This window comes from Pseudomonas sp. 1D4 (assembly GCF_001728925.1).
In the GTDB taxonomy this organism is placed as follows: Bacteria; Pseudomonadota; Gammaproteobacteria; order Pseudomonadales; family Pseudomonadaceae; genus Metapseudomonas; species Metapseudomonas otitidis.
The window spans coordinates 1-54074 of record NZ_LXJQ01000039.1 but is presented as its reverse complement, the minus strand read 5'-3'; the positions used below and the strand labels follow the sequence as shown (position 1 = coordinate 54074).

At 67.7% G+C, this 54074-nt stretch carries 59 protein-coding genes (1 of these 59 running past the window's edge); 36 read left to right on the top strand and 23 right to left on the bottom strand.

Annotated elements, in window-relative coordinates; all coding sequences use genetic code 11:
* On the top strand, positions 1-472 hold the final stretch of the coding sequence (locus A7D27_RS18920) for a sigma-54 dependent transcriptional regulator (RefSeq protein ID WP_069560211.1). Its footprint begins 812 nt before the window's first position; 472 of the gene's 1284 nt are visible here — the last part of the coding sequence; the start codon falls outside the window, past its left edge; its stop codon occupies positions 470-472.
* 222 nt (positions 473-694) lie between these two features.
* On the opposite strand, the gene A7D27_RS18915 is transcribed toward A7D27_RS18920, so the two are convergent.
* Positions 695-1582: a pseudouridine synthase gene (locus A7D27_RS18915; protein ID WP_069565741.1), complete on the bottom strand. Its 888-nt coding sequence runs from the start codon at positions 1580-1582 to the stop codon at positions 695-697.
* A 273-nt stretch (positions 1583-1855) separates the two neighbouring features.
* Here A7D27_RS18915 and A7D27_RS18910 point away from each other — a divergent pair, with 273 nt between their 5' ends.
* Complete coding sequence (locus A7D27_RS18910) at positions 1856-2200, top strand: I78 family peptidase inhibitor (RefSeq protein WP_069565740.1); 345 nt, start codon at positions 1856-1858, stop codon at positions 2198-2200.
* A gap of 28 nt (positions 2201-2228) precedes the next feature.
* Here the strand turns inward: A7D27_RS18910 and A7D27_RS18905 are convergent, their stop codons facing one another.
* Both A7D27_RS18905 and A7D27_RS18900 read right to left on the bottom strand, forming a co-directional pair.
* Positions 2229-3074, bottom strand: coding sequence for an EamA family transporter (locus A7D27_RS18905; RefSeq protein ID WP_069565739.1), 846 nt, complete (start codon positions 3072-3074; stop codon positions 2229-2231).
* Positions 3075-3569: 495 nt separating this feature from the next.
* A complete protein-coding gene (locus A7D27_RS18900; RefSeq protein ID WP_069560207.1) occupies positions 3570-3941 on the bottom strand; it encodes a YidH family protein in 372 nt (123 codons plus the stop codon).
* Positions 3942-4094: 153 nt separating this feature from the next.
* On the opposite strand from A7D27_RS18900, the gene A7D27_RS18895 reads away from it, so the two are divergent.
* Positions 4095-5240, top strand: a complete 1146-nt coding sequence (locus A7D27_RS18895) for a murein transglycosylase A (protein ID WP_139134132.1) — start codon at positions 4095-4097, stop codon at positions 5238-5240.
* A gap of 55 nt (positions 5241-5295) precedes the next feature.
* Here A7D27_RS18895 and fahA read toward each other — a convergent pair whose 3' ends face one another.
* Together fahA and hmgA are read right to left on the bottom strand one after the other, a co-directional pair.
* Positions 5296-6591, bottom strand: coding sequence for a fumarylacetoacetase (gene fahA / locus A7D27_RS18890; protein WP_069565738.1), 1296 nt, complete (start codon positions 6589-6591; stop codon positions 5296-5298).
* A gap of 3 nt (positions 6592-6594) precedes the next feature.
* Entirely contained in the window at positions 6595-7899 is a 1305-nt protein-coding gene (gene hmgA / locus A7D27_RS18885) for a homogentisate 1,2-dioxygenase (protein WP_069565737.1), read from the bottom strand.
* Between the two features lie 102 nt (positions 7900-8001).
* On the opposite strand from hmgA, the gene A7D27_RS18880 reads away from it, so the two are divergent.
* Positions 8002-8790 carry an IclR family transcriptional regulator gene (locus A7D27_RS18880; protein WP_069565736.1) on the top strand — a complete coding sequence of 263 codons (789 nt, stop codon included), beginning with the start codon at positions 8002-8004 and terminating at the stop codon, positions 8788-8790.
* Positions 8791-8954: 164 nt separating this feature from the next.
* Here A7D27_RS18880 and hppD read toward each other — a convergent pair whose 3' ends face one another.
* The 3 genes from hppD to A7D27_RS18865 form a co-directional block, all read right to left on the bottom strand.
* Positions 8955-10031 (bottom strand): 4-hydroxyphenylpyruvate dioxygenase, encoded by a 1077-nt coding sequence (gene hppD / locus A7D27_RS18875; RefSeq protein WP_069560202.1) that lies wholly within the window; start codon positions 10029-10031, stop codon positions 8955-8957.
* A gap of 164 nt (positions 10032-10195) precedes the next feature.
* Positions 10196-10831: a maleylacetoacetate isomerase gene (gene maiA / locus A7D27_RS18870; RefSeq protein WP_069560201.1), complete on the bottom strand. Its 636-nt coding sequence runs from the start codon at positions 10829-10831 to the stop codon at positions 10196-10198.
* 138 nt (positions 10832-10969) lie between these two features.
* Positions 10970-12328 (bottom strand): MBL fold metallo-hydrolase RNA specificity domain-containing protein, encoded by a 1359-nt coding sequence (locus A7D27_RS18865; protein ID WP_069560200.1) that lies wholly within the window; start codon positions 12326-12328, stop codon positions 10970-10972.
* A gap of 161 nt (positions 12329-12489) precedes the next feature.
* On the opposite strand from A7D27_RS18865, the gene A7D27_RS18860 reads away from it, so the two are divergent.
* The 3 genes from A7D27_RS18860 to lapD all read left to right on the top strand — a co-directional run bounded on the left by A7D27_RS18860 (position 12490) and on the right by lapD (position 16047).
* Positions 12490-13320, top strand: coding sequence for a TlpA disulfide reductase family protein (locus A7D27_RS18860; protein WP_069565735.1), 831 nt, complete (start codon positions 12490-12492; stop codon positions 13318-13320).
* A gap of 125 nt (positions 13321-13445) precedes the next feature.
* Positions 13446-14096 (top strand): cysteine protease LapG, encoded by a 651-nt coding sequence (gene lapG / locus A7D27_RS18855; protein ID WP_069560198.1) that lies wholly within the window; start codon positions 13446-13448, stop codon positions 14094-14096.
* Between the two features lie 10 nt (positions 14097-14106).
* Positions 14107-16047, top strand: a complete 1941-nt coding sequence (gene lapD, locus A7D27_RS18850) for a cyclic di-GMP receptor LapD (RefSeq protein WP_069560197.1) — start codon at positions 14107-14109, stop codon at positions 16045-16047.
* A 6-nt stretch (positions 16048-16053) separates the two neighbouring features.
* Here the strand turns inward: lapD and flgA are convergent, their stop codons facing one another.
* The gene (gene flgA, locus A7D27_RS18845; protein WP_083265700.1) at positions 16054-16824 is read right to left on the bottom strand and encodes a flagellar basal body P-ring formation chaperone FlgA; all 771 of its coding nucleotides are present in this window, start codon (positions 16822-16824) and stop codon (positions 16054-16056) included.
* A 106-nt stretch (positions 16825-16930) separates the two neighbouring features.
* On the opposite strand from flgA, the gene flgB reads away from it, so the two are divergent.
* From flgB to A7D27_RS18745, 20 genes are all read left to right on the top strand, one after another.
* On the top strand, positions 16931-17290 hold the full coding sequence (flgB, locus tag A7D27_RS18840) for a flagellar basal body rod protein FlgB (protein WP_069560196.1): 360 nt from the start codon (positions 16931-16933) through the stop codon (positions 17288-17290).
* 2 nt (positions 17291-17292) lie between these two features.
* Positions 17293-17721: a flagellar basal body rod protein FlgC gene (gene flgC / locus A7D27_RS18835; RefSeq protein ID WP_069565734.1), complete on the top strand. Its 429-nt coding sequence runs from the start codon at positions 17293-17295 to the stop codon at positions 17719-17721.
* Positions 17721-18380, top strand: coding sequence for a flagellar hook capping FlgD N-terminal domain-containing protein (locus A7D27_RS18830; RefSeq protein ID WP_069560194.1), 660 nt, complete (start codon positions 17721-17723; stop codon positions 18378-18380). Before flgC ends, A7D27_RS18830 begins: the two co-directional genes overlap by 1 nt.
* 21 nt (positions 18381-18401) lie before the next feature.
* A complete protein-coding gene (gene flgE, locus A7D27_RS18825) occupies positions 18402-19586 on the top strand; it encodes a flagellar hook protein FlgE (protein ID WP_069560193.1) in 1185 nt (394 codons plus the stop codon).
* Between the two features lie 10 nt (positions 19587-19596).
* On the top strand, positions 19597-20328 hold the full coding sequence (locus A7D27_RS18820) for a flagellar basal body rod protein FlgF (RefSeq protein WP_069560192.1): 732 nt from the start codon (positions 19597-19599) through the stop codon (positions 20326-20328).
* A gap of 31 nt (positions 20329-20359) precedes the next feature.
* The gene (flgG, locus tag A7D27_RS18815; protein ID WP_069560191.1) at positions 20360-21145 is read left to right on the top strand and encodes a flagellar basal-body rod protein FlgG; all 786 of its coding nucleotides are present in this window, start codon (positions 20360-20362) and stop codon (positions 21143-21145) included.
* An 8-nt stretch (positions 21146-21153) separates the two neighbouring features.
* The gene (gene flgH / locus A7D27_RS18810) at positions 21154-21825 is read left to right on the top strand and encodes a flagellar basal body L-ring protein FlgH (protein ID WP_069560190.1); all 672 of its coding nucleotides are present in this window, start codon (positions 21154-21156) and stop codon (positions 21823-21825) included.
* Positions 21826-21836: 11 nt separating this feature from the next.
* On the top strand, positions 21837-22940 hold the full coding sequence (locus A7D27_RS18805; protein WP_069565733.1) for a flagellar basal body P-ring protein FlgI: 1104 nt from the start codon (positions 21837-21839) through the stop codon (positions 22938-22940).
* A gap of 10 nt (positions 22941-22950) precedes the next feature.
* Positions 22951-23922: a transglycosylase SLT domain-containing protein gene (locus A7D27_RS18800; RefSeq protein ID WP_069565732.1), complete on the top strand. Its 972-nt coding sequence runs from the start codon at positions 22951-22953 to the stop codon at positions 23920-23922.
* Complete coding sequence (gene flgK, locus A7D27_RS18795) at positions 23919-25283, top strand: flagellar hook-associated protein FlgK (RefSeq protein WP_069565731.1); 1365 nt, start codon at positions 23919-23921, stop codon at positions 25281-25283. The genes A7D27_RS18800 and flgK overlap by 4 nt, the downstream gene beginning before the upstream one ends.
* A gap of 9 nt (positions 25284-25292) precedes the next feature.
* Complete coding sequence (gene flgL / locus A7D27_RS18790; protein ID WP_069560186.1) at positions 25293-26207, top strand: flagellar hook-associated protein FlgL; 915 nt, start codon at positions 25293-25295, stop codon at positions 26205-26207.
* 15 nt (positions 26208-26222) lie between these two features.
* The gene (locus A7D27_RS18785) at positions 26223-27260 is read left to right on the top strand and encodes a hypothetical protein (RefSeq protein ID WP_069560185.1); all 1038 of its coding nucleotides are present in this window, start codon (positions 26223-26225) and stop codon (positions 27258-27260) included.
* An 895-nt stretch (positions 27261-28155) separates the two neighbouring features.
* Positions 28156-29484, top strand: a complete 1329-nt coding sequence (gene fliD / locus A7D27_RS18780) for a flagellar filament capping protein FliD (protein WP_069560184.1) — start codon at positions 28156-28158, stop codon at positions 29482-29484.
* A complete protein-coding gene (gene fliS, locus A7D27_RS18775; protein ID WP_069560183.1) occupies positions 29481-29879 on the top strand; it encodes a flagellar export chaperone FliS in 399 nt (132 codons plus the stop codon). The genes fliD and fliS overlap by 4 nt, the downstream gene beginning before the upstream one ends.
* Entirely contained in the window at positions 29863-30177 is a 315-nt protein-coding gene (locus tag A7D27_RS18770; protein WP_069560182.1) for a hypothetical protein, read from the top strand. Before fliS ends, A7D27_RS18770 begins: the two co-directional genes overlap by 17 nt.
* Before the next feature lie 4 nt (positions 30178-30181).
* The gene (locus tag A7D27_RS18765; protein ID WP_069565730.1) at positions 30182-31183 is read left to right on the top strand and encodes a flagellar hook-length control protein FliK; all 1002 of its coding nucleotides are present in this window, start codon (positions 30182-30184) and stop codon (positions 31181-31183) included.
* Positions 31184-31201: 18 nt separating this feature from the next.
* Positions 31202-31678, top strand: coding sequence for a flagellar basal body-associated FliL family protein (locus tag A7D27_RS18760; protein ID WP_069560180.1), 477 nt, complete (start codon positions 31202-31204; stop codon positions 31676-31678).
* Between the two features lie 9 nt (positions 31679-31687).
* The gene (locus A7D27_RS18755; RefSeq protein ID WP_069560179.1) at positions 31688-32422 is read left to right on the top strand and encodes a FliA/WhiG family RNA polymerase sigma factor; all 735 of its coding nucleotides are present in this window, start codon (positions 31688-31690) and stop codon (positions 32420-32422) included.
* A 9-nt stretch (positions 32423-32431) separates the two neighbouring features.
* Positions 32432-33304 carry a flagellar motor stator protein MotA gene (gene motA / locus A7D27_RS18750; RefSeq protein WP_069560178.1) on the top strand — a complete coding sequence of 291 codons (873 nt, stop codon included), beginning with the start codon at positions 32432-32434 and terminating at the stop codon, positions 33302-33304.
* Complete coding sequence (locus tag A7D27_RS18745) at positions 33301-34266, top strand: OmpA family protein (protein WP_069565729.1); 966 nt, start codon at positions 33301-33303, stop codon at positions 34264-34266. The genes motA and A7D27_RS18745 overlap by 4 nt, the downstream gene beginning before the upstream one ends.
* Here A7D27_RS18745 and A7D27_RS18740 read toward each other — a convergent pair.
* The 10 genes from A7D27_RS18740 to A7D27_RS18695 all read right to left on the bottom strand — a co-directional run bounded on the left by A7D27_RS18740 (position 34245) and on the right by A7D27_RS18695 (position 43562).
* Positions 34245-34751: a hypothetical protein gene (locus A7D27_RS18740; protein ID WP_069565728.1), complete on the bottom strand. Its 507-nt coding sequence runs from the start codon at positions 34749-34751 to the stop codon at positions 34245-34247. The genes A7D27_RS18745 and A7D27_RS18740 overlap by 22 nt on opposite strands.
* Positions 34748-35608 carry a winged helix-turn-helix domain-containing protein gene (locus A7D27_RS18735; protein ID WP_165664510.1) on the bottom strand — a complete coding sequence of 287 codons (861 nt, stop codon included), beginning with the start codon at positions 35606-35608 and terminating at the stop codon, positions 34748-34750. The genes A7D27_RS18740 and A7D27_RS18735 overlap by 4 nt, the downstream gene beginning before the upstream one ends.
* 750 nt (positions 35609-36358) lie before the next feature.
* Positions 36359-37201 carry a lateral flagellin LafA gene (gene lafA, locus A7D27_RS18730; protein WP_069565727.1) on the bottom strand — a complete coding sequence of 281 codons (843 nt, stop codon included), beginning with the start codon at positions 37199-37201 and terminating at the stop codon, positions 36359-36361.
* Between the two features lie 106 nt (positions 37202-37307).
* Positions 37308-39404 carry a flagellar biosynthesis protein FlhA gene (locus tag A7D27_RS18725; protein WP_069565726.1) on the bottom strand — a complete coding sequence of 699 codons (2097 nt, stop codon included), beginning with the start codon at positions 39402-39404 and terminating at the stop codon, positions 37308-37310.
* A gap of 3 nt (positions 39405-39407) precedes the next feature.
* A complete protein-coding gene (gene flhB / locus A7D27_RS18720; RefSeq protein ID WP_069565725.1) occupies positions 39408-40538 on the bottom strand; it encodes a flagellar type III secretion system protein FlhB in 1131 nt (376 codons plus the stop codon).
* Complete coding sequence (gene fliR, locus A7D27_RS18715; RefSeq protein WP_069560541.1) at positions 40531-41328, bottom strand: flagellar biosynthetic protein FliR; 798 nt, start codon at positions 41326-41328, stop codon at positions 40531-40533. The genes flhB and fliR overlap by 8 nt, the downstream gene beginning before the upstream one ends.
* Before the next feature lie 2 nt (positions 41329-41330).
* Positions 41331-41603, bottom strand: a complete 273-nt coding sequence (locus A7D27_RS18710) for a flagellar biosynthetic protein FliQ (RefSeq protein WP_069565724.1) — start codon at positions 41601-41603, stop codon at positions 41331-41333.
* Positions 41604-41620: 17 nt separating this feature from the next.
* Positions 41621-42367 (bottom strand): flagellar type III secretion system pore protein FliP, encoded by a 747-nt coding sequence (gene fliP / locus A7D27_RS18705; RefSeq protein ID WP_069560540.1) that lies wholly within the window; start codon positions 42365-42367, stop codon positions 41621-41623.
* Entirely contained in the window at positions 42364-42726 is a 363-nt protein-coding gene (locus A7D27_RS18700; protein ID WP_069560539.1) for a FliM/FliN family flagellar motor switch protein, read from the bottom strand. Before A7D27_RS18700 ends, fliP begins: the two co-directional genes overlap by 4 nt.
* A complete protein-coding gene (locus A7D27_RS18695) occupies positions 42723-43562 on the bottom strand; it encodes a FliM/FliN family flagellar motor switch protein (protein WP_069565723.1) in 840 nt (279 codons plus the stop codon). Before A7D27_RS18695 ends, A7D27_RS18700 begins: the two co-directional genes overlap by 4 nt.
* A 438-nt stretch (positions 43563-44000) precedes the next feature.
* Here A7D27_RS18695 and A7D27_RS18690 point away from each other — a divergent pair, with 438 nt between their 5' ends.
* The 9 genes from A7D27_RS18690 to flgN all read left to right on the top strand — a co-directional run bounded on the left by A7D27_RS18690 (position 44001) and on the right by flgN (position 51741).
* Positions 44001-45419 (top strand): sigma-54 dependent transcriptional regulator, encoded by a 1419-nt coding sequence (locus A7D27_RS18690; protein ID WP_256557187.1) that lies wholly within the window; start codon positions 44001-44003, stop codon positions 45417-45419.
* Between the two features lie 15 nt (positions 45420-45434).
* A complete protein-coding gene (locus A7D27_RS18685) occupies positions 45435-45764 on the top strand; it encodes a flagellar hook-basal body complex protein FliE (RefSeq protein ID WP_069560537.1) in 330 nt (109 codons plus the stop codon).
* A 21-nt stretch (positions 45765-45785) separates the two neighbouring features.
* The gene (gene fliF / locus A7D27_RS18680; protein ID WP_069565722.1) at positions 45786-47450 is read left to right on the top strand and encodes a flagellar basal-body MS-ring/collar protein FliF; all 1665 of its coding nucleotides are present in this window, start codon (positions 45786-45788) and stop codon (positions 47448-47450) included.
* Entirely contained in the window at positions 47425-48483 is a 1059-nt protein-coding gene (locus A7D27_RS18675; RefSeq protein WP_069565721.1) for a FliG C-terminal domain-containing protein, read from the top strand. Before fliF ends, A7D27_RS18675 begins: the two co-directional genes overlap by 26 nt.
* Before the next feature lie 7 nt (positions 48484-48490).
* A complete protein-coding gene (fliH, locus tag A7D27_RS18670) occupies positions 48491-49183 on the top strand; it encodes a flagellar assembly protein FliH (RefSeq protein WP_069565720.1) in 693 nt (230 codons plus the stop codon).
* A 4-nt stretch (positions 49184-49187) separates the two neighbouring features.
* Positions 49188-50519, top strand: coding sequence for a flagellar protein export ATPase FliI (gene fliI / locus A7D27_RS18665; RefSeq protein ID WP_069560548.1), 1332 nt, complete (start codon positions 49188-49190; stop codon positions 50517-50519).
* Positions 50516-50938, top strand: coding sequence for a flagellar export protein FliJ (fliJ, locus tag A7D27_RS18660; protein ID WP_069565719.1), 423 nt, complete (start codon positions 50516-50518; stop codon positions 50936-50938). Before fliI ends, fliJ begins: the two co-directional genes overlap by 4 nt.
* Positions 50939-51031: 93 nt before the next feature.
* On the top strand, positions 51032-51316 hold the full coding sequence (locus A7D27_RS28005; protein WP_069565718.1) for a hypothetical protein: 285 nt from the start codon (positions 51032-51034) through the stop codon (positions 51314-51316).
* Positions 51313-51741 carry a flagellar export chaperone FlgN gene (gene flgN / locus A7D27_RS18650; RefSeq protein WP_069560531.1) on the top strand — a complete coding sequence of 143 codons (429 nt, stop codon included), beginning with the start codon at positions 51313-51315 and terminating at the stop codon, positions 51739-51741. Before A7D27_RS28005 ends, flgN begins: the two co-directional genes overlap by 4 nt.
* Here the strand turns inward: flgN and A7D27_RS18645 are convergent.
* The 4 genes from A7D27_RS18645 to A7D27_RS18630 form a co-directional block, all read right to left on the bottom strand.
* Positions 51726-51878: a DUF2256 domain-containing protein gene (locus A7D27_RS18645; RefSeq protein WP_069560530.1), complete on the bottom strand. Its 153-nt coding sequence runs from the start codon at positions 51876-51878 to the stop codon at positions 51726-51728. The genes flgN and A7D27_RS18645 overlap by 16 nt on opposite strands.
* Positions 51875-53413, bottom strand: coding sequence for a cryptochrome/photolyase family protein (locus A7D27_RS18640; RefSeq protein ID WP_069565717.1), 1539 nt, complete (start codon positions 53411-53413; stop codon positions 51875-51877). Before A7D27_RS18640 ends, A7D27_RS18645 begins: the two co-directional genes overlap by 4 nt.
* A gap of 4 nt (positions 53414-53417) precedes the next feature.
* Complete coding sequence (locus A7D27_RS18635) at positions 53418-53723, bottom strand: DUF6482 family protein (RefSeq protein ID WP_069560528.1); 306 nt, start codon at positions 53721-53723, stop codon at positions 53418-53420.
* Between the two features lie 24 nt (positions 53724-53747).
* Positions 53748-54074: SDR family NAD(P)-dependent oxidoreductase (locus tag A7D27_RS18630; RefSeq protein ID WP_139134131.1), on the bottom strand; the 327-nt coding region annotated here is incomplete at its 5' end.

Genomic DNA, 54074 nt, shown 5'->3' with positions numbered 1-54074 from the left:
GGCCGAGCAGGGCCGTTTTCTGCCGGAGCTGTACCAGTGGCTGGCCAGCCACACGGTGCGGCTGACCCCGCTGCGCCGCCGCCAGGGGGACATCGCCCTGCTGGCCGAGCACTTCCTGGCGCAGTACGCCATGGCCACCCACGGCCGCCCTCGACACTTCAGCGAGGAGGCGCTCACCGCGCTGGTGCGCCACCACTGGCCGGGCAATGTGCGTGAGCTGGCCGGGCGGGTGCGCCGGGGCTATGCACTGGCGGATGGCGTGCAGGTGGAGGCGGCGGACCTGGGGTTGCACAGCGCGCCGGCCGATGGCGGGGTGATCGGCACGCTGGAGGACTACAAGCGCCGCGCGGAGTACCAGGCGCTGTGCGATGCCCTGGCGCGCTACGGCAACAACCTGAGCCTGGCGGCGCGGGTGCTGGGCATCTCCCGCCCGACCTTCTATCGCCTGCTGCACAAGCACCAGTTGCTGTAGGGCGCCTCAAAAAGCGCAGGCGAGGCCGTCAGCGCAAGGCGCAACGACCAACGGGAGTAACAGCCGAAGGCTGGCCCGAAGGGCGCGCATCAGCGCGTCAAACCGGCGAAAAAGCGCAGCTTACGTGGGGTCGATGAGCATTTTGATCGGACTCGCGCACGAGCAGGTTTTTAACGCCGCGATGACAACGCAGGTAGTTTTCAGAGGCGCTCCGTAGGCGCGTCAGTCCAGCGGTAGCAGGTGCAGCTCGCTCTCGAACTGCAGGTCGCGGCCGCTCAGCGGGTCGCGGAAGGCCAGGGCGCGGGCCAGCAGTTGCAGGGGGCGGGCGTGGTCGTCGTGCTGGTCTCGGGCGTCCAGCAGCTCGGGGTAGAACAGGTCATGGAGGATGCCGGCGCCCAGGCCGGCCATTTGCACCCGTAGCTGGTGCTTGCGCCCGGTGACCGGGTAGAGCGCATAGCGCCAGTGTCGGCTGCCGCGTTCGATCACTTCCAGGCGGGTTTCGCTGTTGGGCGGCCCGTCCGTTTCGCACATGCGGAAGAACGGCTCGCCCGGCTCCAGGCGCGTGCGCCGCACCAGCGGGAAATCCAGTTGCGGCAGCGGCGCGGCCACGGCTTCGTAGCGCTTGTGCACCTCGCGCTCGCGGAACAGCGCCTGGTAGGCGCCCCGCGTGCTCGGCTCGCAGGAGAACAGCACCAGCCCGGCGGTGTGCCGGTCGATGCGGTGGATGGGCACCAGGTGCGGGTTGCCCAGGCGTTTGGTGAGGCGCGCCTGGAGCGTCTGCTCGACGTATTCCCCGGCGGGCATCACCGGCAGGAAGTGCGGCTTGTCGGCCACCACCAGGTGATCGTCCTGATAGAGCACGCGCTCCTCGAAGGGGATGTCGCGCTCCTGGGGCACCTCGCGGAAGTAGCGCACCAGCTCGCCGGCCCGGTACGGCGTATCGGCATCCAGCGCGTGGCCGTCGGCATCGGTCACCCGGCCCCGTGCCAGGCGGTCGAGCCAGGTGGCGCGGTCGATGGCGGGAAAGCGCGCACACAGCCCATCCAGCAGCGTCGACCAGGGGCCGGGCGGCAGGCGCAGGGTGCTGGGGCGTACGTTGGGGGTGGGCATGGCCGTCTCGGAGCGTCGGGGCGGGCGCGCATTAGGCCGCAGCCGCGGGCGCCGGTCAAACCCGGCGGACGGGCGCCCAGGGCACGCCGGCTGTGGGCCCGAAGTGAAGCGTTACGGTATTTCACCCAAGGGGCTCCCGGCAGGGCACCGGGCTCAGGCTACAATGCCCGACCCGCCGGGGAACGGCGGCCGTCGCAGCAGCTCGGATGCTCGCGCTCGGCGCCCGTCCCGGCCACCCGGATTCGGCTTTGCCTTCAACAAGAGGAACGCAGTATGTCTCGCACTTCCATCACCCTCGGCCTGGCCATGGCGGCGGCCCTGCTGGCCGGTTGCAGCTCCACCAGCGCCCCGACCGACAAACCTGCCGAGACCCAGGCCGCCCCGGCCACCACCCAGGCGGACCCGACCACCGACGGCCGCTGCTCCTCGGCCCCGGCCCGTGCCCTGATCGGCCAGGCCGCCACCCCGGAGCGCGTCGAAGAGGCCCGCCGTGCCGCTGGCGCCGCCGACGTTCGCGTGCTGAAGCCGGGCAGTGTGATGACCCTGGAGTACAACTCCCATCGCCTGAACCTGGACACCGACAACGCCAACCTGATCAAGGGCGTCAGTTGCGGCTGACCCCGGGCGGCCCTGCGCTGCGGGGCCGCTACCCCAGCTTCATCACCACCACGCCCATCGCGATCACCCCGCACGCCAGCAGCCGCACCGGCGGCATCGGTTCCTTGAGGAACACCCGCCCGATCAGCAGGGCGAACACCACGCTGGTTTCCCGCAAGGCCGAGACCATCGCCACCGGCGCCAGGGTCATCGCCCAGATGACGATGCCGTAGGCCAGCAGCGACATCGCCCCGCCCGCCAGCCCGCCGCGCCAGTAAGGCCCCAGTTGCCGCAACACGCCCGGCCCCCGCTGCACCACGATGGCCACTGTCATCACCGCCCCGTTCACCGCGAACAGCCACACTGCGTAGGACAGCGCATCACCATTGCTGCGTGCGCCCTGGGCATCGGCCAGGGTGTAGCCGGCGATGAAGACAGCGGTCAGCAGCGAGCAGGTCAGCATGCCCCGGCTCAACCCCGCGCGGGTGCGCCCACCGCGCCAGGCCATCAGCCAGATGCCGGCCACCAGGGTCAGCAGCCCGGCCAGTTCCGGCAGGCCGAGGCCGTCGTTGAGGAACAGCAGCGAGAGCAGCGCCACCAGCAGCGGCGAACTGCCCCGGGAGATGGGGTAGACCTGGCCGAGGTCGCCGTATTGGTAGGCGCGTGCGAGAAAGTTGTTGTAGCCGATGTGCAGCAGCGCCGAGAGCGCGATCCACGGCCAGGCCGCCGCCTCGGGCACGGCCACGAAGGGCAGGGCGCAAAGTGCGATCAGCCCGGCGGCGAGCTGGATCAGCGTGGCGGTGAGCAGGCGATCGAGGCCGATCTTCAGCAGCGCGTTCCAGCCCGCATGCAGCGCAGCGGCGGCCATCACCACCAGGAATACCGAGGTGTCCAAGCGCGATTTTCCTTGTACCGACGAAGGCGCGGCGCCACCGGGGGCGCCGCCAGGGAGGCGCGATAGTGACACAGCCCGCCAGCCGCGGTGAAACCGCCCCCGGCCTGATGGGCAGGCTCCGTAGGATGCGGTGAGCCCAGCGAACCGCATCGCGCCGATGCAATGCGCTGGCACCGCATGTCGCCTCGGAGTGCGGGGCGCCTCTTGTAGCCCGGGCTTCAGCCCGGGAAATCGGCGTCAGGCGGGGCCTCGCCGGTGGATGGAAAGAGCGCCTTCCACCCTACCGGAGCGGGCCACGACGCTCGCCTGATGGACACGCCCGTAGGATGCGGTGAGCTCGGCGAACCGCATCGCGCCCATGCGATGCGCTGACACCGTATGTCGCCTCGGAGTGCGGGGCGCCTCTCGTAGCCCGGGCTTCAGCCCGGGATATCGGCGTTAGACAGGGCCTCGATGTACCGGTACAGGCCCACGGCGCGATGCGGTGGTGTGCCGTCAGGCGTATCCGAGCAGCAGAAAGACGCCGAGGGCGAGCCCCAGCAGGGCGATGCCGAAGTTGATCAGCGGGCCGGAGTTGACGCTGTAGCCCTCGGGAATCTCGATGGGCCTGAGGGTGCGCAGCACCTTGCGGTACTGCAGCGAGGACCAGCAGGCGCACCAGGCGCCGAGCAGCAGCAGGGCCAGGCCGACCCAGTAGGACGCGCGATTCTGCAGGCTCTGGGCGTGCTCGGGCTGCAGCAGGTGCAGCAGCAGGCCGGTGCGCTCGATGGCGAAACCGAAGGCCATCAACGCGAGGCTGGTGCGGTTCCAGGCGAGCAGGGTGCGCTCGGCGGCGAAGAAGACGCGGGGGTCGTTGAGGTCGGACATCGTCACTCCGGGGCAAGACAGGGCCGGGCAAGCCTGCCATGGATAGCGCGCAGCGGCGAGCTGTGCCGGTGACGGCAAGGGGCCAGCGTTTGACGTTGCCGGTGGGCTCCCCCAAGCTGCGCGCTTCTTTTCTGCCAGCCAGGAACCCGACGTTTGATCCAGTCCCTTTCCCGCCTGCGCCGCCTGTGGCCCTTTGCCCTGGCTCCCTTCCTGCTGCTCGCCGGCTGCGACGACACCCCGAAACCCGAAGCCCCCGTGCTGCCGCGCTATCAGGGCGTGGCCTGGAGCGACCTGCCGCCGGTGAGTGATGCCGACCTGCTGGCCGGCTTCAATACCTGGCGCTCTGCGTGCGAGCGCCTGGCCCGCGACCCGGTGTGGGGCCCGGTGTGTGCCGAGGCCGTGGGTGTCGCGGACGACCCGGCTGCGGTACGCACCTTTCTGCAGGCGCGCCTGTCGCTCTACAGCCTGCGTTCCGGCGAGGGCGAGCGCGGGCTGATCACCGGCTACTACGAGCCCGTCTACCCGGGCAGCCTGGCCCGCTCCGAGCAGATGACGGTGCCGGTGCTGGGCGTGCCGGACGACCTGATCGTGGTGGCGCTGGAGTCCCAGTACCCCGAGCTGAAGGGCAAGCGCCTGCGCGGCCGCCTGGAGGGGCGTGTGCTCAAGCCCTATGACGATGCCGCCACCCTGCGCGAGAAGCCCGATGCCGGCCCGGTGCTGGCCTGGCTGGGTGACCCGATGGACCTGCAGTTCCTGCAGATCCAGGGCTCCGGCCGCATCCGCCTGGAGGACGGCAGCCAGATCCGCGTCGCCTACGCCGACCAGAACGGCCACCCGTATCGCCCGGTGGGGCGCTGGCTGGTGGAGCAGGGCTACCTGAAGAAGGAGGAGGTGAACATGGGCGCCATCCGCGACTGGGCCCGTGCCAACCCGACGCGGGTGCCGGAGCTGCTGGCGAGCAACCCCAGCTACGTGTTCTTCGTCACCCGGCCGGACAGCCCCGAAGGCCCCCGTGGTTCGTTGAACGTGCCGCTGACCGCCGGCTACAGCGTGGCCATCGACCGCAAGGTGATTCCCCTCGGCAGCCTGATGTGGCTGGAGACCACCCGCCCGGACGGCACCCCGGTCACCCGCCCGGTGGCGGCCCAGGACACCGGCGGTGCCATCGTCGGCGAGGTGCGTGCCGACCTGTTCTGGGGCACGGGGGATGAGGCGGGCGAACTGGCCGGCCACATGAAGCAGGACGGCCGCCTGTGGCTGCTCTGGCCCAACGGCGTGCCGTTGCCCGAGGTGAACTAGACGCGGTAGGTAGAGCGAGCGCCCCATCCCGCGCCAGGCGGGATGGGGCCGGGCATCAGAGGATGCGGCCGCGGCACTCGCCGAAGCCGATGCGGGGCAGGCCGTCGCGTTCGCACCAGGCCTTGAGGATCACTTCGTCGCCTTCCTGCAGGAAGGTGCGCTGCTCGCCGCCGGGCAGGGTCAGCGGCTGTTTGCCGCCGAAGGTGCTCTCCAGCAGGCTGCCGAAGGCATCCGGCTCGGGGCCGGACAGGGTGCCGGAACCGAACAGGTCGCCCGCTTGCAGCTTGCAGCCGCCCACGGCGTGGTGGGCCACCAGTTGTGCCACGGTCCAGTACATGTGCTGGGTGTTGGAGAGGGCCAGGCGCACCGGGGCGATGCCCTGCTCGCGCATGGCGGCGCTCTGCAGCAGCACTTCCAGCTTGATGTCGAAGGCGCCGTTGGCCTGGTCGGCCGCGTCCAGCAGGTAGGGCAGCGGCTGCGGGTCGCCGGCCGGGCGGGCCGGTTGCGGGGTGCGGAAGGGCTCCAGCGCCTCGGCGGTCACCACCCAGGGCGAAACCGTGGTGGCGAAGTTCTTCGCCAGGAAGGGCCCCAGCGGCTGGTATTCCCAGGCCTGCAGGTCCCGGGCGGACCAATCGTTGAGCAGGCAGAAGCCGGCGATGTGCTCGGCCGCGCGGCCGATCTCTATGGCTTCGCCCATGGCGTTGCCCTGGCCGATCCAGATGCCCAGCTCCAGTTCGTAGTCCAGGCGCTTGCTGGGGCCGAAGCTCGGCACTTCGGCGCCCGGTGGCAGGGTCTGGCCGTTGGGGCGGTGTACCGGGGTGCCGGAGACGCACACGGTGGAGGCGCGGCCGTGGTAGCCGATGGGCACGTACTTGTAGTTGGGCAGCAGCGGGTTGTCCGGGCGGAACAGCCGGCCGACGTTGTTAGCGTGGTGGATGCCGACGTAGAAGTCGGTGTAGTCGCCGATGCGTGCCGGCAGGTGCAGTTGGCAGTCAGCAGCCAGCGGCAGCAGCTCGGTGCCGAGGGCTTCCAGGCGGGCCTGGGCGGGGCTGGCTGCGGCGAGCAGCTCCTGCAACTGGCGGCGCAGGGCGCGGCGGGCGTTGGCGCCGAGGGCGAAGAAGGCGTTGAGGTCTTCACCGGCGGCGACACGGGCGGCTTCGGCGGCCTCACCGTCGAACAGGCCGGCGGTGCTGGCGATCTTCAGGTCGAAGATGTGCGCGCCGATGGCGACGCCGCCACGCGGGGTGCCGCCGGCCGGGCTGAAGATGCCCAGCGGCAGGTTCTGCAGGGGGAAGTCGGGGTGGCCGTTGGCCGATTCGATCCAACTGGTGCGGGTGTCGTGAGAGGTCATCGATCAGATCCTGCCCTTGTCGAAGGTCTTGGCCATGCCGTCCCAGCAGGCATCGTAGTCGCTCTGCAGGGCGGCGCATTCGAGGGCGTAGCGGCTGGGGCGCAGCACGCGGCCGGTCTCGAACATGAAGGCCATTGTGTGGTCGAGCTTGTGCGGCTTGAGCTCGGCGGCGATGGCGGCGGTGGTGCTGGCGTTGTCCGGGCCGTGGGCGCTCATGCAGGTGTGCAGCGAGGCACCGCCTGGGGCGAAGCCGTCGGCCTTGGCATCGTACGCGCCCTGGATGAGCCCCATGAACTCGTTCATCAGGTTGCGGTGGAACCACGGCGGGCGGAAGGTCTTCTCGGCCACCATCCAGCGCGGCGGGAAGATCACGAAGTCGACGTTGGCCATGCCGGGGGTGTCGCTGGGCGAGGTGAGCACGGTGAAGATCGACGGGTCCGGGTGGTCGTAGCTGACTGTGCCGATGGTGTTGAACAGGCGCAGGTCGTACTTGTAGGGCACGTTGTTGCCGTGCCAGGCGACCACGTCCAGCGGCGAGTGGCCGAGGGTGGTGGCCCAGAGTTCACCGAGGTACTTCTGCACCAGCACGGTGGGGGCTTCCAGGTCTTCGTAGCGGGCCACGGGGGCGAGGAAGTCGCGGGGGTTGGCCAGGCCGTTGCTGCCGATGGGGCCGAGGTCGGGGATGCGCAGGGCCGCGCCGTGGTTCTCGCAGATGTAGCCGCGGGCGCTGGCGTCCAGCAGCTCGACACGGAACTTCATGCCGCGGGGGATGACGGCGATCTCCAGCGGCTCCACCTCCAGCACGCCCAGTTCGGTGACCAGGCGCAGGCGGCCCTGCTCGGGGACGATCAGCCATTCGCCGTCGGCGTTGAAGAACACCCGCTCCATGGAGGCGTTGGCGCAATAGAGGTGCACGCTGACACCGCTGGCCTGCTCGGCATCGGCGGTGGCGACCAGGGTCAGCAGGCCGTCGAGGAAGTCGGTGGGGGCCTGGGGAATGGGGTGGGGGTTCCAGCGCAGGCGATTGGGGTTGACCGGGCCCATCTCGCGGCCGGGAATCTGCCGCTCCAGGCGCACGAAGCGCGGGTGCGCGGCAGAAGGACGGATGCGGTACAGCCAGGTGCGGCGGGCTTCGGCGCGCGGCACGGTGAAGGCGGTGCCGGAGAACTGCTCGGCATACAGGCCATAGGGCGCGCGCTGCGGGGAATTCTGGCCGATGGGCAGGGCGCCCGGCAGGGCCTCGCTGGCGAACTCGTTGTTGAAACCGCTCAGGTAGTGCAGGTCGGAGGAGGGCAGCGCGGGTGACATGGATGGCCTCTGTTTTTTGTAATTGAATTACGTATAACGTAATTTGAAAGCCGGAAGGGGTCAAGCTATAACAGCGGCCTCCTAAGCGAAGCGGGGCAGTGCATGGCCATCCAGAAGGACGACGCCGAGGCGTCCAAGCGACAGAAGGTGCAGGCGGCGGAAGTCGGCACCGAGATCCTCAAGGGCCTGGCCCAGCTGGCGCCGGCCACGTCGCTGTCACGGCTGGCAGAGCACCTGGGCATGCCGGCGGCCAAGGTCCATCGCTACCTGCAGGCGCTGATCGCCAGCGGCTTCGCCGCCCAGGACGCCACCACCAACCACTACGGCCTGGGGCCCGAGGCGCTGTTCGTCGGCCTGGCCGCCATCGGCGGGCTGGATGTGGTGCGTGCCGCCACGCCGACGCTGTCGGCCCTGCGCGATGAACTCAACGAGACCTGCTTCCTGGCCGTGTGGGGCAACAAGGGTCCGACGGTGGTGCATGTGGAGCAGCCGCTGCGCGCGGTGACCCTGGTGACCCGCGTGGGCTCGGTGCTGCCGCTGCTGGGCTCCTCCACCGGCCTGGTGTTCGCCAGCTACCTGCCGGAGGCGGAGTTCGCGCCGCTGCGGGAGGAGGAGGCGCACCTGCCCGGTGTACCCGATGCCAAGGCCCTGGCAGCGCAGGTCGCGGAGATCCGCGCCAGCGGCCTGCACCACGTGCACGGCTTGTTGATGCCGGGGGTCAACGCGCTGTCCGCGCCGGTGTTCGCGGTCGGCGAGCAGATCGCCGGGGTGATCACGGTGGTGGGCGCCGCCAGCGGCTTCCATGCCGAGACCAGCGGCCGCGCGGCGGAGTTGCTGAAGCAGGCGGCCGAAACCATCACCGCGCGGATGGCGGGGGGGCGTCCGACGTGAGTGAGGGCGTCCGGTAGGCCTCGTGCAGTTGTAAGGGCGAAGCGCTTTCGCGGTCGAAACCGCTCCCACAAACCGGCGCGGCGCCGTTCGGGCGTAGGGGCGGTGCCTGGATGGCAGTCATGAAAAAGCCCGCTTGATGCGGGCTTTCTCGTTAGGGCGATGACTCACTCGGTGGCGAGCACGCCCCGGCGGATCTGGTCGCGTTCGATGGATTCGAACAGGGCCTTGAAGTTGCCCTCACCGAAGCCGCTGTCGCCCTTGCGCTGGATGAACTCGAAGAACACCGGGCCTAGCAGGGTCTCCGAGAAGATCTGCAGCAGCAGCCGGCGTTCGCCGCCTTCGGAGGTGCCGTCCAGCAGGATGCCGCGTGACTGCAGGGCGTCCACCGGCTCGCCGTGGTTGGGCAGGCGGCCTTCGAGCATTTCGTAGTAGGTGGTGGGCGGTGCGGTCATGAAGCGCATGCCCAGGGCCTTGAGGTTGTCCCAGGTGCTGATCAGGTCGTCGGTGAGGAAGGCCACGTGCTGGATGCCCTCGCCGTTGAACTGCATCAGGAACTCCTCGATCTGCCCGGCGCCCTTGGAGGATTCCTCGTTGAGCGGGATGCGGATCATGCCGTCCGGCGCGGTCATTGCCTTGGAGGTCAGCCCGGTGTACTCGCCCTTGATGTCGAAGTAGCGAATCTCGCGGAAGTTGAACAGCTTCTCGTAGAAGTCCGCCCAGTAGGCCATGCGGCCGCGGTACACGTTGTGGGTGAGGTGGTCGATGATCTTCAGGCCCGCGCCCTTGGGGTTGCGGTCCACGCCTTCGATGAACTCGAAGTCGATGTCGTAGATCGACGAGCCCTCGCCGAAGCGGTCGATCAGGTACAGCGGCGCGCCGCCGATGCCCTTGATCGCCGGCAGGCGCAGCTCCATCGGCCCGGTGGGAATCTCGATGGGCTGGGCGCCCAGCTCAAGGGCACGGGCATAGGCCTGGTGAGCATTCTTCACACGGAAGGCCATGCCGCACACGGAGGGCCCGTGCTCGGCGGCGAAGTAGGCGGCCTGGCTCTTGGGCTCGTTGTTGAGGATCAGGTTGATCTCGCCCTGGCGGTACAGGTGCACATCCTTGGAGCGGTGGGTGGCCACCTTGGTGAAGCCCATGGCGGCGAACACCGGCTCAAGGACGTTGGGGGTGGGGGAGGCGAGTTCGATGAACTCGAAGCCCATCAGCCCCATGGGGTTTTCAAAGATGTCGGCCATGGCATGGCTCCTCGGATCAGGTTGCGGTCGCGCCGCGAAAGGTTGAAGGCGTCTGTCGGTCGATCAAACGCTTCGCGGCGGCGCGCAGGACACCCCGCGCACGCTGCGCGCGAGGTGGTCGCCGATGGTGACCTTGAAAGCGAGGCTCTGCATGGGTGCGCTCCTCAGGCCGGCTTGTCGGCCTGGGCGTCCGGGTGGGCGGCGCGGAAGGCAGGGTGCTCCAGCGCCAGGCGTTCGACCCTCAGGATACGCGGGTAGCCGGAGAGGTCCACGTTGAAGCGGCGGGCGGCATACACCTGCGGCAGCAGGTAGACGTCGGCCATGCCCGGTGCGTTGCCGAAGCAGTAGCCGGAGTCGCCGATCAGCGCTTCCACCGCCGCCAGGCCCTCGCCGATCCAGTGGGCGATCCAATCGTTGACGGTGGCTTCATCGGCGCCCATCTGCCGCAGACGGTTGAGCACGGCCACGTTGTGCAGCGGGTGGATGTCGCAGCCGATCAGCGCCGTGACCTGGCGCTGGCGGGCGCGCTGCAGCGCATCGCCGGGCAGCAGGGCGGGCTCGGGGTGGTGTTCGTCGAGGTATTCGAGGATAGCCGGGGACTGGATCAGCACCGCGCCTTCGTCAGTACGCAGCGCGGGCACGCGGCCCTGGGGGTTGATGGCGCGGTAGGCCGGCTGGCGGTGTTCGCCGCCGTCCTTGATCAGGTTGACCGGGAGCATGTGGACCTCCAGCCCCTTCAGTGCCAGGGCGATGCGTACCCGGTAAGAGGAGGTGGAGCGGTAATAGGTGTAGAGGTCCATGGCGGGCTCTCGCAAGGTCACGCGCCAGTCGGGGAGGCCGCCGACGCTGTTGTTTTCATAATCTATTTACACTCTGCGTAATTTTTTCCGTGACGGCAAGCCCGACGTTGTGCCGATTGCCGGGCTGTCACTCGATCCTCATTCGAGGTTCACGCGCTGGCGATGTTCCGCCACCGAGGCCGACCAGCCCAGCTCCTGGGTGATGCGCCGGCGCAGGCAGTCGGCGGCGTCCGGTTCACCGTGAACCACGTAGGTGTGCTTCGGCGGCTTGGGCAACTGGCGCAGCCAGTCGAGGATCTCGTCAGCATCGGCGTGGGCGGAGAGGTTCTCCAGTTGGACCACCTCGGCGCGGATGGGCACGTCCACACCGTGGATGCGCACCTTGTCGGCGCCGCCGGCGATCAGCGCGCCACGGGTGCCGCCGGCCTGGTAGCCGGACAGCAGGATGGTGTTGCGCGGGTCGGGCGCCAGGGATTTCAGGTGGTGCAGCACCCGGCCGCCGGTGGCCATGCCGCTGCCGGCGATGATCACCGAGGGCGCACGCATCTCGTCCAGGCGCTTGGATTCGTCCACCGAACGCACGATGTGCGCCACCTTGCACATGCCCAGGCAGTCCTCGGCGTTGAGCCGGTGCAGGTCGCGATAGCGCTGGTAGAGCGCGGTCACATCGGTGGCCATGGGGCTGTTGAGGTAGATCGGCAGGTCGGGGATGCGCCCGGCGCGCTTGAGCTTGTCGATCAGGTGCAGCAGCAGTTGCGCGCGGCCCACGGCGAAGGCCGGGATCACGGTGATGCCCCGGCGCAGGGCGGTGCGGCTGATCACCTCGGCCAACTGGTCCTCGGCCATCGTCGGGGTGTGGTGGCGGTTGCCGTAGGTGGACTCCACCAGCAGGTAGTCGGCGGCCTGCAGCGGCTGCGGGGGCAGCATCAGCGCATCGTCGGGGCGGCCGACATCGCCGGAGCAGCCCAGGGTGATGTCGCCGGCACGCAGCTCCACGCTGGCCGCGCCGAGAATGTGGCCGGCCGGGCGCATGGTCACCCGCAGGTCACCGAGGATGTCCACGCTGCGGTTGAAGGGCAGCGGGCGCAGCAGGCGCAGGGTGCGCTCGGCGTCTTCCTCGGTGTACAGCGGCAGCGCCGGGGCATGGCGGGAGAAGCCGTGGCGGTTGGCGAACTCGGCTTCCTCTTCCTGCAGCCGCCCGCTGTCCAGCAGGAGGATGCGCGCCAGCTCGCAGGTGGCTTCGGTGGCGTAGATCGGCCCCCGGTAGCCGGCCTTCACCAGCACCGGCAGGTAGCCGCTGTGGTCCAGGTGGGCGTGAGTCAGCACGATGGCGTCCAGGCGCTGCGGGCGCACCGGGAAGTGGTCCCAGTTGCGCTCGCGCAGTTGCTTGTAGCCCTGGAACAGCCCGCAGTCCACCAGCAGTCGTTTGCCGTTGTGGTCCAGCAGGTACTTGCTGCCGGTCACCGTCCCGGCCCCACCCAGAAAGAACAGGCGCATGGTTCTACTCCTTGTCGTCGATGCGCTGATTCTGGGGAAGCATAGGTGCTGCAAGGCTGCGCTGGATCAAGTCCGGCTCATGCTTGAAGAGTTGCGCGGATTGCTGCACGGTGCCGCCCCACCGTCGGGCCGCACCACACCCCAGAAAACCCGGAGACCCCATGCTGACCCTCACCCTCGGGCCGTTCGCCCTGGCGCTTTCGCACCTGCTGATCCTCGCCAGCCTGCTGCTGTCCACCCTTGTCGGCTGGTGGCTGGGCCGGCGCAGCGGACACAACCCCGAGGCGGTGCTGTTCAACCTGCTGCTGGTGGCGCTGGTGGGCGCGCGCCTGGCGTTCGTCGTCGCCTATGCCTCGCACTTCCGCGAGGCCCCCTGGCAGGTGCTGGACATCCGCGACGGCGGCTTCATCGCCTGGCCCGGGGTGCTGGCGGCCCTGGCGCTGGCCGGCTGGCTGCTCTGGCGGCGCCCGCCGCTGCGCCGGCCCCTGGGCGTCGCGCTGCTCAGCGGGTTGTTGCTGTGGGGCATGGGGCAGGCGCTGATGCAGGCGCTGGAGCGCGGTACCCGCCTGCCGCCGGTGGCCCTGCAGGACCGCGACGGGCGGCCGGTGCGGCTGGAGGACTACCAGGGCCAGCCGCTGGTGGTGAACCTCTGGGCCACCTGGTGCCCGCCCTGTCGCCGTGAGATGCCGGTGCTCGCCAGCGCCGCGCAAGAGCATGCCGACGTGCTCTTCCTGTTCGTCAACCAGGGTGAGGACGCCGAAACGGTTCGCCACTACCTGGCCAAGGAGGGGCTCGCCCTCGGCCATGTGCTGCTGGACGGCGGCACTCGGCTGGGGCAGCGGGTCGGCTCCCGTGCGCTGCCCACCACGCTGTTCTTCGATGCCGAGGGGCGCCAGGTCGGCAGCCACCTGGGCGAGCTGTCCCAGGCCAGCCTGGTGCAGGCACTGGGCGTGCTCAAGCGCGACGCGCCCCCCGCCAACACCGCGCCGTAGCGGCACAACGCCATTGAGTTTTCCGCCCTGAATCCGCACCATGCGCGCCGGGTTTCAAGGCCTGGTGGTCAGTGGCGATGGTGCAAGGCAGTGGACGGACCGTGGGCAGGGCAAGGGGGTGGCGCATGTTGGCGCTGGCCGCGTCATGCCTGCTGGCGTTGCTGGCTGGTGCGCTCCACGCCGATTGGGATTTCGCCCTCATCAGCCGCCGTGCCGAAGCCCTCTACGGCCCCCTCGGCCCCGGCAAGGCCCGGGTCGATGAATGGCAGGCCCTGCTGGGCCGCCTGGCCGGCGCCGACGAGAAGAAGCAGCTTGAAGAGGTGAACCGCTTCTTCAACGCCAAGCTGCGCTTCACCGACGACCTCGCCACCTGGGGCCAGGTGGACTACTGGGCCACCCCGGTGGAGGCGCTGCGCCAGGGCGCCGGCGATTGCGAGGACTACGCCATCGCCAAGTACATCAGCCTGCGCCACCTCGGCGTACCCAGCGAGAAACTGCGCATCACCTACGTCAAGGCCCTGCGCCTGAACCAGGCGCACATGGTGCTGACCTACTACGCCCGGCCCGACGCCGTGCCCCTGGTGCTGGACAACCTGGTGGGCGGCATCCTGCCGGCCAGCCAGCGCAGCGACCTGCTGCCGGTATACGCCTTCAACGCCGAGGGTCTGTGGCTAGCCGGCAAGGGCGGCAAGCAGGTGGGGGATTCCAAGCGGCTGTCACGCTGGCAGGACCTTTTGAAGAAGATGAAAGCCGAAGGCTTTCCCACGAGCGAATAGCGGAGTCCGGATGTCTCTGTTCAAACAACTGTTGATCGCCATCTGCCTGTTCCTGGTCGTCGCCTTCAGCGGCAGCTTCATGGTCAGTCTGGAAAGCTCCCGGGAGCAGTACGAGAACCAACTGCGTTCCCACGCCCAGGACGCCGCCACGGCGCTGGGCCTGTCGCTGACACCGCACATCGACGACCCGGCGATGGTGGAGCTGATGGTCAGCTCGATCTTCGACAGCGGCTATTTCGAGCGCATCCGCGTGGTCGACACCGCCACCGGTCAGGTGATGGTGGAGCGCACCGGCGTGCCGGACGCGGTGGCGGCCAACGTCCCGCAGTGGTTCGTCGCCCTGGTGGGACTGCAGTCCGCCGGAGGTGACGCCATCGTCAGCCGTGGCTGGACACAGGCCGCGCGGGTCGAGGTGCAGAGCCACCCGATGTTCGCCATTGCCAAGCTCTGGCAGACCGCCCTGGGCACCCTCGGCTGGCTGCTGGTCTGTGGCCTGGCCAGCGCCGGCCTGGGCGCCGTGCTGTTGCGTCGCCAGCTCAGGCCGCTGGACTACATGGTCGAGCAGTCCCACGCCATCGCTCGGCGCGAGTTTCTCAGCCTGCCGCAACTGCCGCGCACCCCCGAGCTGCGCCGGGTGGTGCAGGCCATGAACCAGATGGTGGAGAAGCTCAAGGCGCTGTTCCAGGAACAGGCCGAACGCAGCGAGCGCCTGCGCGACGAGGCCTACCAGGACAGCCTCACGGGCCTCGGCAACCGCCGCTATTTCGAACTGCAACTGCAGGACCGCCTGGGCAGCGACGAGCGCGCCTGCAACGGCTACCTGCTGCTGCTGCGGGTCAACGACCTCGCCGGCCTCAACCAGCGCCTCGGTGGCCCGCGCACCGACCAGTTGCTCAAGGCCGTGGCCGAGCAGCTCAAGCGCGCCGGCGCCGGCTTCCCCCTGGCCCGCAGCCGGGGCGGCGAGTTCGTCCTGCTGGGCGCGGGGCTGACCCGCGAGGAGGCCGAGCAACTGGCCGAACGCCTCGACGCCGCGCTGGTCAGCCTGGCTGAGACCGGCGCCACCGACAGCTTGCCGGTGGCCCACATCGGCCTGGCACCCTTCGCCCCGGGCGAGGCCCAGGACGAACTGATGCGCCTGGCCGACGAGGCCCTGGCCCGCGCCGAGCGCGCAGGTGGCCAGGCCTGGGCCTGCGTCGAGCACAGCGACGCGGCGCAGGGCGGCGAAGACCGCCACACCTGGCACCGCCTGCTGGACGACGCACTCTCTGCCCGACGTTTCGAGCTGTACTTCCAGCCGGTGGTGGACAGCCGTGATCCCCAGCGCGTGCTGCACCACAAGGTGCTCTCGCGCCTGCCGGACGGGCAGGGCGGCAGCATCGCCGCCGGCCGCTTCCTGCCCTGGCTGGAGCGCTTCGGCTGGTCTGCCCGGCTCGATCTGGTGATGCTGCAGCGGGTGCTGGAGCAGATGGCTGGGCACGACCGCCCGCTGGCCCTGAACCTCTCCGGCGCGCTGCTGCGTGACCGTGCCGCCCTGGAGCGCGCCTTCGAGCTGCTGCGCCAGCACCCGCAGTTGGGGCCGCGCCTGACCCTGGAGCTGGAAGAGGACCAACTGCCCGACCAGGCCGTGCTGGAAAGCCTCACCCGGCGCCTGCGCGAACTGGGCTTCGCCCTCAGCCTGCAACACTTCGGCGGGCGCTTCAGCATGATCGGCAACCTGGCCCGCTTGGGCCTGGCCTACCTCAAGGTGGACGGCAACCACATCCGCGCCATCGACCAGGAGAACGACAAACGCCTGTTCATCGAGGCCATGCAACGCGCAGCCAACAGCATCGACCTGCCGCTGATCGCCGAGCGCGTGGAAACCGAGGGTGAACTGGCGGTGCTGCGTGAAATGGGCATCCAGGGCGTGCAGGGCCGGCTCTTCGGCGAACCGGCACCCTGGCGCGCCTGAGGCGGGTCAGGGCAGTCGCACCTGCCCCGGGCCCGTCACCTTCGCCTCCAGCGGCTTGCGGCTGGAGACGTTGCGCAGTTTGATGCGCTCGCCCAGGCGACCGTCCTCCAGCGCCTCGGCCTCCACCGAGGCATTCAACCCGCCCGCCGTCGCCAACACCGTCACCCGCTGGCCGCGCCGGACCAGTACCGGCGGTGCCAGGTTCGCCGGGCCGATCACCTGGCCCGCGCGCAGGCTGCGCCGAGCACTCTGGCCGACCACTTCCGCCGGGTCCTGATGGAAGCCCTGGCGCAGGCGCTCCAAAGGCATGACCTTGCGTTCCAGTTGGGAGGCCTCCAGCGTCGCCCCGCGTTCGATGCTGACGCGGCTGACCAGCACCGGCAGGCGAGCACTGGCCTGGCTCACCACCACGCGCTGCCAGCCCGCCGGGCACTTCACCCGGTAGCGCTGGCGTGCCAGTGGGTCGGGCCGTGCCGCTTCCGCCGTCACTGACAGGGGCTCGCTGCACGGTGCCAGGGAATCGGTTTCTCCCAGCACCTGGCTCTCCAGGCTGTGCTCCAGCCCTTGCCAACCCTTGCTGCGCGCGAGCGCTTCGAGGTGCGTGTCCTGCTGCTGAGCGACCGCTGCCAGCGCCTGGCCGGCAGCCCCCGTCTCGGCCTGGGCGCCGGACGCGGCCAGCCCTGCCATGAGGAGGAAGAGGGTGGAAGGGCGTTTTCCCGCACGGGCGCGCGCGGCGTCGCAAAGCGGAAGGTCGGAGCGGTTCTGGTTGGCTTTCATGCTCGCTCAAGTCGTTGAAATTAAAAGAAAAAAGAGAGATTTATCAGGGCCGGCACGCTTCCTGCGATAGGGCATTCGATCCCAACCGCTAGGAGGCCGAGGGCCCATGAGTATACGAATCGACGAAAGCCTGCAGGTTCACGCCCGGGCACTGGAGCTGCGCATGCAGCGCAGCGAAATCCTCTCTTCGAATCTGGCGAACGAGTCCACCCCCGGGTTTCGCGCGCGGGACTTCGACTTCGCCGAACACATGCGTCAGAGGGGCGACTACCGGCTGCCGGGCCTTGAAGACCAGGCGCCGAAGCTGAAGTACCGCGTGCCGTTCAACCCGTCGCTGGACGGCAACAGCGTGGAGCAGGGCGTGGAGCAGGCGGAGTTCTCCCGCAATGCCATGGATTTCCAGACCAGCCTGACCTTCCTGACCATGAAATTCCGAGGCCTCAAGCAGGCCATCGAGGGCCGTTGATCATGTCCTTCGACGCCATCTACCGCATTGCCGGTTCGGCGATGAACGCCCAGACCGTGCGCCTCAACACCGTGGCCAGCAACCTGGCCAACGCCGAGTCCTCCGCTGGCAGCCGCGAGGCCGTGTACCGGCCGCGCAAGCCGCTGTTCGCCGCCGTCTACGAGAACGGCGAGCTGTCCCGCCAGGCCGGGCTGGGCGGTGCACGGGTGCAGGTGCTGGATGTGATCGCCGAGCAGGGCGAGCCCCGTCGGCGCTACGAGCCGGGCAACCCGCTGGCCGACCGTGACGGCTACGTCTTTTACCCCGACGTGAACCCCATCGAGGAGATGACCGACATGCTGTCCGCCTCCCGAGGCTTCGAGACCAGCGTCGAGGTGCTGAGCCGGGTCCGGAGCATGCAACAGGGCCTGCTGCGCCTGGGAGAAGCCTGATGAGCCGCATTGACACCGACACCACCCGCCGCACCGGAGTCAGCCAGGAGGTACAGGGCAATCCCGCCTTCGACCTGCGTGACGTGGCGCAGATGGAGAACACCTTCATCACCCTGATGACCGCGCAGATCCAGAACCAGGACCCCACCAACCCTGCCGACAGCGCCCAGTACATCAACCAGTACGCCAACCTCGCCCAGGTGCGCAGCATGGCCAATCTGGCCCAACTGGCCCAGGGCAACCTGGTGCTGATGGACAACCTGCAGACCCTCACCGCCGCCGGGCTGGTGGGCCAGCAGGTGAAGGTCGCCACCGACAGCGTGACCCTGGACGGGACGGTGCTCGAGGGCGAAGTGCGGCTCGAGCACGCCTCGGGCGACACCCGCCTGACGCTGGTCAGCGAGAGCGGCGAGCGTACCGAGCTGAAGCTCGGCCCCCGACAGGCTGGGCGCGTACCGCTGCGCATCGACCCGGCGGCCCTTGGCCTGGCTGATGGCCGCTACCGCCTGGAGGTGCAGACCGACAGTGGCGAGATGCCGTCGGTGGAGTTGTCGGGCCGCGTCAATCAGGTCCGCACCGGCCCCCAGGGCCCGATCCTGGACGTTGCCGGCCTTGGCCGCGTGCCCTTCTACAGCGTCGTCGAGTTCGACGGCGCCTGATCGTTCTGCGAGAGGTAGACCATGAGTTTCAATATCGCCCTGACCGGGTTGAACGCGGTGAACCAGCACCTGAGCACCGTCAGCCACAACATTGCCAACTCCGCCACCAGCGGCTTCAAGTCCTACCGCGCCGAGTTCGCCAGCCTGTATTCCGCCGGCCAGCCCATGGGTGTGGAGGTGCAGGCCGTGACCCAGAGCATGAGCCTGCGGGGCTCCATCAACGCCAGCGGCCGCGACCTGGACCTGGCCATTGCCGGCGGTGGCTTCTTCATCACCCGTAGCGAGAGTGGAGAAACCCGCTACACCCGCGCCGGGATGTTCAGCAACGACGAGCAGGGCTACCTGGTGGCAGCGGGAGGGCGGGTCCAGGGGTATTCCGCCGATGACGCCGGGGTGCTGCAGGTGGGCGTTCTGGGTGACCTGCAGCAGAAGACCGGGAACCTGCCGGCCCAGGCCAGCAGTCGGGTGGACTTCGTGGCCAACCTCGATGCCAACGCCACACCGCCCAAGGTCACACCGTTCGACCCCGCCAATCCCGACACTTACACCTGTACCCAGACCACGCAGGTGTTCGACTCACAGGGGAAAAAGCATGCGCTGACGCAGTACTTCATCAACACCGGCAGCAACCAGTGGGACGTCCGCTACTTCGTCGACGGTGCCAGTGCCGGTGCCGCACAGCCCCTGAGCTTCACCACCAGCGGCACCCTGGCATCGCCGGTCGCCCCGGTGACCGTCACGCAGCCGCTGCCCGGTGTGGAGCCCCTGAACCTGGCCCTCAGCTATGCCGGCTCCACCCAGTTCGGCTCGCCCTTCGCCATCGGCACCAACCGCGCCGACGGCTATGCCACCGGTGAGCGCACCGGCACGGCGGTGGAGAAGGACGGCCGCATCTACGCCACCTTCAGCAATGGCCAGCGGCTGCTGCAGGGGCAGGTGGTGATGGCGAGCTTCACCAACCCCGGCGGCCTGGCCGACCAGAACGGCACCAGTTGGAGCGAGACCAGCGCCTCTGGCGCGGCCTTGCTGGGTACGCCCGGCAGCGGCCAGTTCGGAGCGCTGACGACCCGCGCCCTGGAGGGCTCCAACGTCGACCTCACCCGCGAGCTGGTGGGGTTGATGGAGGGGCAGCGCAACTACCAGGCCAACACCAAGGTGGTGAGCACCAACAAGGAACTCATCCAGGCCCTGTTCGCCGCCGTCTGAGGAAACCACCATGGATCGACTGGGCTACACGGCAATGACCGCCGCCAACCGCACGCAGGCTGCCCTGGACGTGCGCGCCAACAACCTTGCCAACGTCAGCACTCCCGGGTTCCGCGCCGACCTCGCGCGTGCCGAGGCGGTGCCGGTAGAGGGGGCCGGCTACGACAGCCGCCACCCTACGCGGCTGCAATCCAGCGGCATCGACCTGAAGCCGGGGCCGCTGATGGCCACCGGGCGCGACCTCGATCTGGCCATCCGTGGCCCCGGGTTGATCGCCGTGCAACTGGCGGATGGCCGGGAGGCCTACACCCGCCATGGCAGCCTGACCGTGGACGCCGCCGGCCGCCTCAGCCTCGGCGGGCGTCCGGTACTGGGGGAGGGTGGGCCGCTCGAACTGCCGCCCTACGACCGCCTGGCCATCGGCAGCGATGGCACGGTGTCGATCCAGCCCCGCGGCGATTACCTGATGGCCGAGGTGGGGCGTATCAAGCGTGTCGATGCCCCCCCTGCCGGCCTGCGCAAGGACGCCAGCGGCCTGCTGGTCACGCTCGATGGCAACCCGGCCGCGGCCAGTGAAACGGTGCAGCTCGCCGCAGGCTACCTGGAGGGCAGCAATGTCTCCGCCATCGAAGAGCTCACCGGCACCTTGAGCCTCAGTCGCCTGTTCGAGACCCAGGTGAAGCTGCTCAAGGCCGCTGACGATCTGGCCGCCAACGGCAATCGCATGATTCGCGGCGCCTGAGCGCGCCGCCTTACCAACAAGGAGAACCTCCATGAGTTCCGCACTCTGGGTCAGCAAGACCGGGCTCGCCGCCCAGGACACCGCCCTGGCGGCGGTGGCCAACAACCTGGCCAACGTCAACACCGTCGGTTTCAAGAGCGACCGCGTGGTGTTCGAGGACCTGTTCTACGCCATCGAGCTGCCGCCTGGCGCCCAGGCCGACCAGGTCAACACCGTGCCCTCGGGCATCCAGCTCGGCAGCGGGGTGCGCGTGGCCGGCACACAGAAAGTCTTCACCGAGGGCAGCATGCAGCCCACCGGTCAGCCCATGGACCTGGCCATCGTCGGGCCGGGTTTCTTCCAGGTGGAGTCGCCCAACGGCGAGACCTGGTACACCGAGAACGGCCAGTTGCAGCTCAATGGCGAAGGCATGCTGGTCAACGCCCAGGGGCTGCCGTTGTTGCCGGCCATCCAGTTGCCCGCCGGCGCCAGCCAATTCACCGTGAGCCGTGACGGCATCGTGACGGTCATGCTCCCCGGCTCTGCCCAGCCCACCGAACTGGGGCAGATCATGCTCGCCAACTTCACCAACCCCGGTGGCCTCGAAGCCCTGGGCGGCAACCTCTACAAGGAGACGGTCGCCAGTGGCGAGGCGGTGGAGGGCGTGCCTGGCCAGGAAGGGCTTGGCGACCTCAAGCAGAAGGTGCTCGAGGGCTCCAACGTGCAGGTGGTGGAGGCCATGGTCAGCATGATCGCCATCCAGCGCGCCTATGAGGCCAACGCCAAGGTGCTGGATGCCGCTTCCGGCATGCAGCAGTTCCTGAACCAGACCGTATGAGGTCGGTGATGCGTGTCCTGCTGCTGCTGTTGCTGCTGCTCGTGACGCTGGCTCTGGCGGGCTGCCAGAGTGCCCAGGAACTGCTGCCGGACGAGAGTTCCTCGGCCTACCAGCCCCCGGCGCTGGACTATGCACGCCCGCCGCCCACCTCCGGCGGGCTGTTCCGCGCCGGCTACGGTGGTTCGCTGTTGCGCGACAAGCGCGCCATCGGTGTCGGCGACATCGTCACCGTGGTGCTGGACGAATCCACCCAGTCCAGCAAGAGCGCGGGCACCAGCTTCGACAAGAGTTCCTCGTTGAACATCCCGCTGCCGACCCTGCGCAATCGGATCTACAACCGTCTGAACAACCAGGCCAGCGCCGAGCGGGATTTCTCCGGCTCGGCCAAGAGCTCCCAGCAGAACACCCTGCGCGGGGCCATCGCCGTGACCGTGCACCAGGTGCTCCCCGGCGGTGTGCTGCTGGTGAAGGGCGAGAAGGCGCTGCGGCTCAACCAGGGGGACGAGTACATCCGCCTGACCGGGTTGGTGCGCATCGACGACATCGACCGCGATAACCGGGTGTCGTCTCAGCAGGTGGCCAACGCGCGGATCTCCTATGCCGGTCGCGGGGTGCTCAACGACAGCAACAGCGCCGGCTGGCTGACCCGCTTCTTCACGTCCCCTTTGTTCCCCCTCTGATGGAGTGCTCCATGCGCATCTACGCCGCCCTGTTGCTCGGCCTGCTCGGGCTCGCCTGGCAGCCCCTCGGCCGGGCTGTCCCGCTGATGGATCTGGTGGATGTCGAAGGGGTCCGTGACAACCAGTTGCTCGGCTACGGGCTGGTGGTCGGGCTCGACGGCACCGGCGACAAGAACCAGGTCAAGTTCACCAACCAGTCTGTGACCAACATGGTCAAGCAGTTCGGCGTCAACCTGCCGCCGGGAACCGATCCCAAGCTGAAGAACACCGCTGCGGTGATGGTCACCGCCAGCGTGCCGCCCGGCTACGGGCCGGGACAGACGCTGGATGTCACCGTGTCGTCCCTGGGGGATGCCAAGAGCCTGCGGGGCGGCCTGCTGCTGCTTACCCCGTTGCAGGGCATCGACGGCGAGGTCTATGCCGTGGCCCAGGGCAACCTGTTGGTGGGGGGCGTCAAGGCCGAGGGCCAGAGTGGTTCCAGCGTCACCCTGAACAGCCCCACCTCCGGGCTGATCCCCAACGGCGCGAGTCTGGAGCGCAGTATCCCCAGCGACTTCGCCGAGCGCAGCGAGGTGATGCTGAGCCTGCGCGAGCCTGGCTTCCAGAGCGTCAACCAGGTGGTGGAGTCACTCAACCAGCGCTTCGGCACCGGGACGGCCAATGCCTTGTCATCCGCCCGGGTTTCGGTGCGCGCGCCGGTGGCCCCCGGACCCAGGATGGCCTTCATGGCATTGCTTGAAGCGGTGGAGGTGGAGCCCGGGCGGACCCGGCCCAAAGTGGTCTTCAACAGCCGCACCGGCACCGTGGTGGTGGGGCAGGGCGTGCGAGTCAAGGCCGCCGCCGTGGCCCACGGCACCCTCAGCGTGACCATCAGCGAGAACCCCCAGGTCAGCCAGCCGGCGCCGCTGTCCGGTGGGCAGACCACTGTCACGCCCAACTCCGATGTGGGCGTGGAGCAACAGACCAACCCCATGTTCAAGTGGCCCGAGGGCACGACCCTGGAAAGCATCATCGACACGGTCAACCGCCTGGGCGCCACCCCCGACGACATCATGTCCATCCTCCAGGCCCTGCAGCGCGCGGGCGCGCTGAATGCCGAGCTGGTGGTGATCTGAGGAACTCCTGATGACATCGACACTCCCCCCCTCGCTGGCGTCGGCCGGCCAGGCGCTGCGTTCGACGCAGGCGCCCCGGACGCCGCTCCAGGCTGCTTCGGAGGATTTCGAAGCGCTGTTCCTGCAGCAACTGCTCAAGGAGATGCGCAAGGCTGGCGATGTGCTCTCCGAAGGCAGTCCCTTGCGCAGTCGCCAGCTCGATACGCTGCGTGATCTTCATGACGAGGCCTTGGCCCGGCACCTGGCTGGCAGCGGGCAGGCGGGTATCGCCGAGCTGCTGGTCTCGCAACTGGGCGGCGACCCGCCCGACCCGGCGCGCCGGCCTGCGGCACCGCTGGAACGGCTGCCGGCCCCGGTAGCCAGGCCCGTCCACCCTGTCCCGCGTCGGACGCTGGGGGAGTGGTTGGGGGGCGCCGCCGACCTGGTGGCGGGGGTGGCTGCACCCTTGTCGCCGCTGGTTCGAGGCGCTGTCGCGTTCCGTTCGCTGGTGAGCAGTGTGGTCCGCCATGAGTCGGCCGGCGATGCGCGCGCGGTTTCGGCCAAGGGGGCGCTGGGCCTGATGCAACTGATGCCGGGCACTGCCCGGGACATGGCACAGGCCCTGGGGCTGCCATTCGACCTGCAACGGCTGCTGGATGATCCCGACTACAACCTGCGCCTGGGCAGTGCCTACCTGGAGCAGTTGCTGGAGCGCTACGACCAGCAGCCGGCCCTGGCACTGGCTGCTTACAACGCAGGCCCCGGGCGGGTGGATGAGTGGCTGTCGAGCGTCGGTGATCCGCGTCGGGGCGAACTCTCCGTCGAAGCCTGGGTCGACGCCATTCCCTATGCGGAAACCCGTGCCTATACCCGGGGCATCCTCCGCGACCTTAACCGCGCGTCCCCGCCGGTCGCCCCTTCTCCCTCACGGGGCGGCCTGCCGTCCCAATCAGGGGCCTTCGCCCCCAGCATCCGACCCCGGCATGAGGAGAACGACGCGTGAGTCTGATCAGCCAGATCGCCCTGACCGGCCTGCAGGCGAGCCAGATCGCCCTGGCCACCACCGCGCAGAACACGGCCAATCGCAATACCGCCGGCTACAGCCGCCTTCATGCCGTGCTGCAGTCGCGCATGGGGCCGGTGGCCGGACAGGGAGGTGGCGTCGACGTGGCCGCCATCCGTCGCATCGCCGATGGGTTCCAGAACCAGCAACTGTGGCGCGCTGGTGCCGAGCAGCAGTTACATGCCGGCGCGCGGCCCTACTTCCAGGCCGTTGAGAGCCTGGTGGCAGGCGAAGGCACCAGCATCAGCACAGGGCTCGATCGGTTTTTCGGTGCCGTCAGCGAGGCCAGTGCCACACCCTCGTCCCAGGCCCTGCGCCAGCAACTGCTGGTCGAGGCGGGCAACCTGGCACAGCGCTTCAACGGCCTTTCCAGTGGCTTGCAGAACCAGCTCGACGGTCTGATGGGGCAGCGGGAGGCGCTGGTGACGGACATCAACGGAATCACGGCCAACCTGGCGCTGTTGAATCGCCGCATCATCGAGACGAAGGCACTCGGCGGTGACGTGGCCACCCTGCAGGACCACCGCGACGAAGTGGTCAAGGCTCTCGGTCAGCACGTCCAGTTACGCACCCTGGAAACCCCGGACGGTGCCTACGACATCACCCTGGCCAGCGGTCAGCCGCTGGTGATCGGTGATACCGCGAGCCACCTGGAAGTGGTTCGCGACGCTGACAACCAGCAGCACATCGAGCTGCAGTTCGCCGGCACCCGCGCCGGCCTGTCCCCCAAGGGGCTCGGTGGCACCCTGGGAGCGTTGCATGTCACCGAAACACAGTTGCTGCGCCCTAACCAGGCGCTGCTGCGGGAGATGGCCGGGCAGTTCGCCGAGCAGGTCAACGACGTGCTGGCTGACGGCTTCGACCGCCAGGGCAACCCGGGCCAGGCGCTGTTCCGCTTCGAGCCGGGCAGCGTCAGCCAATTGCTCACGTTGACGGGCATCGGGCCTGACCAGTTGGCCTTCTCCGATGCTCCCGGCGAGGCCGGCAACAACCGCACGCTGCTCGCGCTGTACGAGGTGCGTCGGCAGCCTGTTGTCCTGGGGGGCTCGCCCACCACCTTCCACGACGCCTATGCCGGCCTGGTCGGCCAGGTGGCCAGCGCCAGCCGGCAGAACCAGGACGACCTCGCCGCCGCGACCGAAGTCACCCGTCAGGCCCAGGCGTTGCGCGATGGCACCAGTGCGGTCAATGGCGACGAAGAGGCGGCCAACCTGATCGCCTACCAGCAGGCCTACCAGGCCAACATGAAGGTGATCGCCACCGCCAACACCCTGTTCGACGCCATGCTGGCGAGCTTCTGAGGACCTGCCATGCGCATCACCAATGTCCAGACCAGAGCCCTGATGAGCGAGGCACTCAACCGCAATGGCCTCGAGATCGGCCGGCTGATGCAGCAGATGAGTACCAACCAGCGCCTGCTGCAGCCGTCCGATGACCCCATCGCCAGCATCCGCCTGATGCGCAATGCGCGGGAGCAGGCGAGCCTGGCTCAGTACCACATCAACATCGACAGCGTGTCGTCGAGCCTCTCGGCCCAGGAAACCCAACTGCGGTCGGTTTCCAACGCCATGATCAGCGTGCGCGACATGCTGCTCTGGGCGCGCAATGGCACCCATTCGGAGCAGGACCTGGGCGCCATCGCCGGGGAGATGAAGAACCTCGAAGGCCTCATGGCCAACCTGCTCAACAGCCGCAACGAGGACGGGCGTTACCTGTTCTCCGGCACCCTTGTCGACCAGCCGGCCCTGCTGCAGGACCCCGCCACCGGCCAGTACCGGGCCGGTGGCAACGCCAGCATCCGCCAGGCAACGGTGGGCAACGAGGTGCTGATCGACGAGAACGTCACCCTGCTGGGCATGCTCGGCCCCGATCTCAAGGTGCTCAACGATCTGCACGCGCTGGGCAAGGCCTTCCTGGCTCCTGGCATGCAGAGCGGTGACCCGGCCCTGGTGAAGCAGATCGGGGAACTGCTCGATGTACTGGACACCAGCCACGACGGCGTGCTCGCTGCCATCACCGAGCTGGGCGGCCGACAAGGCACGCTGAGCCTGCTGACCCAGGCCAACGAGGAGCGCTCGCTGGTCAACAAGCAACTTGAGTACGACCTGTCGCACCTGGACTACCCCAGCGCACTGCTGGACCTGGAGAACTACAAGGTCACCATCAAGGCCAGCCAGAAAACCTTCCTGGCCATCCAGGACCTTTCGCTGTTCAACCTGCTCTGATAACGAGACCGCCCGATGAAGGTCGATCCCCCGAAGTTGTCACCCACCCTCACGCCGCCGCCTCGGGAGCGCCAACAGACGGCAGTGGCCCAGCCCGCTGTCGCACCGGCAGCGGTGTCGCCGGAGCGGCCGAGCATCCGTGGCAAAGCTCAGCGCTCACCCAGCCAGCCGCCCGCGTTCAACCTGCAGTTGAACCAGCAACTGAGCCAGATGCAGGCCACCGAACACTACCTGGGGGAACTGGTAGGGCATCTGGAGCAACTCAAGCTCAACCTGGGGCGAGAACTGGCGTCTTCGCTGCCGTCCGACCGCGAGACCTTGCGCGAGACCATCCGCGACGTGAATGCGCTGCTGCGGAGGCGGGGCGCACGCACGGGGCAGTCCCTGGACGCCGACCTGCGCTTGCGACTGGGGGAGCCGGTACGTAGCCGCTTCCGCCTGGAGGGGCTGGATTCCCTGGAGGCCATCCAGGCCGCCGGTCGCGAGACCCTGGTGTTCAGCTTCTCCCGTCAGCCGGGCGAAGCCCTGGCGGTGGTGCTCGATGAAGGGCTTGCGCCGGAACAGGTGCTCCGGCGCTTCAACCAGGGGCTCGGCCCTGCCGGGTTGCGGGCTGAACTCGATAGCGAGGGCAGCCTGCGCTTCAGTGCCAGCGAAACCCAGTGGCAGGTGTTGCAGGACCAACTGCAGGTGCAGGGGGAGGGTGGCCTGTTTCCACGAGCCCGGCGCAGCCTGGCCGGTCATGAGGAAGGCTGGCAGTCCCTGGCCGAACCAGACGGGCAGGGCCACCGCGAACTGCGCAGTCTGCTCGACACGGTGCTGGGCATACTGGAACGCATCGAGCGCCTGCGGGACCAACTGGCCAAGCGCCAGGACGGGATTCGCCAGTTCCTGGCCCATGCCGAGACCCGCAACGAGCGCCAGTGGGCCCAGTCATTCGCCCGCTCCCTGTTCGACCTCATGAGCCGAGGCTCCGACTCCTACGGGGCCGTGGCCCAGGCGGTCGTTGCCCAGGCCCAGCTCTCACGCTTCACCGTGGTCAGCCTGCTGGCCTGATGTCCCGCCTTGCCCGCCCCGGTGTTTGAGCCGCGCCGGGTGCGGGATTTTTTATGCGCAGGGACACGGCTGCCAGGATGGAGCCCCCACCAGCCTGCTGTCTTTGCTGCATAACCCATCCCCGCCATATACGCGCTCGTAGGCCAGGTTGCGACAGTCGACGACATCAATGCGCTCTACCCAGACCTCCATAGGCCGTGGCGCGCCTGCGCCGATGTGCCAGGTGGGATAGGGCCGGCGTGGGGCGTTGCCGGCACAGCCGTTCAGCGGTACTTCGAACTTCACTGCCGCTTCATGCCAGGCGTCGGGCCACTTTCGACAGGTTGTCGTAAACCTTGCGATCCAAGGCCCGGGCGGCCATCCCGCGCTCGTTGGGCACCATGCCCCGTTCATGCGTGGGCTGGGCCGCGCGCCAGGCGATGGGCCTGAGATGGCCGTCGCCAGACAGGCCCCACCTCATGAGGCGGTCGGCTTGCTTCAAGGTCTGTTGTCAGGCCGTGCTGTGCTCCAGGGAGCGCCGGGGCGTGACCAGGGTGACTTCCGGTTGCGTGAGCAACGGTCTGTCCAGTGCAACTGGGAGGACGGAGCCTGACCGTTTGCATCAAGGCGATTTCCTCAGGGGCTTCCGGGCATGTGGTAGGCAAGGGCGCTTTTTCTTCACCTTGCAGCCTCTGGCGATTCAGAAAAGAAGGGCTTCGCGCTCACTCCCTGGGTGATCGCTTCATAGCGCCTGGATGGGAAGAGGGCGGAAGTGGACGTTCCGCCAGGTCGTTGTCCGGCTTTGTCATGCCTTCCCCCCTGAAACGCTGGAGGCCTTGTGCTCCGTGGCTTTCAGGGGTTGGCATCAGCCTTGCTCTAGTGCTGGTCACCCTTGCCAGTTCAATGGAGCAGACCAATGAATATCGATTCCGACTACGCCCGCCAGGAGGCCCTCAAGTTGGCCACGCTGGGCATCCAAGCGGCCCAGTCGCGAGCCACTCGCAGCCAGAGGGCCTATCGCGCCCAAGGGGATGCACTGGCGAATCTCGACAAGGCCTTGCGCACCTTCAGTACGGCGATCCGCGAGTTCAAGGGCGAATCCCGCCCGGTCCTCACCAATGAGGCGGTGTTCAGCCAGGAAGGACGCGCCAGCGCCACGATCGGGGCCAACGCCAGCAGCGGGCGCTACAGCTTTTTCGTTGAGCGTCTGGCCAGTACGCATCAACTGGCCCTGGAAGGGTTGACGGCTGAGGGCATCGGCACCCAGGGGGTGCTGACCCTGGAGCAGGGTGGCAAGTCCTACAGCCTCGACCTGGCCACGGTGGACCGAGATGGCGATGGCCTCAACAGCCCCGATGAGTTGCAGCAGGCGCTGACCACGACCCTTGCCGCGAGTGGCATCAGCACCGCGCTGGTCCGTGCCGATGGCAAGTTGTCCCTGATGGTCAGCGCCCGGGAAAGTGGCGCTGCCCAGGCGGTGTCGCTTTCCCTGCAGGGGGGCTCCGGAACGGCCCTGGCTTCGGCTGTGGCCGCTCCGCGTGTGCTCTCCCAGGCGCTGGATGCACAGGTCCGCCTGGGCGGTGAGGACGGCTTGTTGCTGACCCGCCCGAGCAATCACTTCGAGGATGTCGTGGAGGGGCTTTCGCTGACCTTCAGCCAGGTGCATCGGCCCGGAGAAAGCCCTTTGCAGGTCACCGTCCGCCGGGACGAAAAGGGCACCCGGGAGCGCGTCCAGGGGTTCGTCGATGCCGTCAACAGCTTGCTGGGCAGCTTCGACAGCCTGACGGCCAGTGGTGGAAACGATGGCAGTGTGCGGGGCCCACTGGCCGGCGACGCCACGGTCCGCAGCATCGAAGGGCGCATCAATGCGCTGCTGCGTAACGGCTTCGGTGGCCGGAGCCTGGTGGATTTCGGCATCAGTGCCGACCGCAACGGCAAGCTCACCCTGAACAGCACGCGACTGGAGAAGGCCTTGTCCGAGCAGCCCGACGAGCTGGACAAGCTGTTTCGCGAGCCCGGCCGGCTGGTGGACAGCCTGGAGCGCAGCCTTACGCCCTACACCGGCAGCACCGGCTTGCTGAAGAGCCGCCGCGAGGCCGTCGCCAGCAACCTGCGCCGCATGGACGGGGTTCTGGAAGGGGTGCAACGGCAGTTCGACACCCTCTATCAGCGCTACCTGCGGCAGTACTCGGCACTGGTGCAAGCCAGTTCGTCGATGCAGGGGACCGGAGGGCTGTTCGAATGAACGGATTCGACCTGGACGACAGCTACGGTGGCTACCGCACCGTGGACCTCGAAGCCCGCACGGCGGCGGCCGCGCCCTACGAACTGGTGCTGGTGCTGTTCGACGGCCTGCTGGACGAACTGGCCCGCGCACGTGGCCACATCGAGGCGCGCCAGTATCAACAGAAGGGCCAGTCCCTGGAGAAGTGCCTGAACATCCTCAACGGCCTGTCCAGCGCCCTCGACTACGAAGGCGGTGGCGAACTGGTAGAGGGGCTCGCGCGACTCTACGACTACTGCATTTACCGCCTTGCCGACGTCAGCGTGACCCTCTCTCTGGAGGGGCTGGATGAAGTGGTGTGCCTGCTCGGCGTGCTGCGTGAAGGCTGGGAGGGTGTGAATGCCGCTCGCCACTGAACACCGCCGCCTCGCCGCCCTGGCCGACCGCATGGTGCAGGTGCTCAGCATTCGTCAGTGGGACGCCCTGGCGCCCCTGGATGCGGAAATTGCCGCCTGCCTCATCAGGCTACGGCGCCTGGGCCACGCCGGAGTCGGCGACTGCCTGGTGTGCCGGCGCATGCAGCGGCTGCACCAGCAGGCACAGCGTGAATGCGCTGCCGCCCTGCGCCATCTGGAACGGCAACTGAGCCATGACCTGGACGCTGCCGAAGGGCGCCATGCCTACCTGACCAACGACTGCCAAACCGGAGCTTGAACCCATGGATATCAACCTTCTGGTGCCGCCCCCTGCGGGCGCGGCGCAACCCTCCGTCTTGCCGGCTGTTGCCCAGCCGGCCGGTGAAACTCCCGTGACCGCAGAGGTGTGGGACCCGATCCTGGCGGCGCTCGGCCCGTCCGAAGCGTCGGTGCAGCCGGCGCCGACCCTGCCTGGGGTAGAGCGCGAAGAGGATGCTGTCGAGTTCGTCGACGCTGCCTTTTTGCTGGCCCTGCTCCAGGGGCAGCGGACCCAGGGTGCAAACCTGCAGGCTCCCCCAGTACGGGCACAGGCCGCACGGGTGGACGATGCCCTGGCAGAACGCTTGTCGCTGTCGCGCCGGCGTGTCGCGGCAGCAGTGGAAGCCGCATCTGCACTGCCCGATAGGCCCGAGCAGAGAGTTGGGCTCAAGCCGGAGCCGCTCGCCATCGAGCGGGCGGATACCCCCGGACGTACGCCAGCCACTGAGACGGTGCTGCGCGAGCCGCTCCCCGAGCCGCTCCGGCTTGCGCCTCAGGTCGCAAGCCCACTCCAGGTAGCCGATGCCCAGCCGGAACGCCCACTGGAGCGCACGCTGCACCTGGCCGGACCCCAGGCGCGCTGGGGGGAGCAGATGCTCCAGGCCTTGCGTGAGAGTGTGGAGCTGCAACTTGGCCAGCGCAGCCAGAGCGCACGGCTGCGGCTGGAGCCGGCCGAACTGGGCAGCCTGGACATCGTCCTGCGCCAGGAGGGGGGGCAGCTCAGCGTGCAGATCGCCGCATCCCAGGGGGATGTCGCGCGCCTGCTGCAACAGGGCAGCGAGCGCTTGCGCATGGACCTGGCCGGCCAGCAGGGCCTGCCGGTCAGCGTCTCGGTGTTCGCCGAAGGCGGTTTCAGCCAATCCGATCGCGATCGACGTGGGCGCGACGAAGCCGCCCATGCGCTGGCGATCCACGCCAATCCCCTCGACACCCATCGCCAGGACTCCCGCCAACCCGGCCGGGACGATGTGCTGGTCACCGTCTGATTCCATGAGAGAGGTCCCATGTCCACCAATCGTTTGATCCTGCTGGTCTGCGTGCTCAACGTCCTGGCCGTTGCCGCTGGTGTCGCTGTTAACCATTGGTTGCTGCAGTCGGCCCTTGTTTCACAAAAGCCGGGCGCCGAGTCGCGCAAAGCCAACAACAAGAAGAAGGCCGAGCCCTCTGTCGAGTTCGTCTTCCTGCCGGTGGAAAAAATCATCCTCAGCCTCCCTGGACGCGACCGTGAGTACTACTTCGTGCTCGATGTGGTGCTCCAGGGCCCGGCCGGTACCGACAAGAAAAAGCTCGAGCAGGTGGTGCCGATGGTCCGCAGCTCGGTCGCTGCCAACCTATCCAGCCTGCAGGCCGACGAGCTTCGCGCGCTGGGCTTCGAGGCCCTGCGCCAACGCCTCGTGGAAGGGCTCAACGCTGATTTCGCTACGCAGAATGCAGCCAAGCCTTTCGACAACCTGCTGATCAGCAAGCTGATTGCCCAATGAGGTCGCCCCATGCATGCCACCCTTCCGCTCGATAACGACAACACCGATTTCACCGTCAGTTCGCGACGCCACTCCCCGGAAGCGGAGCAACGCTGGCTGTTGCAGTACCTGCCGCTGGTCAAGCGCATCGTTCGCCAACTCGCTCTGCAGGCCAGCCAGGTGATGGACCGCGAAGACATGGAACAGATCGGTCTGATGGGGCTGCTGGAAGGGCTGCGCCGCTACGGCGAACCCGATGCCCAGTTCCCCCGGTTTGCCGCCCTGCGTATCCGTGGCGCGATCCTCGATGAGCTGCGGCGCCTGGACTGGCGTCCGCGCCAACTGCGGCAGCAGACCCACCGGATACGGGACACCATCCGCGCCCTGGCCCGGCAGTTGGGGCGGGTGCCCCGTGAGGCAGAGATCCTCGCTGCCACCGGAATGGACATCTCCGCCTACCAGGAACACCTGCGGGCGGAGTGCGGCGAGGCCATCGAGAGCCTGGACGTGTTGCTGCAGGAGCAGCACCTGCAATTCGCCGGCGAGACGCCGGGGCCGGAGGCGCGCGTGCTGCAGGAGCGCCTGCTGACTCAGGCGCTGGCCCAACTCAGCGAGCGTGAGCGCCTGGTGCTGACCCTCTACTACCAGCAGGACCTGAGCCTGAAGGAAATCGCCCTGGTGCTGGAGGTCACGGATGCCCGTGTCTGCCAGCTCGTCAAGCAGGCACTCGGCCGTGCCTGCCAATTCCTCACTGAAGCGGCCTAGGTCACGACCATGCAGAAAGTAATCGGAAGTCTGATCATCGTGGCCTGTGTGCTGGGGGGCTATGCCATGGCCCATGGCGACATGCGTACCCTCTGGCAGCCGGCGGAGATGGTGATCATTCTCGGCGCTGCGCTGGGTGCGCTGATCGTCGCCAACCCCAAGGAGGTGTTGGTGGAGATGGTCTCCCAGTTGAAAACGGTGTTTGTCCAGGGCGCGCGGGGCGAGGAGTTCCAGCGCCAACTGCTGATGCTGCTCTACGAACTGCTGGAGATGGTGGATGCCGGCGGCCTGAAGGTGCTCGACGAGCACATCGAGGACCCGGAGCAAAGTGAGCTGTTCGCCCGCTACCCACTGATCCTGCGGGAGGAGCACCTGATGTTCTTCATCGCTGACAACTTCCGCCTGATGGCCATGGGCAAGATCAGCGCCCATGAGCTGGAGGGCTTCCTGGAGCAGGAGCTGGAGGCGATGGAGCACGCACTGCTGCAGCCTTCCAAGTCGCTGCACAAGGTGGGGGAGGCGATGCCGGGCTTCGGCATCCTCGCGGCGATCATGGGGATCATCATCACCATGGGCAGCATCGGCGGCTCGGTGGCCGATATCGGCAACCACGTTGCCGCCGCCCTGGTGGGCACCTTCCTCGGCATCTTCTTCTGCTACTGCCTGATGGACCCGCTGAGCAATGCCATGGGCCAGCGGGTGAAGACCGAACTGTCGGCGTTGGAATGCGTGCGCACCACCCTGGTCGCTCATGTGGCCGGCAAGCCCACGCTGTTGGCGGTGGACGCCGGGCGCAAGCTCATCGAGCAGGACGTGAAGCCGCCGTTCAAGCAACTGGAGACCTGGGTCAACCAGTATGAAGAGGAGCGCAATCAAGCATGAGCCGCAATGCCAAGAAGGCCGACGGCCATGAGGTGATCATCAAGCGCAAGGGCAAGAAGGGGCGCCACGACGAGCACAGTGGTGCCTGGAAGGTGGCCTTTGCGGACTTCACCCTGGCGATGATGGCGTTGTTCATGGTGCTGTGGATCGTTCAGCCTCAGGCCCGCTCGCAGAGCCCCAGTGCAGGCGACCTGATGCTCAACCCCATCATTGACGGCGGTGTCGGCGTGTTCGATGGCACCAGCCGGCTGCCGCTGGACCTGGAGGGGCGCCCAGCGTCCCAGGCACCTCGCCGCGAGACGGCGGACAAGCCCGAACAAGCACCCGCCCGCAAGGCTGAGGCAACGCCGGTCGAACGCACCGCCGAGCGCGACCACAAGGAGCCCGGGGACGCTCCGCAGTTGTTCCGAACGGTCGAAGATCTGGAGCGCCTGGCGCAGGTGATCCGCGATATGGCCAGCCAGGTGGGCGCCCTGGCGAACATCGAGGTGGAGGTGGTGCCCCAGGGGCTTCGCATCGTCATCCATGACGATCAGCAGCGCGCGATGTTCGCTCGGGGCAGCGCGCGCCTGGAGCCTCACTTCCTCGATCTCCTGACTGCCCTGGCGAAGGTTCTGGTGGGGGTGGAGAATCGCGTGATCATCAGCGGCCACACCGATGCCGTGCCCTATCGGCAGCCCGGTTATGACAATTGGCACCTGTCAGGAGACCGCGCCCTCCAGGCGCGCAATGCGCTCATGGCCGGCGGGCTGCCCGTGCAGCGCCTGCTGCAGGTTTCGGCCCAGGCCGATGTGATGCCGGTACGCCCGGAGGACCCAGAGGATGGCGCCAATCGTCGTATCGAAGTCCTGCTGCTGACCGAGCACGCCGAGCGGTTGTACCGGGAACTTTTCGGGGACGGCTACGCACAGGCGCGCATGAGTGCCGAGGGGGTGCGCTTTCAGGGGCCGGCCAACCCCTGAGCGGAGGAGGCGACTGCCGGCGGTGATGGCTGGCCCGGGAAGGGGCAGATCACTCGGTGGGTCTCGATACCGTAGTAGCACCCTGCGACCGGCATGACGTGCACCCGGGCGCCCGGCTGGGTGTGGCGCAGCAGGGTGTAGGCCAACTGGCCGTCCACCGCATGGGGGTCGCCGGCTACCCCGCCATGCTCCACCTGCACCTCGATTTCCCCCAACAGGCCTACCTCCACACGCCCGGCGACCACCAGGACGCCGGTGTCGTCCTGCTTGATCGTCGAATAGAAGCGACCGTCGTGCAGCATCGAGGTGTGGGCGATGGGCAGCACCCGACCATCGGCCAGCACGGCTTCGCCCTGGACCTTGTAGCAGGCCGTGCCAGGCAGTACGGGCTGACGCTGCCAGGCGGCCATTCCCGCTGCTGCGAGCAGGCTCAGCGCCAGCAGGGGCAGGGCCTGGCGCAGCGTGCGGTCAGCGTGCCGGATCATTCAAGGCACCTCCGCCACTGCACATCGGCAACCTGCCCGACCTGATCCTCATGGATCATCAGCCAGTTCGCCCTGCCGTCGGGTTGCAGGCAGATCACCTCATAGAAGTGCGAGCTGCTGTACATCAGCAGTTCGGCCGGGCGGGTCGCCACGCGTTCGAGCTGGCTGCGCAAGAGCAGGGCGTTGCGTTTGAGCTCGGCCATCTGACGCGGGCTGCCCTCCACCAGCAGGAGGTTCAACTGACCCAGGCGCAGCTTCTCCGTGACCATCTTGCGTTGCTCGTGCGGCTTATAGACCTGTACCGCACCGACCAATGTCAGTCCCAGCACGCTCGCTCCCACTGCCAGACTCAATCGCTGCTTCCAGCCTCCGGCGACAGGCCGGCCGAATCTCCTGGAGGGGGATGGGTCAGGCAGGGAGGGCGCGGGGTCTTCCAGGGGGGGCGTGATCAGCGCCGTCGAGACGGCCGCGGGTACGCCGGGCTCCTCAGAGGGTGTCGTATCGGCGTCGTGCACGATCTGCAGCAGGTAGCCGGGGTTGAACATGTAGCCCCGGCGGGGCAGCGTCTGGATGATCTCGCGCTGCCGTTCGTCATGCAGCAGCTGGCGCAGGGTGTAGATCTGCTGGTTGAGACTGCCCTGGCTCACCACACGGTCATGCCAGGCGTATTGCAGCAGTTCGTCGCGGGATACCACTTCACCAGGGGATTGCAGTAAGCGTTCCAGCACGCGACTTCCGGAAAAGCCCAGCTCGATCCGTTCCTCCTGGTCGGCCTGGATCAGCGAGAGCTGAAAGCGCAGCGGCTGGAAGCAAATCTGGCAGTCTTTACGACCTGTTCGTAAGTAGATGCAAGGCATAGGTTCTCCACTCATTTTTATTGTTCTATCCATGGGTAGGTAGAATCTGACATCTCGGTCGGAACTGCTCAGGATTGCCGCGATGAGGGTGGAATTATTGACTGTTTGATCAGGTATTTGTGATGCGGGATTATTCCCCGTGGTTGTGGAAATTTCTTATTGATCGGTAGGAATTGAAATTTAGTTCCACGTATAGAGGAAAGTGATGACCAGCCCAGGCGTTTATTGCTCATTGCCTGGCTGATCTGTTGCTGGGCGAGGGGGCAGGGGAGCCCAGCCCTGGGAGGTGTGAAGCGCGTTGGCAGGCCGTTGAACGAACGTGGATGAGGCAGCCGATACAAGGTGAAGACGGCCGGTGTATCGCAGTTCATGTGGAGTGGGTAAGCATTTTTGAGCGCGCGTTCAGCGCCGCTGCAGCCACGTAACGGGTTCTTCATAAACCAGTTGGGTGGTGGTTTTGGGGGCAGTGCCGTACCCCGGGCAGGTGCTTACGAATGCTTGGAAATAAGGCGTGTTCAGTTTGCTTTGTATGTTGTAGGTTTTTTCTATTTATAAGCAGATTTGCAGGAAAGTCTGTTGGTTCGACTCTAGTTATCGCCTCGATCTCCGCCTGCGCAGTAGGAGGGGCGTGAGCTCTGCCTGGTTTGGCGAGCGGTCGGCAGAGCCAGCCCAAAAAAAAGACGCCCCGGTTTCCCGGGGCGTAAAGAGAGGCCTTGCTGTACGACGCAGGCCGCAAGGGTAGGGGCGGGATCAGCCGAGGAGCGACATGATCATGGTCGGCATCTGGCCAGCCTGCTTGAGCATGGCGATACCCGACTGCAGGAGCATGTTGTTCTTGGCGGAGTTGGCGCTCTCGAGCGCGATGTCGGCGTCGAGGATGCGGCCACGGGCCAGGTCGGTGTTGTCCTTCATGTTGCCGAGGTTGTTGGCGGTGTGGTTCAGGCGGTTGATGTTGGCACCGAAGTTGGCACGCATGCTGCCGATGCTGTCCAGGGTGCTGTCCAGTGCAGTGATGCTAGCTTTGGAATTGGTGTTGTCGTCCAGCTTGAGTGCTTTCAGATCTTCAGTCAGGGTTTTTTTCAGAGCGGCCATTTCAGCACTGACGTCGACGGTCAGGTTTTCAGCAGCAGTGGCACCGATCTGGAAGTTGACCGCCTTGGAGAACTTGCCACTGTCGGTGAAGAGCTTGTCACCCGCGTAGGTGGTGTTGCTGAAGATGTTCTCCACTTCCTTGCTCAACTGGTCGAACTCGGCCTGGATGGAAGTGCGGTCCTTGCTGCTGTTGGTGTCGTTCGCCGACTGGGTGGCCAGGTCCTTCATGCGCTGGACGATGTCGGTGATCTCGTTGAAGGCGCCTTCGGCGGTCTGCAGCAGGGACGTGGCGTCCCCGGTATTGCGGATGGCGACACCCATGCCACGGGTCTGGGCATTCAGGCGGGTGGCGATCTGCAGGCCCGCAGCGTCGTCGGCAGCGGAGTTGATGCGCAGGCCCGTACCCAGGCGTTGCTGATTGATCGACAGGCTCTTGTTGGTGCGGTTCAGGCTGGTCTGCGAGACCAGGGCGGAGTAGTTGGTGTGGATGGAAAGGGCCATGAGAACTTCCTCTGCAAGTTTCGTAATGGGCCGGCTGAACTGCCTGCCTGGAAACACAAAGCGACCGCGCTCGGACACGTCTTAAACCCTTTCCAGAGCTCATGCTTCAGCCGAGGGTGCCGACCACCTTGAGCCCCACCCGCTCGGGAATCTCGTTCTGCGAGAGCACGTGCAGACCCGGGCTGAACACCCGTGCGTAGCGCGCCAGCAACGGACGCAGCTGCGGCATCACAGTGAGGATGGGCGGGTGTCCCTCACGGCGCAGGCGCTCCTTCACCGCCGGCATGGCGCCCTGCAGCTGGTTGAGCAGGGCCGGCTCCACCGGGATGGCATCCAGGCTCACCGGGCCGGACTGCTGCGCCAGGCTCAGGGCCCCGAGCAGGGTGTTCTCCAGCGCCGGGTCCAGCAGGAAGACCCCCAGCTCGCTGCGCTCACCGGCGATCTGCGACACGATGGTGCGGCGCAGGGCGTAGCGAACATCAGCGGCCAGCAGCAGGGGGTCCTTGGTGGTTTCGCAGCCCTCCAGCAACGCCGTAGCCAGGGTGGCCATGTCGCGCAAGGGCACCTCGTCCTGCAGCAGGTGGCGACAGGCCCGGTGGATGGGGCCAAGGCCTAGCTGGGCGCGCAGGGCTTCGGCCAGCTTGGGCGCCTCCAGGGCCAGGCGTTGCAGCAACTGCTCGACGTCATCGAGGCGCAGCAGGTCCGGCAGGTGCTGACGGATGACCTTGTTCAGGTGCGTGGCGATCACGCTGGCGCAGTCGATCACCTGGTAACCCAGGTTCAGGGCCCGTGATTTGTCCGTGGGTTCGATCCACACCACATGCATGCGATAGGCCGGATCGGTGGCGAGAATGCCGTCGATCTCGCCGTACAGCTCGGGGGAGGGGATGGCCATCAGCCGGTCGGCGTGGATCTCGGCGGACTCGATCGTCTGGCCGTTGATCTGGATGCTGTACTGCGCGGCCTTCAGGCGGAGGTTGTCGCGGATGCGGACCTCTGGCAGGAGGAAGCCCAGGTGTTCCGACAGCGCCTGGCGCACGCCACGGACCCGCTGCGGCAGGGGGGCGCCACCGGCTTCGTTGACCAGCCCCACCAGCTTGTAGCCCAGCGACAGGCCCAGGCGCTCGACCACCGGCAGGTCGTTCCAGCCCAGCGGGTTGTCGTGCGGGCTGTCCATTGCCAGTGCCAGGGCCTCGGTGCGCTCCAGGGTCTGGGCTTCCCGGGGTGGGGCGTTGCGCGCCGCGCGCCAGGCCACGAAGCCGACCAGCGCGGCAAAGGCCAGGAACGCCATGTGCGGCATCCCCGGCACCAGCGCCAGCACCACCAGAATGCCGGCCACGGTGGCCAGCAACGAGGGCGAGGCCAGCAGCTGGCGCTGCACCAGGGCGGTCATGTCGGCCGACTCGTTGACCCGCGTGACGATGAGCGCCGCCGCCGTGGACAGCAGCAGCGCCGGGATCTGGGCCACCAGGCCATCGCCGATGGTCAGCAGGGCGTACTGGCGGAAGGCGTCGCCGCCGCTCATGCCGTGCACCAGCATGCCGATGGCGGTACCGCCGAAGAGGTTGATCAGCAGGATCAGGATGCCGGCGATGGCATCGCCCCGGACGAATTTCGAGGCACCGTCCATGGCGCCGTAGAAGTCCGCTTCCTTGGCCACCTCACGGCGCCGCTCGCGGGCCTGTTCCTGGTTCAGCAGCCCGGCGTTGAGGTCGGCGTCGATGGCCATCTGCTTGCCTGGCAGGGCGTCGAGGGTGAAGCGCGCGGTGACCTCGGAGATGCGCTCGCCACCCTTGGTGACCACCATGAAGTTGATGATCATCAGGATCACGAACACCACCAGGCCGACGATGAAGTTGCCGCCGATCACCACCTCGCCGAAAGCCTCGATCACCTTGCCCGCCGCGCCGCTGCCGGTGTGGCCGTCGAGCAGCACCACCCGAGTGGAGGCCACGTTCAGCGAAAGGCGCAGCAGCGTGGTGACCAGGATCACCGTTGGCAGCAGCGAGAAGTCCAGTGGGCGCTGGGCCGAGACGCTGACCAGCAGCACCAGGATCGCCAGGCCGATGTTGAAGGTGAACAGCGCGTCCAGCAGCAGCGGTGGCAGCGGCAGGATGATCATCGCCAGTACGCTGAGGATCACCAGCGGGATACCGATCCGCCCGCTGCGCAGGCTGTCCAGGAGTTGGGGGAGGGTGGGCATGGGTCAGCCTCGTTTCAGCAAGTCATCGGGAATCGTGAAGTGGTGCGGCGGCGAGGGCCGGGTCTGGCGGCCCTGGCGCCAGGCGCGCAGTTGCAGGATGTAGTGCAGCACCTGGGCCACCGCGCCATAGAGCGGGGCGGGTATCTGCTGATTGACCTGGGTGGTGAAGTAGATCGCCCTGGCCAGTGGGGGGGCTTCCAGCACTTCCAGGCCGCGGGCTGTGGCCAGTTGGCGGATGTACAGTGCCGTCTCGTCGACACCCCGGGCGATTACATAGGGAGCCTGCGCCCGCGTCGGGTCGTAGCGCAGGGCCACGGCGTAGTGTTCGGGGTTGACGATGACCACGTCGGCGTCGCCGATCACCCGGGTGATCTGTCGTTGGGCCATCTGGCGTTGCAGTTGGCGCACGCGGCTTTTCACCTCGGGGCGCCCCTCCTGCTGTTTATGCTCCTCCTTGCGTTCCTGGCGGGTCATGCGCTGCTTGCGCAGGAAGAAAAAGCGCTGCAGTGGCACGTCCAGTGCCGCGAACACCACGAACACGGTTACCAGTGCCAGTGCCGTATCGCCCATCAGGCGCAGGGCCCCGGTGATCGCCGTCAGCGTGTCGCCGCGCTGCAATGCCAGCACCTCCGGCAGGCGCAGGGCGAAGGTGAACCACGCCACTGCGGCCAGCACCGCCATCTTCAGCAGCGACTTCAGCAACTCCGTCCAGTTCTGCCAGGCCACCAGCCGGCCGAGCCCCTTGATCGGGTTGAGCCGCGACCCCTGGGGCTGCACGTTGCGCCAGGCGAACATCCAGCCGCCGGCCAGCAGCGACAGGGGCACCACCAGCAGCGGCACCACCAGCAGCGGCAGCAGCACGCCGGCCAGGGCCGCGATGGCGCGTCCGGCCAGGGCTTCGAGGTCGTCGTTGCCCTGCTGGCCCGGCGGCGGCAACTGGTGCACCTCGCGGAACAGGTGTTCCAGACCGTCGAGCATGACCGGCACGGTGGCCCGCAGCGCCAGCATCGCCACCAGCAGCGTGGCACCGGTGGCCAGGTCGCGTGAGCGTGCCACCTGGCCTTCGCGGCGGGACTTGCGCAGCTTGTGTTCGGTGGCTTCCTCGGTACGGTCCTGGGCGCTGGACTCAGCCATTGCGGGCCTCCTGCAGCAGGTTGCCGAGGCTGTCGAGGGTTTGCCGGGTCAGCTCCAGGTAATTGCCCGGCAGGTTCGCCAGGGTCAGCGACAGGCACGCCAGGCCCAGCACCACGGCGGCCGGAAAGCCCAGGGAGAACAGATTGAGCGCGGGGGAGATGCGGTTGAGCAGGCCGAAGCCGAACTGCACCAGGCTCATGCACACCACCATCGGCAGGGCGATCAGCAGCGCCGCAGCGAACATCCAGCCCAGGCCACTCAGCAGCGCATCCATGCCGGCATAGTTCAGGCCGCTGCCTACCGGCCAATAGAGGAAGCTCTTGTACAGCACGCTGACCACCAGCAGGTGCCCGTCGATGGCCAGGAACAGCAGCATCAGCAGGATGAAGTAGAGCTGGTAGATCGCCGAACTGGACGACACGCCATTCACCGGGTCGTTGTAGACCGCCATGCTCAGCCCCAGCAGGGTCGAGACCAGGTCGCCCACCAGGCTGAAGACGGCGAACACCAGTTGCAGGCTGAGCCCCAGCAGCACACCCACGGCGATCTGCTCCAGGGCGGCCAGCACGCCCGCTGCCGACAGCGGCGCCAGCTCTGGCGACACGGGCAGGATGCCGCCCAGGGCGGCGGTGAGCACCAGCGCCAGCAGCACCCGGGCGCGTATGCCGAGGGCACGGTGGCCGAAGCCGGGAGCCGTGGCGAACAGTGCCAGGGTCCGGCACAGGGGCCACCAGTAGCGGGCCAGGCTTTCCAGGGCCGTGGTGGCTTGCAGCAGGGGATCGCCGGCCATGCTCAGCCCACCAGCCGCGCGGCCTGGCGGAAGGACTCGATGAACAGGTCGCCCAGCCGGGTGAGAATCCAGTGCCCGGCCAGAACCAGCATCCCCAGGGTGATCAGCAGGCGTGGCAGGAAGCTGAGCATCTGTTCGTTGATCTGGGTTGCGGCCTGGAAGATGGCCACCACCAGCCCGCCCAGCAGGCTGGGCACCACCAGTACGCAGACGATCAGGGCGATGGCTTCCACGGCGTGGGCGATGATGGCGACGGCGGTATCGGGGGTCAGCATGATGGTCTCCTCATCCGTCAGTAGGGCTGCACGCTGCCGGCGAGCGTGCCCACCGTCAGCGCCCAGCCATCCACCAGCACGAACACCATCAGCTTGAATGGCAGCGAGACCATCATCGGCGACAGCATCATCATGCCCATCGCCATCAACACGCTGGCCACCACCAGGTCGATCACCAGGAACGGCACGAAGAGCATGAAGCCGAGCTGGAAGGCGGTCTTCAGCTCGCTGAGCACGAAGGCGGGCAGCAGCAACATGAAGTCCACGTCTTCGCGGCGTTCGGGCAGGGTCTCCCCGGCCAGTCCGGCGATGGCTTCGAGTGAGGTGTGGTGGGTCTGCGCCAGCATGAAGCGGCCGAGGATGTCGCGCCCCTTGCCGAGCCCTTCCTGCAGGGTCACCCGGTCCTCTTCGAAGGGCAGGTAGACCTCGTTGTGCAAGGCCTGCCACACCGGCCGCATCACCAGCAGCGTGAGCACCAGGGCGATGCCCACCAGCACGTTGTTCGGTGGGCTCTGCTGCAGGCCCATGGCCTGGCGCAGGATGGACAGCACGATGATGAAACGGGTGAAACAGGTCATCAGCATCAGCATGGCTGGCAGCAGGCCGAGCAGGCTCATGAGGATCAGCACTTGCAGCTTGACGCTGAAGTCCTGCCCGCTGGCGGTGTCTTCCAGGTGAAACAGGGTCAGCTCGCCACCCGCTGCACCGGCCAGGCCCGGGCTCATCGCCAGCGAGGCGATGAGCATGCGCAGCCCGCCGTTCATGTGACGAGCCCCTTGAGGGGGTCACCGGCCAGTTCGAGGATGCGCAGGCCATAGTTGCCGTTCATCACCACCACTTCGGCCTTGGCGAACAGCGCGCCGTTGACCTTCACGTCCAGTGGCTCGCCGGCGAGCTTGTCGAGGACGATCACGCTGCTGGCATCCACGTCCAGCAGGTCGTTGAGTGCCACCTCCACCGAGGCCACTTCGAGGGTGACATTGACCGGAATCTTGCCGAAGAAGCGCAGGTCCGGCGCGGTGGCAGCGGCGGTCACCGGAGCCACGTCATCGAGCGGGCCCAGGCCCAGGGAGTCGGCGCCCAGCAGGGAGCCGTCATCGTTGTCGAGCTGTGTGTCGTTCATACGGTTTTCTCGCTTTCCAGGAAGGTGAGGAAGAGGGTGCCCTGGTCGTCGAACAGAGCACCGTGGAACAGCTTCTGGCGGTTGATGCACACCTCGACCCGCTCTTCCATGCGGATCAGCAGCAGGTCGCCAACCTTCAGTCCCAGCACGTCGGCCAGAGACAGGCGGGCCCGTGCCAGCACGCAGTCCAGGCGTACCGGCAGGCGCTGGATCGCTCGTGCCGGGTTGCCCAGTTGGCGCGGTGCGGCGGGCGCAGAGACGCGACGGATCAACTCGTCCGTCCAGGCTGCGTCCAGGTAGATCCGCAGGTCGCCGGTGCGCTCACTGAGGTGGCTGATGTAGCGCAGGGTGATGGCGTATTCCCAATGCACCTCGGCGTAGCTGTCGTGCTGGCGCTCCAGTGGTCCGGGGACGTCGCCGGCCAGCAGGGCCTGACCAAGGCGCGAGAGCACATGGTCGCCGAGGCGCTCGCGCATGCGCGCCTCCGAACTGCTTTCCGGCGGCAGTTCCTGGTTGGCCGGCAGCGCGCCGCCGTAGTAGCTCTCCAGCACCTCCCCCAGCAGGCTGCGGTCGATGCCGAAGCCCAGGTTGCCGATGGGGCTCTGGTAGATGCACTCGGGAGGGGTCTCGATCGCCTCGTCCACCTGCACGTCCTGCAGTTCGATGCTCAGGCGGTAGTGGCCGAGGAAGTAATCGCTGACCAGCCGCGGATAGCGGAAGGCGGTATCGCGCACATACCCCGGGATGCGGTGGTAATGCCGCCCCAGCTTCTGCGGCTGCAGGGTCGTGACCTGCTCGGCAGGCACAGCGTTATGGATTTTCGGGCTTGTGTTCATGGCTATCCTTCTGAGGCCGTTCGGGTGCCAGGTCCTTCAGTAAGCCTGGCAGTGCGTTGTCGGTCCTTTCCCAGCGGATGCCCTGATCGCGTGCCCATTCGCTTAATGAAGTGGGTCATTGCGATGGGGAAGACTCCTGCATCCGCGTGCGATTCGGATACTAGGAGTTGGCGAAGTTGGCTTTAAATCAATTGATCTCAAAAACCCCGCGCTGATGAATTCTTCGTATGACTGATAGGAAATAAGCCCATTTGTGTGCGGACTTTTCTGAGGCAGTGCTAGCGTCGTTTTCAGGCCAGCGAACCGACGCCTTCTGCGTCTTCCCGAGCCCTCCGATTCATCACCACGTTAACAATCTGGCGAACACGCCCAGGGCCGAACGGACCCCTGGGGGGCGGGGACGACGTTGTCCCGAAGTTTCGCGACAGGACGTTTCGAATGGGGGTTACCACCGTGAACATGTTGAGCACTTTCCCTCTCACCGGGCATGACCCGCTTCGAGGTCTGGACCGGCCAGGGGGCTCGCCCTGGCGCCAGGCCCTGGTGATCGGCATGCCTTGGAGCGAACACCATGCACCGTTGCTGGAGGCCCTTTGCCTGGGCGGCTGCGAGGCGCGCACGGTCACTGACCTGGCCCAGGCTCGCGATGACCTGCGTGACGGTGGGCTGGCCTTCCTGTTGCTGGGCGATCTGCCCGTCGAGCAGACCTGCCAACTGGCATCCGAGCTGCTGCGCAACCCTGGCCTGACACTGGTGCCGGTGGTGGGCTATGCCGACCAGGAGCGTGCCGCTGCGCTGTTGGAGCTGGGATGCACCGACTACCTGCTGGCGCCTTTCGGCGACGGTCAGGTTGAGGCCCTGCTGTACCGCCTGGCCCGCGCCGCCCGCGCCGATGAGGGCTTCGTCACCCGTTCGCGCAGCGGCCGCCGTCTGCTGGCCCTTGCCCAGCGCATGGCGCCCTCGCGTACGCCGGTGCTGATCACCGGTGAAACCGGCACCGGCAAGGAGTTGATGGCGCGCTACGTACACCGCTTCTCCGCGACCGCGGATGCACCCTTCATAGCCGTCAACTGCGCGGCGATTCCCGAGTCGATGCTCGAGTCCATCCTCTTCGGCCATGAGCGAGGCGCCTTCACCGGAGCCGTCAGTGCCCAGCCCGGCAAGTTCGAACAGGCCAACGGCGGCACGCTGCTGCTGGATGAGGTGGGCGAGTTGCCCCTGGCTCTGCAGGCCAAGCTGCTGCGCGTGCTGCAGGAGCAGCGGGTGGAGCGCCTGGGCGGGCGCCGCGAAATCGAACTGGACGTGCGCATCATCGCGGCCACCAACCGCGACCTGCAGGCCGAGGTCGTCGCCGGGCGGTTTCGTGCCGACCTGATGTTCCGCCTGGACGTGCTCGCCCTGCACATCCCGCCCCTGCGCGAGCGTCCCGAAGACGTGTTGCCGCTGGCCCAGGCGCTGCTGGCCAAGCATGCCCCCCAGGATGTCGGGCGCGAACTGCTCACCGCCGAGGCGTGCCGCCTGCTGCTGCAGCACGACTGGCCGGGCAACGTCCGCGAGCTGGAGAACTGCCTGCAGCGTGCGCTGGTGCTGCGCAACGGTCTGTACATCCAGCCTGGAGACCTGCGCCTGCAGAGTGCCCAGCCGAAGCCCCGCGAGGCGTTTCAAGGCCTTGGCCTGGTCGAGGGCGGACGTGCCGCGTTGCGGGCCAGCGCCAAGCTTGCCGAGTACCAGCACGTGATCGACACCATCCGCCGCTGTGGCGGCCACAAGAGCAAGGCAGCCGCCAGCCTGGGCATGACACCGCGGGCTCTGCGCTATCGCCTCAGTGCCATGCGCCAGCAAGGCGTGCTGCTCTGAACGGGAGGAAAGACCATGAACAGTATCGCCAGCGTCCAGCAGCAGTTGCTGGACATCCATCGCACTCTGGTAGAGGCCAGCCAGGGCAGCGTCCTGCCAGCAACCTCGTCTGCAGGTGCGCCGCCTGCCGGGCCGGGCGACAGCTTCATCGCCGCCCTGCGGGCGGTGGATGCCCAGCAGCATGCTTCCAGCCGGGCCATGGCCGACGTGGACAGTGGCCGCAGCACCGATCTGGTGGGCGCCATGTTGCAGAGCCAGCGGGCCAGCGTGTCCTTCAGCGCGTTGCTGCAGGTGCGCAACAAACTGGCCACTGCCTTCGACGACATCATCCGCATGCCGGTGTGATCCGGAACTGGGAGTTCTAGCGTGCTCGATAACATTCGCGACAGGTTGCCTGCTGGCGGCCTGCGACTCGATCCCCGCCTGGGCCTGGCCGGGCTGGCTGCCATAGCCGCCCTGCTGGCGGGGCTGGTGGTCTATTGGTTGTGGCGCGACAGCGTCGGCTTCCGGGCGTTGTACGGGGCCAATGAGGCCTTTCCGGCGGCCGAGGTGCTGCAGGTGCTCGACGGCGAGGGCGTGGACTACCGCCTGCATCCGCAAACCGGCCAGGTGCTGGTGCGCGAGGCCGACCTGGCGGCGACCCGCCTGCTGCTCTCGGCCAAGGGCGTGCGGGTGGCGGTGCCCCCCGGCTACGAACTGTTCGACCGGGAGGAGCCTCTGGGCAGCAGCCAGTTCGTCCAGGATGTGCGCCTGCGCCGCAGCCTGGAGGGCGAACTGGCCCGCACCATCGCCGCGCTCAAGGGCGTCGATCAGGTGCGTGTGCACCTGGCCCAGGAGCCCAATCATTCCTTCGTCATCAGTCGCCGCGAGCCTGCCAAGGCCTCGGTGATGCTGCGCATGGCCGCCGGCCAGCGCCTGGCGCCCGAGCAGGTGGCGGCCATCGTCAACCTGGTGGCGGCCAGCGTGCCGCAGTTGGCCCCGGAGGCGGTCAGCGTGGTGGACCAGAATGGCGTGCTGTTGTCGGGTCAGCTCATGGGCAACGGTGCCCTGCAGGACAGCCAGGTGGTGGAAAGCTACCGCCAGCAGGCGCTGGCCAACCTCGACGCGGTGCTGGCCCCGGTACTCGGCAGCGGGAACTTCCGGGTCAGCGTCAGTCCGGACTTCGACTTCAGCCAGAAGGAGGAGACCATCCAGACCTACGGTGATACGCCGCGCCTGCGCAACGAGGTGGTGCGCAGCGAGAACAGCCTCGACCAACTGGCCCTCGGTGTGCCGGGCTCTCTGAGCAACCGGCCGCCTCCGGCCAATCCGGCTCCTGCACCGGGTGCCGGGCAGGCAGCGGCACCGGGGGGCAACACGCCCCAAGGGGACAACCCGGCCTCCACCAGCACCCGCAACGAAAGTACGCGCCAGAACGAGCTGGACCAGCACATCACCCATGTTCGCCATCCATCGTTCCGGCTGCGGCGGCAAAGCGTGGCGGTGGTGCTCAACGCCGCTGCCGCGCCGGACGGTGGCTGGAGCGATAAGGCTCGCCAGGATCTGGAAGCCACGCTGCGGGGGGCCGTGGGCTTCGATGCCGAGCGAGGTGACCAACTGATCCTCAGCGTCATGCCCTTCGTGGCCCTGGACGCGCCCGACGAGCCGGAGCTGGCCTGGTGGGAGAGCCCGCAACTCTACGAATACGCCCGCTTCGGCGTGGTCGTGGTGCTCGCTCTGCTGCTGCTGTTCATGGTGTTGCGTCCCGCTCTGGCCGGGCTGCGCCGACGCCAGGAGGCAGGGCTGCCAGCGTTGCCTCAGGGCACGCAGTCGGCCGATCAGGGGGTGTTGCCGGGCCGGGGTACGGGCTTGCGCGGCGAGGTGTTCGGCGAAGCCAACCCCTTGGCCGAGATCCGTCTGCCCGCCCCTGGCTCGGGGCTGGAAATGCAGGTCGAACACCTGCAGTTGTTGGCCCGGAACGATCCGGAACGGGTTTCTGAAGTCATCAAGCATTGGATAGGTCGTCATGAACGAGACAACGACTCCGCCTGAAGCAGGCTCGGCTCAGGCGGTCAGCAAGCGCGCTTCGCAGGGGCGCTCCATGAGTTCCCTGGAGCAGGCGGCGATCCTTCTGCTGAGCATGGGCGACGACATGTCGGCCAGCGTGCTGCGCCAGTTCGGCCGGGAGGAGATCGTTTCCCTCAGCCAGGCCATGGCGCGGCTCTCCAACGTCAAGCAACCCATGGTGTCGGAAGTGATCGGGCGCTTCTTCGACGACTACCGCGAGCAGAGCAGCATCAAGGGGGCTTCCCGTCACTACCTTGCCGGCATGCTCGGCAAGGCCCTGGGCGGTGACATCACCCGCAGCTTGCTGGACAGCATCTACGGCGAGGAGATCCGCGCCAAGATGGCCCGCCTGGAGTGGCTCGACCCGCGCCAGTTCGCCGCGCTCATCGCCAAGGAACATGCGCAGATGCAGGCGGTGTTCCTGGCATTCCTGCCGCCGTCCATGGCCACCGATGTGCTGGAGTCGATGCCGGCCGAGCGCCAGGACGACCTGCTGCTGCGCATCGCCAACCTCACCGAGATCAACGCTGATGTGATCGCCGAGCTGGAAGCACTGATCGAGCGCAGCCTGGCCGTGCTCGGCACCCAGGGTTCCCAGGTGCGCGGGGTCAAGCAGGCCGCCGACATCATGAACCGCTACAAGGGCGACCGCGGGCAGATGTTCGAGCTGCTGCGGGCCCGCAGCGAGTCACTGGTGACGCGCATCGAAGACGAGATGTACGACTTCTTCATCCTCTCCCGGCAGAGTTCGACGGTGTTGCAGACGCTGATCGAGAGCATTCCCCTGGAGGATTGGGTGGTGGCGCTCAAGGGTGCCGAGCCGGAGCTGGTCAAGGCCGTGCAGGGCGCCTTGCCCAAGCGCCAGGCCCAGCAGATGGAATCCATCAGCCGGCGACAGGGGCCTGTGCCGCTGAGCCGGGTGGAGCAGGTGCGCAAGGAAATCATGGGCGTGGTACGCGAGATGGCGGCTGCCGGTGAGTTGCAGATCCAGCTGTTCCGCGAAGAAACCGTGGAGTGAATGACCAATGAGCAGCCGAGTCATCAAGGGAGACAGTGGGGAGTGGCGAGCCTATCGCTTTCCCCCGCGCAGTCGTCTGGCCGGGGTCATTGGCGAAGGTCCGCTCGTTTCGAGCGGTCAGGCGGGGGTGTCCAGGGGATACCAGGGCGCTGTTGAGCGGGGCTACCAGGAAGGGCGGGAGCAGGGGCGGGCCGCTGGCCATGCCGAAGGCCTGGCCCAGGGCCTGGAAGAGGGACTGCAACAGGCCCAGGCGGACATCCGTGCCGCTGCCGAGCGGCGCTTCGAAGAAGCCAGTGCGCCTCTCGGGCGCCTGATCGAAGCGTTCCGCACGCTCAACCGCGACCTGGAGCGCCGGCGCCGGGAAGAGCTGCTGGAGCTGGTGCGCAAGGTGGCTCAGCAGGTGATCCGCTGCGAGCTGACCCTGAGCCCGATGCAGTTGTTGGGCCTGGCTGACGAAGCCCTGGCCGGGTTGCCAGGGGAGCCGGGCGACGTGGAACTGCGCTTGAACCCGGAGGAGTGCGAGCGCCTGCGCGACCTGGCGCCGGAGCGCGCCGCCGCCTGGCGACTGGTGCCGGACGAGGCGTTGGGGCCGGGTGAGTGCCGGTTGGTCACTGCCCAGGCCGAAGCCGATATCGGTTGCCAGCAGCGCCTGGACGCCTGCCTGCAGACGCTGTCGGAACACCTGATCAAGGAGAACTGAGGTGATGGGATTGGATGAACGATTCGACCTGGACCAGGCGTTGCGCTCCCTGGACAGCGTCCAGTTGGCTACCGTCAGCGGTCGTCTGGTGCGGGTCTCCGGCATGCTGCTGGAGAGCCTCGGCTGCCGCCGCATGACCGGCCAGCGCTGCCGCGTGGAGACCGCCGACGGGCGCGGCCTGGAGGCCCAGGTGGTGGGCTTCGACCGGGACATCACCTACCTGATGCCGTTCAAGAAGCCCGAGGGGCTGATGGCCGGTTCGCGGGTGTTTCCGGTGCGCGACACCCAGCGTGTGGGCATCGACGACAGTTGGCTGGGGCGGGTGGTCAATGGCCTCGGCGAGCCCATCGACGGGCGCGGCCGATTGGCCGGGCGCGACCCGCTGCCGCTGGGCCTGCCCAGCGTCAACCCGCTGCTGCGCCGGCCGGTGACCGAGCCACTGGATGTGGGTGTGCGCGCCATCAATGGCCTGCTGACTCTGGGCAAGGGGCAGCGGGTGGGGCTGTTCGCCGGCAGCGGAGTGGGCAAGAGCGTGCTGCTGGGCATGATCACCCGCCAGACCAAGGCCGAAGTGGTGGTGGTCGGGCTGATCGGCGAGCGCGGCCGGGAGGTGCAGGAGTTCATCCTCCACGCCCTGGGGCCTGAGGGCCTGCGGCGTGCGGTGGTGGTGGTGGCGCCGGCCAGCGAATCGCCGCTGATGCGCCTGAAGGCCACCGAGCTGTGCCACACGGTGGCGGGTTACTTCCGTGACCAGGGTCGTGACGTGTTGCTGCTGGTGGATTCGCTGACCCGCTACGCCATGGCCCAGCGCGAGATATCCCTGGCACTGGGCGAGCCGCCAGCCACCAAGGGCTACCCGCCGTCGGTGTTCGCCCTGCTGCCGGAGCTGGTGGAGAGCGCCGGCAACGGCGAACACGGCCGGGGCAGCCTGAGCGCCATCTACACCGTGCTGGCCGAGGGGGACGACCAGCAGGACCCGGTGGCGGACTGCGCCCGGGCGATCCTCGACGGACACATCGTGCTGTCGCGGCGGCTGGCGGACATGGGGCACTACCCGGCCATCGATGTCGCCGCGTCGGTCAGCCGCTGCATGGCCCAGGTCACCAGCAGCCGGCACCAGGGCGCGGCGCGGCAGTTCAAGGAGCTGCGGGCGGTGTACGAGCGCATCCGCGAGTTGATTCCCCTCGGTGGCTACACGCCAGGGCAGGACCCGCGCACCGACCGTGCGGTGCAACTGGCCGCCGGCCTGGAAGCCTACCTGCGGCAGGACACCCATGAGTCCGCAGAGCTTGAGGCGACCCTCGACAGCCTGCTGAAACTGCTGGGGGCCGCATGAAACAGCGCATCGAATCCCTTGATCGACTGGCCCTGCTGCGGGCCGGCAAGGTGCGCGAGGTGCAGGCGCGCCTTGCCCACCAGGTGGACCTGTACCGGCGTTGCCACGCCAATATCGAGGCCCTGGAGCAGCTCGCGGGGGCGCCCAGCAGTGGTGCGTCGCCCCTGGAGCGGGACAATGCCCAGCGCTACAAGCACACCCTGCACCGCGCCCTGGCCTGGCAGCGCCGTGAACTCGACACCTACGAGCAGGCCATGGCCCGTCTGCAGGGCGAGTTGCAGCAGGCGCGCTTCGACGAACTGCGCCTGGCCCACGTGCGTGACGACCAACTGGCCCAGTGGCACCAACTGCAGGCCCGTCAGGAGCAGCGCCAGCAGGACGCCATGGCCACGCAGTGCTGGTGGCGTGGCCAGCAGTGAGGGGCAGGGCCTGAGGGTGCCGCCACCTGGGATTTAAGTGGCGAGGCAGCCGGGTCGCCCAAAGCTAGGGAACCCGCTTGCCCTGGAGGCCCCATGGAAATCAATCGAACCCTGCCGCCTGCTCCCGTGACGCCTTTGGAGGCAGCCACCCGCCACGACGCCGAGCCCCGACCGTTGCCGGCCGGGGTGGCGAGGCTGCCTGGCCGCGAGTCTGCGATGCCGCTGGAGGCGTTGCAGGAGGCCCTGCGCGAACTGCCGGAGATCGATCTCGATCGCGTGCTGGCGCTTCGCGAGCTGTTGCGCGAGCAGGGGCTGGATACCCGTGCCGACACGCTGGCACGCAGCATCCTGGGCCATCACCGGGGGCCGGAGGGATGAGCGCCGCCAATCGCCAGCAGGTGCTGATCATGGTGGCTGCGGACCTGCTGGCCGATCACCGCGCCCTGCCGGTGTTGCTCGATCATCTGCAAGCGCTGAACGGCGCCCTGGCTCGCCATGACCAGGGCCAGGTGGATGCACTCAACGGTGCCATTCGCCAGGCTCTGGATGCCATGACCGAGCGGGCGCAGCGGCGCGAGCGGGTGCTGAGCGCCAATCGCCTGTCCCGGAAGCAGGACGGCATGCTGCGGCTGCTGGCCTGCTACCCCACGGAGCAGGCCCAGCGCCTGCGCATGGCCTGGAGTGAAATGAAGGACATGCTGCAGGCCTGCCGCCAGCTCAACGAACGCAACGGGCGCCTGCTGGCGGCGCAATGCGAACTGGTGGACCGCTGGCTGTCCGAGCCGCTCTACGCACCGGCCTGAGGTGCGGGTCGACGCTGGCGACGGCAGCGCTCGGAGCAGTAGCGCACCTCGTCCCAGCAGCGTGCCCATTTGCGCCGCCAGGCGAAGGGCAGGCCGCAGGCGGCGCAGGTCTTCTGCGGCAGGTGGGCCTTCTTCACAGTGCTTCCCCGGCGTCGAGCCGGGCCAGCAGGGCTTCGCCCCGGGCCCAGAGGGCGTCCTGCTTGGCCTCGTCCATGCGCTCCAGGCTGCGGTAGATCATGCCCAGGCGGTGGTTGCCGCGCAGGCGGTCGCGGTGGCGCATGAGGAAGTGCCAGTACAGGGCGTTGAACGGGCAGGCCCGCTCGCTGGTGCTCTCGCTGACCTTGTAGTGGCAGTTGCCGCAGTAGTCGGACATGCGCTTGATGTACTGGCCGCTGGCGCAATACGGCTTGGAGCCCAGGTAGCCGCCGTCGGCGTGCATGACCATGCCCAGGGTGTTGGGCAGTTCGACCCAGTCGAAGGCGTCCATGTAGACCGCCAGGTACCAGTCGCAGATGGCCGGCGGGGCGATCCCGGCCAGCAGGGCGAAGTTGCCGGTGACCATCAGCCGCTGGATGTGGTGGGCGTAGGCATGCTCCAGGGTCTGGCCGATGGCCTGGCGCATGCAGTTCATGCGGGTGTCGGCAGTCCAGTAGAAATCGGGCAGCGGGCGCCGGTTGCCGAAGGCGTTGCGCTGGGCGTAGTCGGGCATCTGCAGCCAGTAGATGCCGCGCACGTACTCGCGCCAGCCGATGAGCTGGCGGATGAAACCTTCGGCGGCGTTCAGCGGAACGTCGCCGCGCCGGTAGGCGCTGTCCACGTCGTCGCAGAGGCGGCGCAGGTCCAGCAGGCCGATGTTCAGCGCGGCGCTGATGCGCGCGTGGAAGAGGAAGGGCTCGCCTTCGGCCATGGCGTCCTGGTAGTCGCCGAAGGCGGCCAGGCCCTGGTCGAGGAAGTACTGCCAGAGGCGCTCGGCATCGGCGTGGGTGACGGGGTAGTCGAAGCCCTCCACCTGGCCGTAGTGGTCGCTGAAGCGCTGGCGCACCAGGTCGATCACCGCCGTGGTGGTGGCGTCCGGCGGGAAGCGCGCCGGCAGCGGGGCCTTGACGCCCTTGGGCAGGGCCTTGCGGTTCTCGGCGTCGAAGTTCCAGGCACCGCCCAGCGGGGTGCTGCCGTCGGGCTCCATGAGCAGCCCGGTGCGCTTGCGCATCAGCCGGTAGAACAGCTCCATGCGCAGTTGCTTGCGGCCTTCGGCCCAGCCGGCGAATGTGGCGCGGCTGCAGAGGAAGCGGTCGTCCTCGTGCCACACCTGGGGCAGGTCGACGGCGCGCAGTGCCTGCTCCAGGCGCCATTCGCCGCATTCGGTGAGGTGCACTTCCCGTGCTTGCAACTGCATGGCCCAGCGGCTGAGTTCGCCGGGCAGACTGCCGCTGTTGGCGGGGTCGTCGAGTTGCACGTAGTGCACGGTGAAGCCGCGTTGACGCAGGGCCTCGGCGAAGTGCCGCATGGCGCTGAGGATCAGCACGATCTTCTGCGGGTGGTGCGGCACGTAGCGGGTCTCTTCCTGCACTTCGGCCATCAGTACCACATCCTGCGCGGGGTCGAGGGCGCGCAGGGCGGCGAGGTCGAAGCTCAACTGGTCGCCGAGGACCAGCGCCAGGCGGCGTACTGGCATGGCGTTACCAGGCCGACTGCAGGGAGATCGGCAGGCGCATCGGTTCCTGCGGGCCGCCGCCGAGGCCGCAGGCCTCGTCCTGCACCACCTGCTGCACGAGGTGAAAGGGCACCGGGGTGATGCCCTGGAGCACGTCGCGGGCCTGGGTCATGGAGCGCAGGTGGAGCACCTTGCCCTGGTCGTCGAGCACCGGCTCGCAGCGCTGCGGGGTGATGGCCTGGAGGACGTAGTTACCGCCTTCCAGGGCGATCAGTTCGAGGCTGTTGAGCTGCTGGGACTGAGCGAGGTTGAACAGCTGCTGCAGGTTCATGGCACGTTCCTCTCGTGGGGTGGTTCACCAGGGCAGGGGCTCGCCGGTGTAGGCGTAGAAGCCGCCGCTGGCCTCGGGGCCGGCGCGGTCGATGACCGCCAGCAGTTGCTCCGCGGCATCGGCCGGCGGGCGGCCCGTCTCCCCGCCCCGGAAGGGCTGCGAGAGGCGGGTGTTCACGGTGCCGGGATGCAGCGCCAGGACCACGCTGGCCGGCTGCCGGCGGGCGAGTTCGATGGCGGCTGTCTTCACCAGCATGTTCAGGGCGGCCTTGGAGGCGCGGTAGCTGTACCAGCCGCCGAGGCGGTTGTCGCCGATGCTGCCGACCTTGGCCGAGAGCAGCGCGAGGACGCT

Excerpts from the sequence above, each read along its gene's own strand:
- lafA (WP_069565727.1), bottom strand. The coding sequence starts at position 37,201 with ATGGCCCTTTCCATCCACACCAACTACTCCGCCCTGGTCTCGCAGACC.
- fliS (WP_069560183.1), top strand. The coding sequence starts at position 29,481 with ATGAACGGATTCGACCTGGACGACAGCTACGGTGGCTACCGCACCGTG.
- A7D27_RS18710 (WP_069565724.1), bottom strand. The coding sequence starts at position 41,603 with ATGCTGACCCCCGATACCGCCGTCGCCATCATCGCCCACGCCGTGGAA.
- flgC (WP_069565734.1), top strand. The coding sequence starts at position 17,293 with ATGTCCTTCGACGCCATCTACCGCATTGCCGGTTCGGCGATGAACGCC.
- flgN (WP_069560531.1), top strand. The coding sequence starts at position 51,313 with ATGAGCGCCGCCAATCGCCAGCAGGTGCTGATCATGGTGGCTGCGGAC.
- A7D27_RS18635 (WP_069560528.1), bottom strand. The coding sequence starts at position 53,723 with ATGAACCTGCAGCAGCTGTTCAACCTCGCTCAGTCCCAGCAGCTCAAC.
- A7D27_RS18910 (WP_069565740.1), top strand. The coding sequence starts at position 1,856 with ATGTCTCGCACTTCCATCACCCTCGGCCTGGCCATGGCGGCGGCCCTG.
- flgE (WP_069560193.1), top strand. The coding sequence starts at position 18,402 with ATGAGTTTCAATATCGCCCTGACCGGGTTGAACGCGGTGAACCAGCAC.
- A7D27_RS18735 (WP_165664510.1), bottom strand. The coding sequence starts at position 35,608 with ATGCCTTGCATCTACTTACGAACAGGTCGTAAAGACTGCCAGATTTGC.
- A7D27_RS18725 (WP_069565726.1), bottom strand. The coding sequence starts at position 39,404 with ATGCCCACCCTCCCCCAACTCCTGGACAGCCTGCGCAGCGGGCGGATC.
- A7D27_RS18675 (WP_069565721.1), top strand. The coding sequence starts at position 47,425 with ATGAACGAGACAACGACTCCGCCTGAAGCAGGCTCGGCTCAGGCGGTC.
- A7D27_RS18700 (WP_069560539.1), bottom strand. The coding sequence starts at position 42,726 with ATGAACGACACACAGCTCGACAACGATGACGGCTCCCTGCTGGGCGCC.
- A7D27_RS18860 (WP_069565735.1), top strand. The coding sequence starts at position 12,490 with ATGCTGACCCTCACCCTCGGGCCGTTCGCCCTGGCGCTTTCGCACCTG.
- A7D27_RS18800 (WP_069565732.1), top strand. The coding sequence starts at position 22,951 with ATGACATCGACACTCCCCCCCTCGCTGGCGTCGGCCGGCCAGGCGCTG.
- A7D27_RS18745 (WP_069565729.1), top strand. The coding sequence starts at position 33,301 with ATGAGCCGCAATGCCAAGAAGGCCGACGGCCATGAGGTGATCATCAAG.
- lapD (WP_069560197.1), top strand. The coding sequence starts at position 14,107 with ATGTCTCTGTTCAAACAACTGTTGATCGCCATCTGCCTGTTCCTGGTC.
- A7D27_RS18640 (WP_069565717.1), bottom strand. The coding sequence starts at position 53,413 with ATGCCAGTACGCCGCCTGGCGCTGGTCCTCGGCGACCAGTTGAGCTTC.
- fliP (WP_069560540.1), bottom strand. The coding sequence starts at position 42,367 with ATGAACGGCGGGCTGCGCATGCTCATCGCCTCGCTGGCGATGAGCCCG.
- A7D27_RS18770 (WP_069560182.1), top strand. The coding sequence starts at position 29,863 with ATGCCGCTCGCCACTGAACACCGCCGCCTCGCCGCCCTGGCCGACCGC.
- A7D27_RS18915 (WP_069565741.1), bottom strand. The coding sequence starts at position 1,582 with ATGCCCACCCCCAACGTACGCCCCAGCACCCTGCGCCTGCCGCCCGGC.
- fahA (WP_069565738.1), bottom strand. The coding sequence starts at position 6,591 with ATGACCTCTCACGACACCCGCACCAGTTGGATCGAATCGGCCAACGGC.
- fliR (WP_069560541.1), bottom strand. The coding sequence starts at position 41,328 with ATGGCCGGCGATCCCCTGCTGCAAGCCACCACGGCCCTGGAAAGCCTG.
- flgG (WP_069560191.1), top strand. The coding sequence starts at position 20,360 with ATGAGTTCCGCACTCTGGGTCAGCAAGACCGGGCTCGCCGCCCAGGAC.
- A7D27_RS18865 (WP_069560200.1), bottom strand. The coding sequence starts at position 12,328 with ATGCGCCTGTTCTTTCTGGGTGGGGCCGGGACGGTGACCGGCAGCAAG.
- flhB (WP_069565725.1), bottom strand. The coding sequence starts at position 40,538 with ATGGCTGAGTCCAGCGCCCAGGACCGTACCGAGGAAGCCACCGAACAC.
- flgB (WP_069560196.1), top strand. The coding sequence starts at position 16,931 with ATGAGTATACGAATCGACGAAAGCCTGCAGGTTCACGCCCGGGCACTG.
- flgA (WP_083265700.1), bottom strand. The coding sequence starts at position 16,824 with ATGAAAGCCAACCAGAACCGCTCCGACCTTCCGCTTTGCGACGCCGCG.
- A7D27_RS18695 (WP_069565723.1), bottom strand. The coding sequence starts at position 43,562 with ATGAACACAAGCCCGAAAATCCATAACGCTGTGCCTGCCGAGCAGGTC.
- A7D27_RS18880 (WP_069565736.1), top strand. The coding sequence starts at position 8,002 with ATGGCCATCCAGAAGGACGACGCCGAGGCGTCCAAGCGACAGAAGGTG.
- maiA (WP_069560201.1), bottom strand. The coding sequence starts at position 10,831 with ATGGACCTCTACACCTATTACCGCTCCACCTCCTCTTACCGGGTACGC.
- A7D27_RS18685 (WP_069560537.1), top strand. The coding sequence starts at position 45,435 with ATGAACAGTATCGCCAGCGTCCAGCAGCAGTTGCTGGACATCCATCGC.
- A7D27_RS18805 (WP_069565733.1), top strand. The coding sequence starts at position 21,837 with ATGCGCATCTACGCCGCCCTGTTGCTCGGCCTGCTCGGGCTCGCCTGG.
- hppD (WP_069560202.1), bottom strand. The coding sequence starts at position 10,031 with ATGGCCGACATCTTTGAAAACCCCATGGGGCTGATGGGCTTCGAGTTC.
- A7D27_RS18690 (WP_256557187.1), top strand. The coding sequence starts at position 44,001 with ATGGGGGTTACCACCGTGAACATGTTGAGCACTTTCCCTCTCACCGGG.
- A7D27_RS18820 (WP_069560192.1), top strand. The coding sequence starts at position 19,597 with ATGGATCGACTGGGCTACACGGCAATGACCGCCGCCAACCGCACGCAG.
- A7D27_RS18830 (WP_069560194.1), top strand. The coding sequence starts at position 17,721 with ATGAGCCGCATTGACACCGACACCACCCGCCGCACCGGAGTCAGCCAG.
- hmgA (WP_069565737.1), bottom strand. The coding sequence starts at position 7,899 with ATGTCACCCGCGCTGCCCTCCTCCGACCTGCACTACCTGAGCGGTTTC.
- A7D27_RS18785 (WP_069560185.1), top strand. The coding sequence starts at position 26,223 with ATGAAGGTCGATCCCCCGAAGTTGTCACCCACCCTCACGCCGCCGCCT.
- fliJ (WP_069565719.1), top strand. The coding sequence starts at position 50,516 with ATGAAACAGCGCATCGAATCCCTTGATCGACTGGCCCTGCTGCGGGCC.
- A7D27_RS18755 (WP_069560179.1), top strand. The coding sequence starts at position 31,688 with ATGCATGCCACCCTTCCGCTCGATAACGACAACACCGATTTCACCGTC.
- A7D27_RS18740 (WP_069565728.1), bottom strand. The coding sequence starts at position 34,751 with ATGATCCGGCACGCTGACCGCACGCTGCGCCAGGCCCTGCCCCTGCTG.
- fliI (WP_069560548.1), top strand. The coding sequence starts at position 49,188 with ATGGGATTGGATGAACGATTCGACCTGGACCAGGCGTTGCGCTCCCTG.
- fliD (WP_069560184.1), top strand. The coding sequence starts at position 28,156 with ATGAATATCGATTCCGACTACGCCCGCCAGGAGGCCCTCAAGTTGGCC.
- flgH (WP_069560190.1), top strand. The coding sequence starts at position 21,154 with ATGCGTGTCCTGCTGCTGCTGTTGCTGCTGCTCGTGACGCTGGCTCTG.
- fliH (WP_069565720.1), top strand. The coding sequence starts at position 48,491 with ATGAGCAGCCGAGTCATCAAGGGAGACAGTGGGGAGTGGCGAGCCTAT.
- A7D27_RS18760 (WP_069560180.1), top strand. The coding sequence starts at position 31,202 with ATGTCCACCAATCGTTTGATCCTGCTGGTCTGCGTGCTCAACGTCCTG.
- A7D27_RS18765 (WP_069565730.1), top strand. The coding sequence starts at position 30,182 with ATGGATATCAACCTTCTGGTGCCGCCCCCTGCGGGCGCGGCGCAACCC.
- A7D27_RS28005 (WP_069565718.1), top strand. The coding sequence starts at position 51,032 with ATGGAAATCAATCGAACCCTGCCGCCTGCTCCCGTGACGCCTTTGGAG.
- motA (WP_069560178.1), top strand. The coding sequence starts at position 32,432 with ATGCAGAAAGTAATCGGAAGTCTGATCATCGTGGCCTGTGTGCTGGGG.
- flgL (WP_069560186.1), top strand. The coding sequence starts at position 25,293 with ATGCGCATCACCAATGTCCAGACCAGAGCCCTGATGAGCGAGGCACTC.
- A7D27_RS18900 (WP_069560207.1), bottom strand. The coding sequence starts at position 3,941 with ATGTCCGACCTCAACGACCCCCGCGTCTTCTTCGCCGCCGAGCGCACC.
- lapG (WP_069560198.1), top strand. The coding sequence starts at position 13,446 with ATGTTGGCGCTGGCCGCGTCATGCCTGCTGGCGTTGCTGGCTGGTGCG.